Origin of the sequence: Thioalkalivibrio sp. AKL17, assembly GCF_000377885.1 — a bacterium.
Classification (GTDB): domain Bacteria; phylum Pseudomonadota; class Gammaproteobacteria; order Ectothiorhodospirales; family Ectothiorhodospiraceae; genus Thioalkalivibrio; species Thioalkalivibrio halophilus.
Genome location: NZ_KB898772.1, coordinates 1 through 56,336 on the forward strand (window position 1 = coordinate 1; position 56,336 = coordinate 56,336).

Annotated in this window: 54 protein-coding genes and 1 riboswitch; of the genes, 36 read left to right on the forward strand and 18 right to left on the reverse strand. The window is 65.4% G+C overall.

The window, feature by feature from the left end; translation table 11 throughout:
- Positions 1-198 precede the first annotated feature (198 nt).
- Positions 199-1,485 carry a GNAT family N-acetyltransferase gene (locus D577_RS0112660; protein WP_018947839.1) on the reverse strand — a complete coding sequence of 429 codons (1,287 nt, stop codon included), beginning with the start codon at positions 1,483-1,485 and terminating at the stop codon, positions 199-201.
- 13 nt (positions 1,486-1,498) lie between these two features.
- Positions 1,499-2,539 carry a thioredoxin-disulfide reductase gene (gene trxB, locus D577_RS0112665; RefSeq protein WP_018947840.1) on the reverse strand — a complete coding sequence of 347 codons (1,041 nt, stop codon included), beginning with the start codon at positions 2,537-2,539 and terminating at the stop codon, positions 1,499-1,501.
- A gap of 377 nt (positions 2,540-2,916) precedes the next feature.
- Between trxB and D577_RS0112670 the strand changes: the two genes are divergently transcribed.
- Positions 2,917-5,817 carry a ribonucleoside-diphosphate reductase subunit alpha gene (locus tag D577_RS0112670; RefSeq protein ID WP_018947841.1) on the forward strand — a complete coding sequence of 967 codons (2,901 nt, stop codon included), beginning with the start codon at positions 2,917-2,919 and terminating at the stop codon, positions 5,815-5,817.
- Between the two features lie 63 nt (positions 5,818-5,880).
- On the forward strand, positions 5,881-7,119 hold the full coding sequence (locus D577_RS0112675) for a ribonucleotide-diphosphate reductase subunit beta (protein WP_018947842.1): 1,239 nt from the start codon (positions 5,881-5,883) through the stop codon (positions 7,117-7,119).
- A 96-nt stretch (positions 7,120-7,215) separates the two neighbouring features.
- On the opposite strand, the gene D577_RS0112680 is transcribed toward D577_RS0112675, so the two are convergent.
- On the reverse strand, positions 7,216-8,502 hold the full coding sequence (locus tag D577_RS0112680) for an integron integrase (protein WP_018947843.1): 1,287 nt from the start codon (positions 8,500-8,502) through the stop codon (positions 7,216-7,218).
- A 262-nt stretch (positions 8,503-8,764) separates the two neighbouring features.
- Between D577_RS0112680 and D577_RS14135 the strand changes: the two genes are divergently transcribed.
- From D577_RS14135 to D577_RS0112720, 11 genes are all read left to right on the forward strand, one after another.
- Complete coding sequence (locus D577_RS14135) at positions 8,765-9,223, forward strand: hypothetical protein (protein ID WP_081618843.1); 459 nt, start codon at positions 8,765-8,767, stop codon at positions 9,221-9,223.
- A gap of 77 nt (positions 9,224-9,300) precedes the next feature.
- Positions 9,301-9,807, forward strand: a complete 507-nt coding sequence (locus tag D577_RS14140; RefSeq protein WP_081618844.1) for a DUF1643 domain-containing protein — start codon at positions 9,301-9,303, stop codon at positions 9,805-9,807.
- Between the two features lie 89 nt (positions 9,808-9,896).
- Positions 9,897-10,343 carry a PH domain-containing protein gene (locus tag D577_RS14145; protein WP_026289067.1) on the forward strand — a complete coding sequence of 149 codons (447 nt, stop codon included), beginning with the start codon at positions 9,897-9,899 and terminating at the stop codon, positions 10,341-10,343.
- 326 nt (positions 10,344-10,669) lie between these two features.
- Positions 10,670-11,062 carry a hypothetical protein gene (locus D577_RS14290; RefSeq protein WP_155985580.1) on the forward strand — a complete coding sequence of 131 codons (393 nt, stop codon included), beginning with the start codon at positions 10,670-10,672 and terminating at the stop codon, positions 11,060-11,062.
- A gap of 486 nt (positions 11,063-11,548) precedes the next feature.
- Positions 11,549-12,409, forward strand: a complete 861-nt coding sequence (locus tag D577_RS0112690; protein ID WP_018947845.1) for a hypothetical protein — start codon at positions 11,549-11,551, stop codon at positions 12,407-12,409.
- Positions 12,410-12,489: 80 nt separating this feature from the next.
- A complete protein-coding gene (locus tag D577_RS14295) occupies positions 12,490-12,975 on the forward strand; it encodes a hypothetical protein (protein WP_155985581.1) in 486 nt (161 codons plus the stop codon).
- Between the two features lie 121 nt (positions 12,976-13,096).
- A complete protein-coding gene (locus D577_RS0112695) occupies positions 13,097-14,170 on the forward strand; it encodes a lipase family protein (RefSeq protein ID WP_018947846.1) in 1,074 nt (357 codons plus the stop codon).
- A 110-nt stretch (positions 14,171-14,280) separates the two neighbouring features.
- On the forward strand, positions 14,281-14,562 hold the full coding sequence (locus tag D577_RS14540) for a type II toxin-antitoxin system Phd/YefM family antitoxin (protein WP_077244974.1): 282 nt from the start codon (positions 14,281-14,283) through the stop codon (positions 14,560-14,562).
- Positions 14,559-14,861 carry a type II toxin-antitoxin system RelE/ParE family toxin gene (locus D577_RS14155; RefSeq protein ID WP_081618845.1) on the forward strand — a complete coding sequence of 101 codons (303 nt, stop codon included), beginning with the start codon at positions 14,559-14,561 and terminating at the stop codon, positions 14,859-14,861. Before D577_RS14540 ends, D577_RS14155 begins: the two co-directional genes overlap by 4 nt.
- Positions 14,862-15,273: 412 nt before the next feature.
- Entirely contained in the window at positions 15,274-15,783 is a 510-nt protein-coding gene (locus D577_RS13720; RefSeq protein WP_018947850.1) for a virulence RhuM family protein, read from the forward strand.
- Complete coding sequence (locus D577_RS0112720; protein WP_018947851.1) at positions 15,776-16,492, forward strand: nuclease-related domain-containing protein; 717 nt, start codon at positions 15,776-15,778, stop codon at positions 16,490-16,492. The genes D577_RS13720 and D577_RS0112720 overlap by 8 nt, the downstream gene beginning before the upstream one ends.
- A 59-nt stretch (positions 16,493-16,551) precedes the next feature.
- Here the strand turns inward: D577_RS0112720 and D577_RS0112725 are convergent, their stop codons facing one another.
- Complete coding sequence (locus tag D577_RS0112725; RefSeq protein ID WP_018947852.1) at positions 16,552-16,989, reverse strand: Sbal_3080 family lipoprotein; 438 nt, start codon at positions 16,987-16,989, stop codon at positions 16,552-16,554.
- Positions 16,990-17,121: 132 nt separating this feature from the next.
- Here D577_RS0112725 and D577_RS0112730 point away from each other — a divergent pair, with 132 nt between their 5' ends.
- The 5 genes from D577_RS0112730 to D577_RS0112745 all read left to right on the forward strand — a co-directional run bounded on the left by D577_RS0112730 (position 17,122) and on the right by D577_RS0112745 (position 19,807).
- Positions 17,122-17,646 (forward strand): GbsR/MarR family transcriptional regulator, encoded by a 525-nt coding sequence (locus D577_RS0112730; protein WP_018947853.1) that lies wholly within the window; start codon positions 17,122-17,124, stop codon positions 17,644-17,646.
- A gap of 65 nt (positions 17,647-17,711) precedes the next feature.
- Complete coding sequence (locus D577_RS0112735; RefSeq protein ID WP_018947854.1) at positions 17,712-18,068, forward strand: hypothetical protein; 357 nt, start codon at positions 17,712-17,714, stop codon at positions 18,066-18,068.
- 19 nt (positions 18,069-18,087) lie between these two features.
- On the forward strand, positions 18,088-18,828 hold the full coding sequence (locus D577_RS14460; RefSeq protein WP_244263466.1) for an NAD-dependent epimerase/dehydratase family protein: 741 nt from the start codon (positions 18,088-18,090) through the stop codon (positions 18,826-18,828).
- Positions 18,825-19,361, forward strand: coding sequence for a DoxX-like family protein (locus D577_RS14465; protein ID WP_244263467.1), 537 nt, complete (start codon positions 18,825-18,827; stop codon positions 19,359-19,361). The genes D577_RS14460 and D577_RS14465 overlap by 4 nt, the downstream gene beginning before the upstream one ends.
- Positions 19,343-19,807, forward strand: coding sequence for a DUF2269 domain-containing protein (locus D577_RS0112745; RefSeq protein WP_018947855.1), 465 nt, complete (start codon positions 19,343-19,345; stop codon positions 19,805-19,807). Before D577_RS14465 ends, D577_RS0112745 begins: the two co-directional genes overlap by 19 nt.
- A 37-nt stretch (positions 19,808-19,844) precedes the next feature.
- Here D577_RS0112745 and D577_RS0112750 read toward each other — a convergent pair whose 3' ends face one another.
- The 3 genes from D577_RS0112750 to D577_RS0112760 form a co-directional block, all read right to left on the reverse strand.
- On the reverse strand, positions 19,845-21,350 hold the full coding sequence (locus D577_RS0112750) for a hypothetical protein (RefSeq protein WP_018947856.1): 1,506 nt from the start codon (positions 21,348-21,350) through the stop codon (positions 19,845-19,847).
- A gap of 115 nt (positions 21,351-21,465) precedes the next feature.
- On the reverse strand, positions 21,466-22,017 hold the full coding sequence (locus tag D577_RS0112755; RefSeq protein ID WP_018947857.1) for a hypothetical protein: 552 nt from the start codon (positions 22,015-22,017) through the stop codon (positions 21,466-21,468).
- Between the two features lie 14 nt (positions 22,018-22,031).
- Positions 22,032-23,183 carry a hypothetical protein gene (locus D577_RS0112760; protein ID WP_018947858.1) on the reverse strand — a complete coding sequence of 384 codons (1,152 nt, stop codon included), beginning with the start codon at positions 23,181-23,183 and terminating at the stop codon, positions 22,032-22,034.
- 400 nt (positions 23,184-23,583) lie between these two features.
- Between D577_RS0112760 and D577_RS0112765 the strand changes: the two genes are divergently transcribed.
- The 6 genes from D577_RS0112765 (at position 23,584) to D577_RS0112790 (ending at position 31,431) form a co-directional block, all read left to right on the forward strand.
- A complete protein-coding gene (locus D577_RS0112765; RefSeq protein ID WP_244263468.1) occupies positions 23,584-25,470 on the forward strand; it encodes a TonB-dependent siderophore receptor in 1,887 nt (628 codons plus the stop codon).
- A 2-nt stretch (positions 25,471-25,472) separates the two neighbouring features.
- Positions 25,473-29,444, forward strand: a complete 3,972-nt coding sequence (gene cobN / locus D577_RS0112770) for a cobaltochelatase subunit CobN (protein WP_244263469.1) — start codon at positions 25,473-25,475, stop codon at positions 29,442-29,444.
- Positions 29,441-29,920, forward strand: a complete 480-nt coding sequence (locus D577_RS0112775; RefSeq protein WP_018947861.1) for a MotA/TolQ/ExbB proton channel family protein — start codon at positions 29,441-29,443, stop codon at positions 29,918-29,920. The genes cobN and D577_RS0112775 overlap by 4 nt, the downstream gene beginning before the upstream one ends.
- Positions 29,917-30,213, forward strand: coding sequence for a DUF2149 domain-containing protein (locus D577_RS0112780; protein WP_018947862.1), 297 nt, complete (start codon positions 29,917-29,919; stop codon positions 30,211-30,213). The genes D577_RS0112775 and D577_RS0112780 overlap by 4 nt, the downstream gene beginning before the upstream one ends.
- 211 nt (positions 30,214-30,424) lie before the next feature.
- Positions 30,425-30,811, forward strand: coding sequence for a hypothetical protein (locus tag D577_RS0112785; RefSeq protein WP_018947863.1), 387 nt, complete (start codon positions 30,425-30,427; stop codon positions 30,809-30,811).
- Positions 30,812-30,960: 149 nt separating this feature from the next.
- A complete protein-coding gene (locus D577_RS0112790) occupies positions 30,961-31,431 on the forward strand; it encodes an aminoacyl-tRNA deacylase (protein WP_026289068.1) in 471 nt (156 codons plus the stop codon).
- Between the two features lie 27 nt (positions 31,432-31,458).
- Here D577_RS0112790 and D577_RS0112795 read toward each other — a convergent pair whose 3' ends face one another.
- From D577_RS0112795 to D577_RS13730, 3 genes are all read right to left on the reverse strand, one after another.
- Positions 31,459-32,388 carry a patatin-like phospholipase family protein gene (locus D577_RS0112795; protein ID WP_018947865.1) on the reverse strand — a complete coding sequence of 310 codons (930 nt, stop codon included), beginning with the start codon at positions 32,386-32,388 and terminating at the stop codon, positions 31,459-31,461.
- 30 nt (positions 32,389-32,418) lie between these two features.
- Positions 32,419-32,817, reverse strand: coding sequence for a globin (locus D577_RS0112800; RefSeq protein ID WP_026289069.1), 399 nt, complete (start codon positions 32,815-32,817; stop codon positions 32,419-32,421).
- Positions 32,818-32,957: 140 nt separating this feature from the next.
- Complete coding sequence (locus tag D577_RS13730) at positions 32,958-33,296, reverse strand: hypothetical protein (protein WP_018947867.1); 339 nt, start codon at positions 33,294-33,296, stop codon at positions 32,958-32,960.
- A 414-nt stretch (positions 33,297-33,710) separates the two neighbouring features.
- Here D577_RS13730 and D577_RS0112810 point away from each other — a divergent pair, with 414 nt between their 5' ends.
- The 5 genes from D577_RS0112810 to D577_RS0112830 all read left to right on the forward strand — a co-directional run bounded on the left by D577_RS0112810 (position 33,711) and on the right by D577_RS0112830 (position 39,871).
- Positions 33,711-34,664, forward strand: a complete 954-nt coding sequence (locus D577_RS0112810) for a DMT family transporter (RefSeq protein ID WP_018947868.1) — start codon at positions 33,711-33,713, stop codon at positions 34,662-34,664.
- A gap of 104 nt (positions 34,665-34,768) precedes the next feature.
- Complete coding sequence (locus tag D577_RS0112815; RefSeq protein WP_038036371.1) at positions 34,769-35,650, forward strand: alpha/beta hydrolase; 882 nt, start codon at positions 34,769-34,771, stop codon at positions 35,648-35,650.
- Positions 35,647-37,911, forward strand: coding sequence for a bifunctional diguanylate cyclase/phosphodiesterase (locus D577_RS0112820; protein WP_018947870.1), 2,265 nt, complete (start codon positions 35,647-35,649; stop codon positions 37,909-37,911). Before D577_RS0112815 ends, D577_RS0112820 begins: the two co-directional genes overlap by 4 nt.
- Positions 37,912-37,969: 58 nt before the next feature.
- Positions 37,970-39,169, forward strand: a complete 1,200-nt coding sequence (locus D577_RS0112825) for a methionine adenosyltransferase (RefSeq protein WP_018947871.1) — start codon at positions 37,970-37,972, stop codon at positions 39,167-39,169.
- A 147-nt stretch (positions 39,170-39,316) separates the two neighbouring features.
- Positions 39,317-39,871: an SPOR domain-containing protein gene (locus tag D577_RS0112830; RefSeq protein WP_026289070.1), complete on the forward strand. Its 555-nt coding sequence runs from the start codon at positions 39,317-39,319 to the stop codon at positions 39,869-39,871.
- Here D577_RS0112830 and D577_RS0112835 read toward each other — a convergent pair.
- The 3 genes from D577_RS0112835 to D577_RS0112845 form a co-directional block, all read right to left on the reverse strand.
- Positions 39,868-40,770, reverse strand: a complete 903-nt coding sequence (locus D577_RS0112835) for a complex I NDUFA9 subunit family protein (RefSeq protein WP_018947872.1) — start codon at positions 40,768-40,770, stop codon at positions 39,868-39,870. The genes D577_RS0112830 and D577_RS0112835 overlap by 4 nt on opposite strands.
- 55 nt (positions 40,771-40,825) lie before the next feature.
- Complete coding sequence (locus tag D577_RS0112840) at positions 40,826-41,059, reverse strand: hypothetical protein (RefSeq protein WP_018947873.1); 234 nt, start codon at positions 41,057-41,059, stop codon at positions 40,826-40,828.
- Between the two features lie 99 nt (positions 41,060-41,158).
- Positions 41,159-42,397 carry an MFS transporter gene (locus tag D577_RS0112845; protein WP_018947874.1) on the reverse strand — a complete coding sequence of 413 codons (1,239 nt, stop codon included), beginning with the start codon at positions 42,395-42,397 and terminating at the stop codon, positions 41,159-41,161.
- 104 nt (positions 42,398-42,501) lie between these two features.
- Between D577_RS0112845 and D577_RS0112850 the strand changes: the two genes are divergently transcribed.
- The gene (locus tag D577_RS0112850) at positions 42,502-42,873 is read left to right on the forward strand and encodes a rhodanese-like domain-containing protein (protein ID WP_018947875.1); all 372 of its coding nucleotides are present in this window, start codon (positions 42,502-42,504) and stop codon (positions 42,871-42,873) included.
- A gap of 95 nt (positions 42,874-42,968) precedes the next feature.
- Here D577_RS0112850 and D577_RS0112855 read toward each other — a convergent pair whose 3' ends face one another.
- Positions 42,969-45,107, reverse strand: coding sequence for a TonB-dependent siderophore receptor (locus D577_RS0112855; RefSeq protein ID WP_018947876.1), 2,139 nt, complete (start codon positions 45,105-45,107; stop codon positions 42,969-42,971).
- Between the two features lie 136 nt (positions 45,108-45,243).
- Positions 45,244-45,498: riboswitch (cobalamin riboswitch) on the reverse strand.
- 498 nt (positions 45,499-45,996) lie between these two features.
- On the opposite strand from D577_RS0112855, the gene D577_RS0112860 reads away from it, so the two are divergent.
- Together D577_RS0112860 and D577_RS0112865 are read left to right on the forward strand one after the other, a co-directional pair.
- Positions 45,997-46,485: a hypothetical protein gene (locus tag D577_RS0112860; protein ID WP_051073653.1), complete on the forward strand. Its 489-nt coding sequence runs from the start codon at positions 45,997-45,999 to the stop codon at positions 46,483-46,485.
- Positions 46,486-46,641: 156 nt separating this feature from the next.
- The gene (locus D577_RS0112865; protein ID WP_051073654.1) at positions 46,642-47,145 is read left to right on the forward strand and encodes a heme-binding protein; all 504 of its coding nucleotides are present in this window, start codon (positions 46,642-46,644) and stop codon (positions 47,143-47,145) included.
- Between the two features lie 42 nt (positions 47,146-47,187).
- On the opposite strand, the gene D577_RS0112870 is transcribed toward D577_RS0112865, so the two are convergent.
- Positions 47,188-47,526: a DUF3634 family protein gene (locus D577_RS0112870; RefSeq protein ID WP_018947879.1), complete on the reverse strand. Its 339-nt coding sequence runs from the start codon at positions 47,524-47,526 to the stop codon at positions 47,188-47,190.
- On the reverse strand, positions 47,526-47,945 hold the full coding sequence (locus D577_RS0112875) for a universal stress protein (protein ID WP_018871011.1): 420 nt from the start codon (positions 47,943-47,945) through the stop codon (positions 47,526-47,528). The genes D577_RS0112870 and D577_RS0112875 overlap by 1 nt, the downstream gene beginning before the upstream one ends.
- Positions 47,946-48,074: 129 nt before the next feature.
- Between D577_RS0112875 and D577_RS0112880 the strand changes: the two genes are divergently transcribed.
- Positions 48,075-50,240: a hypothetical protein gene (locus D577_RS0112880; protein ID WP_018947880.1), complete on the forward strand. Its 2,166-nt coding sequence runs from the start codon at positions 48,075-48,077 to the stop codon at positions 50,238-50,240.
- Positions 50,241-50,326: 86 nt separating this feature from the next.
- A complete protein-coding gene (locus D577_RS0112885) occupies positions 50,327-51,256 on the forward strand; it encodes a sulfurtransferase (RefSeq protein WP_018947881.1) in 930 nt (309 codons plus the stop codon).
- 29 nt (positions 51,257-51,285) lie between these two features.
- Here the strand turns inward: D577_RS0112885 and D577_RS0112890 are convergent, their stop codons facing one another.
- Complete coding sequence (locus tag D577_RS0112890) at positions 51,286-52,326, reverse strand: triacylglycerol lipase (RefSeq protein ID WP_018947882.1); 1,041 nt, start codon at positions 52,324-52,326, stop codon at positions 51,286-51,288.
- A 136-nt stretch (positions 52,327-52,462) separates the two neighbouring features.
- On the opposite strand from D577_RS0112890, the gene D577_RS0112895 reads away from it, so the two are divergent.
- Positions 52,463-53,929, forward strand: coding sequence for a diguanylate cyclase (locus tag D577_RS0112895; protein WP_244263470.1), 1,467 nt, complete (start codon positions 52,463-52,465; stop codon positions 53,927-53,929).
- A 367-nt stretch (positions 53,930-54,296) separates the two neighbouring features.
- Here the strand turns inward: D577_RS0112895 and D577_RS0112900 are convergent, their stop codons facing one another.
- Positions 54,297-54,950, reverse strand: a complete 654-nt coding sequence (locus D577_RS0112900; RefSeq protein WP_018947884.1) for a rhodanese-like domain-containing protein — start codon at positions 54,948-54,950, stop codon at positions 54,297-54,299.
- Positions 54,951-55,125: 175 nt separating this feature from the next.
- Here D577_RS0112900 and D577_RS0112905 point away from each other — a divergent pair.
- Positions 55,126-56,336: FimV/HubP family polar landmark protein (locus tag D577_RS0112905; RefSeq protein WP_026289073.1), on the forward strand; the 1,211-nt coding region annotated here is incomplete at its 3' end.

Genomic DNA, 56,336 nt, shown 5'->3' on the forward strand with positions numbered 1-56,336 from the left:
GCGCCGGATCGGCCAGAGGGCTGGCCTCCTACCGGGGTTGGTCGGGCGGTGCCGGACCGGGCAGCGCCGGATCGGCCAGAGGGCTGGCCTCCTACGACGGTGGGAGGCCGGCCCTCCGGCCGATTGTGCGTCGGGGTGGTCTCCTGCGCCGGATCGGCCAGGGGCTGGCCTCCTGCGGATACGGGATGGATCGTGGGGTTAATCGGGGGCATGGCCGGGTTCTCCCTGGCGATAGGGCGAATGCTCGTGCAGGCGCTCGCAGTGGCTGTGCATCATGTCCGCCTCACGTTCGCAGAAATCGCGCACCGGCCCGTCGAAGCCCGGGGTCAGGATCGCGTGGATCGACCAGGTGGGCGTGGGCAGGAAGCCGCGCGGGATCTTGTGCTCGCCCTGGGCGCCGGGCTCGAAGCGCGTGAGGCCCTCGCGGATGCAGAACTCGATGCCCTGGTAGTAGCAGGTCTCGAAGTGCAGGGCGTCCAGCTCCTCGGTGGCGCCCCAGAAGCGCCCGTACAGGGTGTCGTGGCTGCGGTAGCACAGCGCGGCGGCGATGGTCTCGCCGTCGCCATCCTCACCATCGCCATTCTCCGGGCGCCGCGCCTCGAACAGCACCACCTGATCGCCCAGCGCGGCGGCCGTCTCCACGAAGAACGCCTCGGTGAGGGTGGGGATGCCCATGTGCTTCTCGAAGGTGTCGACGTAGAAGCGATGGAAGCGCGCCCAGTCCTCCGGCGAGCCGGTGGCCCCGGTGACAGTACGGAAGGTGATGCCGGCTTCCGCCACGCGGCGGCGTTCGCGCTTGATGTTCTTGCGTTTTTTCGACGACAGCGCGGAGAGAAAGGCATCGAAATCCGCATAGCCCCCGTCCGCGGCGTTGGTCCAGTGGTACTGGCAGCCCATGCGCTCGGGCAGCCCCAGCGGGGCCAGCGCCTCGCGGTCGGCGGACTCGGGGAACAGCACGTGAACCCCGGAGGCCTCCAGTTCGCGCCCGCGGGTCACCAGCGCACGCAGCAGCTGGCGGCGCAGGCGGTCCGCGTCGGGGGCTTCGGGGTGCACCAGCAGACGGGGACCGGTGGCCGGGGTGTAGGGCACCGCGACCACCAGCTTGGGGTAATACTGCAGGCCCTGGCGCTGCCAGGCACCTTCCCAGGCGAAGTCGAAGACGAACTCGCCGTAGTTGTTGGTCTTGGCGTAGGCGGGGGCGGCGGCCACCAGCGCGTCGTCGTGGAAGATCAGCACGTGCTGGGGGAACCAGCCGAACTGACGCCCCAGACACTCGTGGCGCTCCAGCCCCTCCAGGAACGCATGGCGCAGAAACGGCTCGCGCCCGCCGGTGAGGGCATCCCACGCGGCGGGATCGAGTTCGCCCAGCCCGTCGCGCAGCTCGATGCGCTCGTCCACCCCGGCGGGCGGGGCGTCTTCATCGGTCGCCGCGCGGGCTTTCGCGCCCGGGGTCCCGGGATTGCCGGACGAGTGCTCCTCGCTCACCGCCGTGTCCGCGTCACAGCTGCTCGTCGAGGTATTTCTCGGCGTCCAGGGCGGCCATGCAGCCGGTGCCCGCGGAGGTCACCGCCTGGCGGTAGATGTGGTCCATCACGTCGCCCGCGGCAAACACGCCCGGCACGCTGGTGGCGGTGGCGCCGCCGTCCTGGCCGCCCTTCACCTTGATGTAGCCGTTCTCCATGTCCAGCTGGCCCTGGAAGATGTCGGTGTTGGGCTTGTGGCCGATGGCGATGAACACGCCCATCAGCTCGACGTCCTTCGTCTCGCCGGTCTGCGCATGCTTGATGCGCATGCCGGTCACGCCGGTCTCGTCGCCCAGGATCTCGTCGAGGTTGTGGTTCCACTCGATGTTCACGTTGCCGTTCTTTTCCTTCTCGAACAGCTTGTCCTGCAGGATCTTCTCCGCGCGCAGCGAATCGCGCCGGTGGACCAGGGTTACTTCGGAGGCGATGTTGGACAGGTACAGCGCCTCTTCCACGGCGGTGTTGCCGCCGCCGATCACCGCCACCTTCTGGTTGCGGTAGAAGAAGCCGTCGCAGGTCGCGCAGGCGGACACGCCCTTGCCGGCGAAGGTCGTCTCCGACTCCAGCCCCAGGTACTGCGCCGAGGCGCCGGTGGAGATGATCAGCGCATCCGCGGTGTAGGTCGCCTGGTCACCGGTCAGGCGGAACGGGCGCTGGTTCACGTCCACGGTATGGATGTGATCGTTGATCACCGTGGTGTCGAAACGCTCGGCGTGCTTCTTCATGCGCTCCATCAGCTCGGGGCCCTGCACGCCGTCGGGGTCGCCCGGCCAGTTGTCCACGTCGGTGGTGGTCATGAGCTGGCCGCCCTGTTCCAGCCCGGTCACCACGACCGGATTGAGGTTGGCGCGCGCGGCGTACACCGCGGCGGTCCAGCCGGCCGGGCCGGAGCCCAGGATCAGCAGCGGGCAATGGCGTTCGCCGCCATCGGACTTCTTCGAGTCATCGGTGCCGGTGGAAACCTGTACCGCACCGGTGGCGGCCGCGATGCCCGCGGGCTGCTTCTCGTCGCTCATGTACTCTCTCCTTGAAGTCGGGAAACGTTCGTATGGGCGGGATTATTGGGGCGCGGGGCGGGCTTGTCCAACATCCTCACCGCCGAAGTCGGGGCGGCCTCGCGATAAGCGAATTTCATGAACGCCTTCGCAACCCGAACCGGGGCCGGGGCATCACTACATGGAGCGGGCGGTGGACAACTCGGGGAGTGTCCACAGCCGCGACAGGACGCGAAATCCCCTGTCTTGTCCACAGGTTGTTCAGCCGTTGTTCCTGGATAGAGTACTATATGTTGTGGCTGGCAAGAGCCGCATCCCCGATCTATAGTATCCAGCGTCATCGCCACCGATGACACCCGAATTTCCCGGAACGACCGTAGAGCGCGAGGCCTGCCCCCATGTACAGCGACACCCAGACTGCCGAATCCGTACAGGACACCACCTATCCGCCGCAGTCCGAGCCCTCGGCGGAAATGATGGCCACCACCCCCGGTCAGCACCAGGTGATCCGCCGTAACGGCAAGGTCACCAGCTTCGACCCGGCCAAGATCGAGGTCGCCATCACCAAGGCCTTCCTCGCGGTGGAGGGCGGCAACGCCGCGGCCAGCCGGCGCATCCACGACATCGTCAAGGATCTCAGCGCCCAGGTCTGCGACAACCTGTTCCGCCGCGCCGGCACTCAGGGCACCACCGTCCACATCGAGGACATCCAGGACCAGGTGGAACTGGTGATGATGCGCGGCGGCCACCACAAGGTCGCGCGGGCCTACGTGCTGTATCGCGAACAGCAGGCGCAGAAGCGCGCCGCCGAGGCCGCCGAACACGGCCCCGCGGAAGCCGCCGAGGAGCCCACCCTGCACGTGACCCGTGCCGACGGCACTCGCGCGCCGCTGGACGAGGCGCGCCTGCAGGCCGTGGTCGCCGAGGCCTGCGAGGGCATCGAGCACGTGGAAGGCGAGCGCATCCTCAAGGAAGCGCGCCGCAACCTGTTCGACGGCGTGGCCGAGAAGGACGTGGGCACCGCGCTGGTGATGGCCGCGCGCGTGATGATCGAACAGGAGCCGAACTACTCCGAGGTCACCGCCCGGCTGCTGATGGACAACCTGCGGCGCGAGGCCCTGAGCTTCGTCTCCGGGCGCCGCGAGGAGGCTACCCACGCCGAACTCGCCCAGCGCTATCCGGAATACTTCGGCGCCTACATCCGCCGCGCCGCCGAGCTCGAGCTGGTGGACGACGAACTGACCCGCTACGACCTCGACAAGCTGGGCGCCGCGCTCAAGCCCGAGCGCGACCTGCAGTTCACCTATCTCGGCCTGCAGACCCTGTATGACCGCTACTTCATCCATAGCGACGGCACGCGCTTCGAACTGCCGCAGGCGTTCTTCATGCGCGTGGCCATGGGTCTGGCGATCAACGAGATCGACCGCGAGGCGCGCGCGATCGAGTTCTACAACCTGCTGAGCTCGTTCGACTTCATGAGCTCCACGCCGACCCTGTTCAACTCCGGCACCCTGCGTCCGCAGCTCTCCAGCTGCTATCTGACCAGCGTGCCGGACGACCTCGACGGCATCTACGGCGCGATCAAGGACAACGCCCTGCTGTCCAAGTTTGCCGGCGGGCTGGGCAACGACTGGACCCGCGTGCGCGGCATGGGCGCCCACATCAAGGGCACCAACGGCAAGTCGCAGGGCGTGGTCCCGTTCCTCAAGGTGGCCAACGACACCGCCGTTGCGGTGAACCAGGGCGGCAAGCGCAAGGGCGCGGTGTGCGCCTACCTCGAGACCTGGCACATGGATATCGAGGAGTTCATCGAGCTGCGCAAGAACACCGGCGACGACCGCCGCCGCACCCACGACATGAACAGCGCCAACTGGATCCCCGACCTGTTCATGAAGCGCGTGGCCGAGGACGGCCAGTGGACCCTGTTCTCGCCCAACGAGACCCCCGACCTGCATGATCTGGTCGGCGAGGAATTCGAGAAGCGCTACTGCGAGTACGAAGAGAAGGCCGCGCGCGGCGAGATCAAGGTGTACAAGACCCTCAACGCGGTCGACCTGTGGCGCAAGATGCTCGGCATGCTGTTCGAGACCGGCCATCCGTGGATGACCTTCAAGGACCCGTGCAACCTGCGCAGCCCGCAGCAGCACGCCGGCGTGGTCCACAGCTCCAACCTGTGCACCGAGATCACCCTGAACACCTCGGATGACGAGATCGCGGTGTGCAACCTGGGCTCGATCAACCTGGCCGCGCACGTGGACGAGAACGGCGAGTTCGATCACGCCAAGCTCGAGAAGACCGTGAACACGGCCATGCGCATGCTCGACAACGTGATCGACTACAACTACTACTCCGTGCCCCAGGCGCGGCGCGCCAACCTGCGCCATCGCCCGGTCGGGCTCGGGATCATGGGCTTCCAGGATGCCCTGTACAAGCTGCGCCTGCCGTACGCCTCCGAGGAGGCCGTGGAGTTCGCCGACGTGTCCATGGAGGCCATCTCCTGGCACGCCATCAAGGCCTCCACCGATCTGGCCGAAGAACGCGGCCGCTACGAGAGCTTCCCCGGCAGCCTGTGGAGTCAGGGCATCCTGCCGATCGACTCGATCGACAAGCTGGCCGAGTCGCGCGGTGACTACCTGCAGATGGACCGCACCCAGCGCATGGACTGGGACAGCCTGCGCGAGCGCGTGAAGACCACGGGCATGCGCAACTCCAACACCATGGCCATCGCGCCCACCGCGACCATCTCCAACATCTGCGGGGTCAGCCAGTCGATCGAGCCGACCTACCAGAACCTGTTCGTCAAATCGAACCTGTCGGGCGAGTTCACCGTCATCAACCCCTACCTGGTCCACGATCTGAAGGACCGCGGCCTGTGGGACGAGGTGATGGTCAACGACCTCAAGTACTACGACGGCTCGCTGCAGCCCCTGGACCGCGTGCCCGAGGACCTCAAGGCGCTGTACGCCACCGCCTTCGAGCTGGATACCCGCTGGCTGGTCGAGGCCGCCTCGCGCCGGCAGAAGTGGATCGACCAGGCGCAGAGCCTGAACCTGTACATGGCCGAGCCTTCCGGGCCCAAGCTGGATGCCCTGTACAAGCTGGCCTGGGTGCGCGGTCTCAAGACCACCTACTACCTGCGCTCCATGGGTGCGACCCACGTGGAAAAGAGCACCGTGGCCGACAGCAGCCGGGCCAACAAGCTCAACGCCGTGAGCGGCGGCCCCGGCGACAGCACCGCGGGCTCCGACTCCGCGGCCGCCTGCTCCGTACTCGACCCCGACTGCGAGGCCTGCCAGTAAGGCAGGCCCCCGACCTCAACCGAACACCGAACACGTAACACCGAATCGACAAGGAGAACGCACATGCTGTCCTGGGACGATCCGATCGCCGCGATCAAAGGCGAAAACCAGCAGGAACCCAAGGTCCGTCCGGGCATGGGCTTCCAGGAAAACGAAGACCTGATGACCACCGCCGGCGCCGCCCCCAGCGTCTCGCCCGAGCCCGAGAACGCCGGCGACCCCGCGCCCGATTACAACGAAGAAGCCCTGACCGGCACCGGCCTCGAGGACATCGAGCGCGGCGCCGAGCGCATCCGCGTGGACGACAAGAAGATCATCAACTGCAACGCCGACCTCAACCAGCTGGTGCCCTTCAAGTACCAGTGGGCGTGGCAGAAGTACCTGGACGGCTGCGCCAACCACTGGATGCCGCAGGAAGTCAACATGAATGCGGACATCGCCCTGTGGAAGGACCCGAATGGATTAACTGAGGACGAGCGCACCATCGTCAAGCGCAACCTCGGCTTCTTCTCCACCGCCGACTCGCTGGTGGCCAACAACCTCGTGCTGGCCGTGTACCGCCACATCACCAACCCCGAGTGCCGCCAGTACCTGCTGCGCCAGGCCTTCGAGGAGGCCCTGCACACCCACGCCTACCAGTACTGCGTGGAAAGCCTGGGCCTGGATGAAGGCGAGATCTTCAACATGTACCGCGAGGTCCCCTCGGTGGCCACCAAGGCGGAGTGGGCCCTGCCGTTCACCAAGCACCTGGCCGATCCGAACTTCCGCACCGGCACGCCCGACGCGGACCAGAAGCTGCTGCGCGAACTGATCGCCTTCTACGTGATCTTCGAGGGCATCTTCTTCTACGTGGGCTTCGTGCAGATCCTCTCCATGGGCCGGCGCAACAAGATGACCGGCGTCGCCGAGCAGTTCCAGTACATCCTGCGCGACGAATCCATGCACATGAACTTCGGCATCGACGTGATCAACCAGATCAAGGTCGAAAACCCGCACCTGTGGACCGAAGACTTCAAGAACGAGATGCGTGACATGATCGCCGAGGCGGTGGAACTGGAAGCCCAGTACGCCCGCGACACCATGCCCCGCGGCGTGCTCGGCATGAACGCCCCCATGTTCGAGGAATACCTGCACTTCATCGCCAACCGCCGCTGCGCCCAGATCGGCCTGGCCGAGCTGTACCCCGGCGCCGAAAACCCGTTCCCCTGGATGAGCGAAGTGCTCGACCTGAAGAAGGAGAAGAACTTCTTCGAGACCCGGGTAACGGAATACCAGACCGGGGGCGCGCTGAGCTGGGACTGACCCGGCGAGGCCGAGACCCAAAGACGCGGAGCCAGGGAAATGGCCATGCAGCAACAGAAGAGGGCGCCGCAAGTCGGCGCCCTTTTTTGTGGAGCTTTACGCCAGGTCCAGCGGGCTGCGTACCGCCAGTCCGCCCCGGTTCAGCACGTGCGTGTAAATCTGGGTCGTGGACACATCGCTGTGGCCCAGCAATTCCTGCACCGTGCGGATGTCGTAACCACCCTCAAGCAGATGTGTGGCAAAACTGTGGCGCAAGGTGTGGCAGCTCGCCTTCTTTGCGATACCCGCCCGTCGGGCCGCAGACGTCACCGCCTTTTGCACAGCCGTCTCGTGCAGGTGATGCCGACGCGTTGCACCGCTTCGCGGGTCCACGGAAAGCCGCACGCTCGGAAACACGAACTGCCAGCGCCACTCCCGCGCTGCCGCGGGGTACTTGCGGGCCAGGGCATCCGGAAGCAGGGCCTCCCCGAAACCGGCATCCAGGTCTCGTTGATGCAGTGCCCGGGCCTCCTCGAGATGCCTCGAAAGCGGATCGACCAGCGATTGCGGCAACGGGACGATACGATCCTTGTCGCCCTTGCCTCGCCGCACCACGATCAGCCCCTGATCGAACTCCACATCCTGGACGCGCAGACGAAGCGCCTCCATCAGCCGCATGCCCGAACCGTAGAGCAGGGAGGCGATGAGCCAGTGCATGCCGTCGAGTTCCGCCAGCAGACGCTTGACCTCGTCGCGCGAAAGAACCACCGGCAACCGTTTTGGCCGACGAGACCGCCTGAACGCTCCAAGATCGCCCAGGGGTTTCTCCAGCACCTTCTCGTAAAGGAACACCAGCGCATTGAGCGCCTGGTTCTGGGTGCTGGCCGCGACATTCCGTTCCACTACCAAATGTTCCAGAAACGCGGCCACTTCCGCACCGCCAAGCTCATCCGGGGACCGCTCCTCGAAATGCCAAAGAAAGCGACAGACCCAGCCGAGATAGGCCTTCTCCGTGCGGAACGCCATACCCCGTGTGCGAATGGCCGAGGCCAGCCGTGCAAAGAGATCAAGGTGCTTGCGGATGAGCGGAGTAAAGCGCGTCTCGCCAACCCGTTGTGCGTAATCTTCCGGCGAAACCGGCGCAAACTCCCGTGCCGTCGTGGCATGTTGCGCCTCCAGCGTGCGCGCCGAATCCCGCCAGAACTCCCAGTCCGGCGGTGCCGTCCATTCTGGCTTCACGATGCTATACAGAATCCGTATAGCATCGACGGTCTGCCGGAACTGCCAGTCCTGAATCGACGAGTTCTTCCCTTCGCTGGTCAGATACTGAGCGATGTCCTCCGCCCCGAGTTCCGCCAGGCGACGACCGGGATACGCCGCGATAAACCGTTCCGCCCGGACCACGTACCAGCGTACCGCCTTTGGCTTAACCCCTTGAAAAATCGCCACATTCCGGTATCGCTCCCAGAAACGGCGTTCCCTTTCGGCACGACTTCCTGTCGCCATCAGCCGACCTCCTTGTTTATCCACGATTCGGTCATGGGTATGCTGCAGGAACAGCGGCGGCCAGAGCAAGGGACGGCGCTGCGAGAATCAGGTGCTATACAGATTCTGCATATCACCAATATGACAGATTCTGTCTAATCTACTGTTAAATGGAGCTCCGATGATGGACCTTGAGGCGGAACTGCCACGGCTAATTCCGAAGGCGATCGAGTGGGCAGTCTCACAAGAGAGGCACGCCCTGGTGGCCGGACGTCCGCTTTCCGCTCAGATGATCGGAGTCGCCCGTCATGTGGGGGTGGCTTCTCCAGAAGCCGTCAGGATCGTGGAAATTGATAGATTGCCTCGGCCGAGCGATCCGGAGCTAAGTGCAGTGGTGGACGAAACCGGATTGCTTGGGCCTAGTATGGTCGGTTTAGCCCTTGGCTATGCAGTATTTATTGTTGCGGGGCATGGCACAGCACGGCTTATATCCCACGAATTCCGTCATGTACATCAATATGAGTCGAACAACGGCATCAGCGGTTTTCTGCCGATATACCTAGGCCAGATAGCTAGGTACGGGTACCGAGACGCTCCGATGGAGATAGATGCGAGAGAGCATGAGGTGCATTCCATCTAACACACTGCGAAAGCCAACGCTCGCAAGCTCACACGGCTTAGCTATGCGCGGAATGTCAGACAGAGACGAGGTTGGAAATGGTATTCAAGCATATCAACGGAGTTGTAGTCGAGGCTCAGTTCTCTCCATGTGGCCGGTACAGATATCGCTTGACGATTGATCGAGAGGATTCGACTGGGGACCACAGCAGCGTATCTGTCATTATGCAGAATCCGAGCGTCGCCAATTCTGAAGTTGCAGACAGGTCCGTCCAGTTTCTGGAAAATCTGATTTTCAACAAAGACTATGACGAGTTCAAAGGTGTGACGCGCATAATCGTCGTTAACCTGTTCGCTTTCATTCAAACGAATGATTTTGAAGGCGTTGACGATCACATTGGCACCGAAAATGACCGCCATATAGAAAATGCGCTCGATGAGGCTGATATTGTTCTGATTGCCTGGGGCGCCGGAAACCCTTATCTAGAACGGCAGCAAGCCATCACTTCGATGCTTGCACAACATCGCGGGAAGAAGATTCTGAAGACTAAAAAGCACCCGTCCCGTGGATCATATAAAGATTTCGTCGAGCCACTCAACATTTAACAATTCGCGTAAGGCGGACGTCCCTGACGGGCCGCCGCTTCGCTCCGCGTTAGGCTATACAATCGGTTCATCAACGAAGAGGAAGAAAAATGGGAAGTTATGTTCAAAGTGCATTGACTAACGGCGAGCAAATCGCGTACGAGGGGAAAGTAAGTCTTTGGTCCCTTGCGCCCCTGTTCATCATCGGTTTGTTGCTGCTGCCCTTCTGGGGCATCGGCCTTCTTTTTTGGATTTTAGCAGTCATTAAGTATTTCACTACAGAGCTGGCAATCACCAATAAACGTGTTATCGCCAAGTTTGGCCTTATTAGCCGAACAACCGTTGAGATCAATATACAGAAAATTGAAAGCATTCAAGTCAATCAAGGCATTCTTGGTAGAGTCTTCAACTTTGGCTCAATTGTGGTCGCAGGCGCGGGCAACCCTCAAGCACCTGTGCCAGGCATCTCCAACCCGCTGCAGTTCCGTCGGGAGTTCATAAAGACGCAAGAAAATATTGGTTCGGGCCAGCCTTCGGTCGGAGCCGCGCAAGCCTAACAATCGCGTAAACGCGGACTGCCCAAAACTGCGCCGCTTCGCTTTGCAGCTTTGGGCAGCCGGTTACGCGTAGCGTTATGCAGAAAGGGGATCGTATGTGGCATCACGTTAGGATTAAGCCGTGGGTAGGGGGGAAGTACCACTGTCCAGAGAACTTTCCATTCCGGACTTTGATCCTCGGGGAATCCAACTACACGACGCCGGACATATTCTCTTCCGATTTGGTGGTCAACTGCGTACGCACACACCTCGGGCAGAATGACGATCCAAACTTTTCCAGATTTGCAACAAAAATTCGGAGGCTTGCATGTCGCTCCAGAGAAAACTTGTCTCGTAAGGTGTTCTGGAGCGATGTCGCGTTCTATAACTTCATTCAAGTACTCGTAGGCCAAGCGGCACGGGATCGACCTACCGAGGATATGTGGCATGAGTCAGTGGCCGCGTTTGGTGAGGTCATGGAGGCGCTCCGGCCGGAGAGAATATGGGTGCTTGGCAAGGCCAACTGGCGCAATTTCGTTCGGCACGTCGAGCACAGTCGTATCGACCCCGACACGGTCGAGCTGCCTTTATCCGGAGAATCGGTGTTGGCGTCGTATACGAATCATCCATCAAGCGGAATTAGCTACGAAAAATGGGCGCCGGTAGTTGCGCGGATTCTATTCGACGAGCATAACAATGCGCTTCAGGCGACGCAGGGAAGCTGCGCGCCTGAGCGCTAGCGTTGGGTTTCCTGAGAGCTATGGATATAGAGAATCAAATACAAGAAATTCTAGATCGACACGACACGGATGAGGAGGTCATTGTGTCGAATGCATTTTCGGATGGCGGCGTAGATCCGCTCTTTCCTCGCTTGGCTCGTGCAGCTCTGAATCAGACGGACGAGGGTGGTGCCACTTTTAGCAGGTACGCTATTTGGGCCAATACGGTCAGGGACAATCTACGCGAAGCCTCCGAGAATGTAAGGGCACATAATTACGAAGAGGCTGAAAGATTCATTCGTCGCTCAATTAATGCATTGTCTGCCTTCTCCGAGATCCAGGCGCTCTTTGATGGAAGAGACAGCGGAAACCCAACAAGGGCGACGGAGTCCGACACTTGACCGCTCCCTCCCTTCGCTGCCGCTCCGGTCGGTCGCCGTCAAGCGCGGCTCATCGCTGACGTTCGCCTAGAATTGGACCGGATGAGAGCGACTGCTAGAGGTATACATGAGTGCACTTGATTGGCTCCCCGCTGTACTTACAACGTCGCTCCTCGCCCTGGCGCTTTGGCTATTCCGCTCGTTGATCTCCACGCGCCTGACAGCCAGCGTGAAGCACGAGTTCGACGAAACGATAGAGACACTCAAAACGGAACTCCGCAAGAGTGAGGAATCCTTCAAGGCGGACTTGCGTGCCAAAGAAACGGAGATCGAGGCCCTTCGTTCCGGAGCACTCTCGAGCTTGGCCTCAAGACAAGCTGCTCTCGACGCTCGGCGCATCCAAGCCGTTGATCAGCTATGGACTGCAGTGCAGGATCTGGGTCCTGCCAAGTCCGTATCGGCAAATGTCGCGATTCTGAAGTTCAAAGGCGCCGTCAAGGCATCAGCCGAGAATCCACAAGCGAGGGAGATGTTCGCCATGCTGGGTGGCCAAGTGGATCCTCAGAAGATTCATACGGGAGAAGCCGAGAAGGCGAGGCCGTACGTTTCCGAGATGGCATGGGCCGTCTTCTCTGCCTACCGATCCATTCTCTCGGTCGCTATGATCAAGATGCAACTTCTCAAGAGCGGTCTCGACTTGCCTGACGTTGTGGACGAGGAGCGAGTTCGACGCCTTGTCACCACTGTGCTTCCTCACCAAGCCGAATTCGTCAAGGAGCATGACACAGGAGCCTACCACTACTTGCTCGGCGAGCTGGAAACTCGCCTCCTACAAGAGTTGCGGCGCGTTTTGCAGGGCGCCGAGTCCGACAGGGAAGCAATCAAGCAGGCAGGAGAGATTCTGCGAGAGTCGGAGAACGTGATGGATTCACTTGCCGAATCTGTGGGTGCAGAATCAACTCAAGGAGAACGGCGAACAAGAACCTGAACGCGACAAGAGAAGGTCGCGCTTCGCTTGCCTTCCCTTGCGCGTTAGGAACGGCGTTGGGTTGCTCAAATGCGAGAGGTATGGGTTTGACGGATGATTTTGAAAAAGCAAAGTCCCGCCGTGATGAATATAGTGCGCGGTTCTGGGAGCAGAAGGGGAAATACACTTACTACACTGTTTCGTTGCCTTTCGCTCTTGCCGGGATTGCCGTTGCGTCATACCCCTATCCAGAGAGCCCGAATCTAGCATTGGTAGTAGCTGAGATCGGGGCATGGTTGTTCTTGCTGTCGGCAGGGGCTGCGGGCTTGCGAGCAAAGTGGGGCGAAATGGAGCAGTCTCGTAAGAGTTCGATTATTGCGTCAGGGAAAATGCAGCGATTTGAAGATGGAGATCCCCAGGATCCGGACTACGCGAGAGCTGTTGCGCAGGTGGCTCAATCTCAACAGGAGCAACTCCGTGACGCAGAGAATGCAGAAAGCTTTGGAAGCAAATGGCTGCCTCGTCTATTGTTTGTCGGAGTTTGTTTGTGGGTCGCTAGTCGGTCTTTAATGGTGCTGAGTGCTTAATTACATGAATGAACAACCCAACAAGGCCATTCAGCCGACGCTCGGACCTCGCGCGGCTGATGGCTGGCGTTATCTCGCATAGACCCTGCTGCCCGTCATATCCCGCGGATTTACAGGAGGTATGAACTACATGGACACCACCCGTCTGCCATTTCCCGAGGCCACCGATCACAGGCGGTACGACGCCGAGCTGGCCTCCTGCCTGGCCGACCACTCCACACTGGTCTACAAGGGCCACCGCGAGATCGCAACAACTCTCACCGCCGCCGGGTACGACCGGGTCGTCATCTTCCGCGACGGCGGCACCAACGCCTATCTGGCGCGCTTCGGTTCAACCCCGGAGGAGGGCGGCCGCCGCTGGGTGCTGGCGTGGCGGGGTACCGAGTTCGATTATCAGGACATCATCGCCGATGTCACCTTCTTCAAGCGCACCTCCGATTACCGCAACAAGTGGCGCGTTCACGGCGGCTTCCTCACCGCCATGCAGGCCGTCTGGGGCTCCTGGTGGGAGCCGGAGCTGCCGGACGAGGCGGAGGACGCCAGGGTGACGCGCGTCGGGTCGGAGGGGGTCACGGAGATCATCGCCCGCGAGATCGGCGAACAGGACCGACTCGTGGTTACCGGCCACAGCCTCGGCGGCGCACTGGCCCAGCTCGCTGCCTTCTACCTCCACCGCGACCTGTTCGGCGACAGCGGCCAAGTCGCGGCCGTCTACACCTTCGGCTCTCCCAGAGTGTTCGGCATCGAGCAGGCCAGGCACCTGGAGGGCGCGTCGCCTTATCCCCATTTCCGGGTGGTCAACGGCGCCGACCTGGTGCCCCGGGTGCCGCCGGTGGCGCTCGGGTTCCGACACACCGGCCGCAACGTCTACATCGAGCGCAACGGCGATGTCCGCAAGGATCCGTCCTGGTGGCGCGTCTTCAAGGATGTCGGCTGGCGCCAGGCCGTGCTGGTCGGCCTCACGCTGCTGCTGGTCTGGGGCGGCCTCACCGGACTGGAGTCGCTCGGCATGGTGACCCTGCCATGGTACGCGAAGGGCATCGTCATGGCCGTGCTCGCCATCGCCGCGGTGCAACTGCTGCCGAAGCTGCTGCGCCTGTTCCCCGGCAAGATCCGCGCCCGCTGGCGCCTTGTCAGCGACCATTTCATGGAGGCGTATGCGCGTGGGGTGCGGGAGGGGCGGGTGATTGGGTAGTTCTATTGCGGGGACTCTTGAGCCCGGCTGTTCCTTCCGTCGGATACCTTGTTTGCCTTCAGGCAAGGTTGTACTCTTAAACGTACGCCAAAATGTACCGGGTGGTTTCCATGTCAAGGGTTCGAGTAGATGAAGATATCCGTCCTCTGTCTGAATTTCGTGCAGGGGTAGCCACATTCGTAAAGCAGCTCCATGAAACGCGTCGTCCTATGGTGCTGACACAAAGAGGTCGGGGCGTTGCAGTACTGGTGGATGTTCACGAGTACGAGAAGATGCAAGAACGTCTGGAAATACTCGAAGAGGTGTACAAGGCGGAAGAACAAATAGCTTCCGGGGATGGTACAGGGCATGAAGATGCGAAGAGCCGGGTTTTGAGTGGGCTGACCCAATGAAGATTGTCTGGTCCCCGCTTGCGCTGGAGCGTGTCGAGGACATAGCGCGGTATATTTCAGAAGATAGTCCGGATGCTGCGGTACGGTGGGTTGATGATTTATTTACCGCAGTAGAGCGGTTAGCTGATTTTCCCAAAAGTGGACGCATGGTGCCCGAGGTGGGATCACCTCGCATAAGGGAGCTGATATTTGGAGCGTACCGGGTGATTTATAGCATCAAGGATCAGATTGATATTCTGACTGTGCGTCGCAGTAGTCAGCTATTGCGTATGTCCGGTCTTGATGATGACGAAACATAACCATCGGCTCCGGCTACCCAGCGACCGATTTTCCGCCGCTTCTTGGCTCCAAACCGGCGTGTGAGCCGGGCGCTGGCTACGGTGAAGAGGGTGTGGGTCCTGCCCTGCATCAGTCCGGCAAGGGAAGGTTCGCGCGTACCATGGGCATAGGTGTCAGGTAGGCCTCCAGCTGGTTGGCCAGCCAGGTCACCACGGGGCCGCCATGGGCCTGTTCGGATTCCAGCACGCAGAAGGTCTTCCACCAGTTGGCGTTCGGGTGCGGGATGGTGCGGAGCTGTTCCTGGCTCGGGGCGTGGCGGATGAGGGGAAAGGGCAGGTCGGCCCAGCTGGCGCTGCGCCGTCTGGATTGTGTGCTGGCGCGCACCAGGGAGCAGGTGCTGGAGGACTACGAGATGCTGAAGAAGGTGACCGCATGAGCGGGGGAGAGCTGATCCTCTACCGCAGCGAGGATGGGAAGGCGGAGATCCAGCTTCGCGTCGAGGGCGACACCGTGTGGCTGACCCAGGCGGAGATGGCGGAGCTGTTCCAGACCTCGGTGCCCAACATCAACACCCACGTCAGGAACATCCTGGAGAGCGGCGAGCTGTCCGCCGAGGCAACTATTAAGGAAAACTTAATAGTTCGTCAGGAAGGGACGCGCCAGGTGCGGCGCAAGGTGAGTGTCTACAGCCTGCCGATGATCCTGGCCGTCGGCTACCGGGTGCGTTCCCCCCGTGGCACCCAGTTCCGCCAGTGGGCCACTGCCCATCTGGAGGAGTACCTGGTCAAGGGCTTCGTCATGGACGACCAGCGCCTCAAGGATCCCGGCGGCGCGGATTACTTCGACGAGCTGCGTCCCGATGGCTGGCCCACTCCTTCCAGGTTCAGGCGTTGCAGTTGTTCTGTGAATTCAGGCTTGTATTCAATCCGTACCCATGGCTGATACCCGCTACATCACCGCAAACCGTCTGACCGAAGAGTCGCAGGCGATCCAGAGGCGCGGGCGCAACCTGGTGCTGCTCCTGGGGTTGCCGGTGGCGCTCGGGGCGTTCTTCGTGCATCCGCTGGCGGGGCTGGTGACGCTGGCGGGGGTGGTCGCGCTGGTGGGCCTGGTGGGCGGCAGCGCGGTGATCGAGGCGGGCGCGCGCGGCGAAGATGCGGCGCTGGAGTATCTGGCGGAGCTGCCCGACTCGTTCACGGTCTTCAACCAGGTGGATCTGCCGGATGAGCGTTCGCGCACGGGCGTGACCGAGGCGGATCTGGTGGTGGCGGGACCGGAGGCGCTGTTCGTGATCGAGGTGAAGCACAACAGCGGGGCTATCGACTGCGACGAGCAGGCCTCGCAGTGGACGGTGAGCAAGACCGGACGGCGCGGCAGCCGCTACACCAAGCAGATGCGCAACCCGGTGCGGCAGGTGAAGAAGCAGGTGTGGCTGCTGAGCGAGTACCTGAAGGGCCGCAAGGCCAAGCGCTGGATCCAGCCGATCGTGCTGTTCACGCACCCGGAGGTGTCGCTGGGGCGTTCGGACGACCTGTCGGTCCCGGTGCTGACGGGGCCGGAGCTGGTGGACTACATCCGCCGCTTCCGCCCGGAGCGCCCGCGCCCGGTGAAGGAGAACACGGTCCGGGCCATCGCGGCGCTGAAGGGCTGAAGGGCCGAAGCCGGGCGGGACCGGGGCCCGGGCAGGGCCGGCCGGTCCCGCGCGAGGGGTTACTCCTCGGCCGGCTCGCCGGTGATGAGCTCCTGGATCAGCGGGCGGATCTTCTCTTCGGTGGGGCCGAACTTGTCGGGGCGCCCGCCGCCGCGACGGGCATCGTATTCGGCGGTGCCGATCAGCTGCTCCTGCTCGTACAGCCGGGCGTCGAAGTAGGTGAGGTACATGGCCAGGTCCCAGGTCCAGTTGGCGGTGAACTCCAGGTGGTGTTCGGCGTCCGCCGGCCGCGTACCCCGGTACAGCTCGGACTCGATGCCCATGTCCTCGAACATGCCCACCAGCGAGTCGTTCAGCTCCTCCATATGCACGTCCGGGTTGTGCTCCACGTAGACCTTTTCGATGGCCTGACGCTCCGGCACGGGTTCGACTTCCTGCGAGATCGCGCAGCCGGAGGCGAACAGGACGGCGAGGACGGCGGCGGGCAGTCGGAGCATGGCGTGGTTTTCCCCTGTTGAAAAAGCGTGAAGGCTATCACGCTCGCGCGGGGCTGGAGGAAGTTCGGCTCGCTTGACGGTATTTGATGTGTTCGCTAATTTCAGTTTTAACAGAAATACGAGAACGGACCGATGCAGCTGAGCCCGACCATGGAAAAGTTCGTCCTGCACTGGGGCGAGATGGGATCGCGCTGGGGCGTGAACCGCACGGTGGCGCAGATCCATGCGCTGCTGTACCTGAGCGAGCACCCGCTGACCGCGGAGACCATCGCCGAGACCCTGGGCGTGGCCCGTTCCAACGTGAGCACCAGCCTGCGCGAGCTGCAGTCCTGGGGGCTGGTGAAGGTGGTGCACGAACTGGGTGACCGGCGCGATCACTTCGTGTCGCAGAAGGATGTCTGGGACATCTTCATGACCATCCTCGAAGGGCGCAAGGAACGCGAGCTGGACCCGACCCTTACGACCCTGCGCCAGTGCGTGCTGGACAGCGAATCCGATGCGCAAACCACCCCCGAGGCGAAGGCGCGCATGAACGATACCCTCGAGTTCCTCGAGCAGCTGCTTGGCTGGTACGAGCAGATGCGGGGACTGGACCGCGAGACCCTGGTGAAGCTGATGAAGATGGGGGCGCGGATCCAGAGCCTGCTGGGCAAGTAAAAAAATTTGCCCGGTAGTTTCTGTATAGACAGAAACAACCGAAACCAAGGAAAAGGAGTCATGCCATGGAAATCCAGCCGCTTGTCATTCTCGGGGTCCAGCTGGCCACTGCACTGGGCATCAGTCTGGTCGTCATTCATCTGATTCAGCCGGCCCTTGAGCCATTGCTCGGGGAGGTGTGCGGCAGCGAGGCCGCGGCGCGCTTCTGGGTCAACTTCACGCGGCTGATGGTGCTGATCGCACCGCTGCTGCAGGTGATCCTGCTGGCGGCCGAACATGGCGGCATGGGCTCCGTCGAGCTGATCCGCGGGACCCTGTTCCACGCCCTGGGAGGTGTGTTCCTGGCCCTGTCGGTGATCGGCCTGGTGATCTGGAAGGTCGCGCTGGTCGACCGCGCCCGCGGCGCGGCCGGCGGCGAATGAGCGCGCCGGGGGTAACGGGATGCGCATTCTGCTGACCGGAAGCACGGGTTTTGTGGGGCGCCATCTGGAGCGGGCGCTGCGCGAGCGCGGCCACGAGGTGGTCGGATGCGCGCGTGGCGCCGCACCGGTCCACTGCGATTTCACTCGGGATCATCGGCCGGAGGACTGGCTCGGACGTGTGACGGGCATGGATGTCGTGATCAATGCCGCCGGCATTGCCCGTGAGCAGGGTGCACAGTCGTTCGCGGCCTTGCATGAGCGCGCTCCGGCCGCCCTGTTCACGGCCTGCGAGCAGGCCGGGGTCGGCCGCGTGATCCAGATATCGGTACTGGGGGCGGACCCGGCCGCCGACGACCCCTGGCTGCGCAGCCGGGGGCGCTCGGATGCGGATCTGGCCGCCAGGCCGCTGGACTGGCTGATCCTGCGGCCGTCCATTGTGCATGGCGAAGGCGGGGCCAGTACCGGCTTTCTGCGGGCCCTGGCGGCTTTGCCGTGGGTGCCCCTGGTGGGCGACGGCGGGCAGATGCTTCAGCCCGTCCATGTCGATGACCTGGTGCGCGCGGTGGTGCAGGCGGTCGAGTGCGGCGAGCCGCGCTGCCAGGTGCTGGACTGTGTGGGGGCCGAGCCGGTGACGCTGGCGCGGGTGCTGGCCCGCTGGCGCGCCTGGCTGGGGGCGGGCGCTGGAGAGCCCTGCCGGTGGCGCCGCGGCTTGCGCGCGCGGGGGCGGCGCTGGCGGGCCGGCTGCACGTGGCTCCGGTGAACGGGTCGATGGTGGACCTGTTGCGGCGGGGCAGCACGGCCCCGGTGGAGCCATTCGAGCGCGGGTTCGGGTGGCGCCCGCGCGGTTTTGCCGGGGCGCTGGCGGCCCGGCCGTCCAGCGAGGCGGAGTTGTGGCATGCGCGGCTGTACGGTCTGCGCCCGCTGCTGCGCTTCGCGCTGGCCTTCGTCTGGATCTGGACCGGGCTGGTGTCGGCGTTGCTGCATCCGCCTCAGGCCAGTCTGGACTTGCTGGCGTCGGCCGGTCTGACGGCCGCCCCGGCCGTTACCGCTCTGTATGGTCTGGCGCTGGTGGACGTGCTGCTGGGCCTGGCACTGCTCGCGGGCTGGCGGGTGCGCGAGGTGGCGTGGATCCAGGTCGTAATGATGGCCGGTTACACCCTGGGCGCGGGGCTGCTGCTTCCGCAGCTGTGGATCGACCCGTTCGGGCCGCTCAGCAAGAACCTGCCCCTGATCGTGGCCACGCTGATGCTGATCGCAATGGAGGGGCCCCGGCGATGCTCTACCTCGGACTGAAGACGCTGCACGTGCTGGGGGCGATCCTGCTGTTCGGGACCGGTCTGGGCAGTGCGTTCTACAAGTACATGGTGTGGCGCAGTGGCAGCGCGGCGGCCATTGCGGTCACCGACCGTCTGGTGGTCCGTGCGGACTGGTGGTTCACCACCCCGGCGGTGATCCTGCAGCCGCTGACCGGGTTCGCGATGGTGTGGCTGGCCGGCTGGCCGCTCGACAGCGCATGGCTGTTGTGGACCGGTGCGCTGTACCTGCTGGCCGGGGCCTGCTGGCTGCCGGTGGTCTGGCTCCAGTTGCGGATGCGCGAGACCTCGGCCCGCGCGATCCGCGAGGGCGTCGATCTGCCACCCGCCTACGCCCGCCGCATGCGGCTGTGGTTCTGGCTGGGCGTCCCGGCCTTCTCGGCGATGCTCGTCGTGGTGGCCCTGATGGTGTTCCGCCCGGTGTGACGGCCCCGCACCGGGGCGGGGACGTCACGCACGCGAATCAGCGGGCGACGGGTACGCGGTCCCAGTACTGCATCGCCGAGAACTCGCCCTCGAGCCGGAACCCGTCGCTGGCACCCAGGTCGTCCAGCGGGGTGGCGATGCCTTCCACGTCCAGGTGGCCGTGGAACGTGTCGTCCGGTTCGGCGGTATCCAGCCGGACCTCTCCGCTCAGGCCCTGGCCGACGGTCAGGAAGGAGATGTCGCCGGGTTTGCTGACATCCCCCACCAGCAGGTGCGCGGCCAGCCGGCCTTCGGCCTCGGTGCTGCGCGGGTCGGCGATCTCGAGGGTACCGGTGTCATCGGGAACGCCCGCACCCACCCGGGTGAAGATCATGCAGGCGGTGGTTTCCAGCTCCGGCAGGAAGGCCTCCACGACCAGGGCGAAGCCGTCGCCCTGCTGCGGATCTTCCTGGCCGCCCCAGGCCGCCTGCCCGAGCAGTGCACCCGAGTGGGCCCCTTCCAGGGCCCCGTCGAAGGTCGCCTGCTCGTCCAGCATCGCCGCCAGCTCGTCGCGCGGCATGTCAGAGGGCAGGGGGAGGCAGACATCCAGCATGTCGGCCAGCACGGGCGGGGTGCGGAGGTATTCGAAGGCGGCCGCGCTGGCGCGCGGGTACTCCTGCAGGGCGGCGTAATCCGGTGCGTCGGCGTCGTCGCTGAATTCGGTCACCTCGATCCGGTAGGCGATGCCCGACGCCTGGCCGGGTGACTGGTCTTCTTCCAGTGCCCAGTCCCGGGCCTCCATGGTTTCCAGGGTGTCGGCGGAGGTGTGGAAGCCCTGAAGCTGCAGGCCGGCCGGCATGCCGAGCGGTTCCAGGGCCTCGCCGAGGGTGTGGAGGTAATGGGTCTCGAGGCCGTCCGGGACGTTGGGCCCGATGGCCATGCGGAACATGCCGGGGCTCAGCTGCAGCAGCGCCGACGAGAAGGGCACGTCCTCGTACACCCACACCGTTCCGTGGTTCACCGAGAACAGGGCCTCTTCATCGTCGCTGTCGAGGTTGGTCATCTCGGTGACCGCGGCCAGGCGGTAGCCCTGTGCCGTCTCCCCGGCGATCTCGCGCGTCTCGCCGGTTGCGGCCACGTGTACGCGATATTCTTCCACTCGCCGCTGGTTGTCGAACATGTCCTGGAACGTGTGCGGCGGCTCCACTTGTTCGCTCTGGAACACCGGCAGCAGTACCCCCAGCTCCTGTTCCTTGCGATACACCTCGCCATCCAGGGCCGGCCCGGTGAACAGGTCCTCCTGCCCGCCGAGGCCGGAACGGTAGTCCTCGTCGGGATGGATGCGGGTGATCTCCGGGCCCTGGGTCACCGTCCAGCGGATCTCGTCGCCCTGGATGTCGGTCAGCACGCCGTAGCGGTAGTGATCGCCCCCGCCATCGAGGGCGAGGGGTTCGAGCTGGATCGGCGACTCATCCGCCGAAGCGGTGAACGCGGTGATCGCCAGTGCGGGCAGGCCGAGGGCCAGCACCAGCGAACGGCTGCGGAAACGGGTCTTCGCGGGCATCGAACATCTCCTTGCTCGGGGCGGTCCTGTGGCATTCTCAACAGGCTCAATATGGCACCGTCCGCGGAGATGCACCCCCTCCAAACGAGGGGGATGCGGGTATCACTTGCCGTTATCAGTTGCTGAAGAGGGCCTCCAGCTCGTCCTCGCGGCTGCGCACCGCTTCCACATCCTGCTCGGGCACGTCGGGTGCGACGTTGTGCAGCATCTCGCGCTGCTGCTCCAGGGCGTCGCGCATGGTCGCCTTCTGTTCCGCCGGCATGTCCGGATCGTCCTCGATGCGCTGCAGGCTTTCGTCCAGCTCGCGCTCCATCTCCGGGAGCCGGCGCTCCATCTCCAGCGCATGCCGGGCGTTGAAAATCTGCGAGCCGATCTCGGTCAGTTCGTGGCTGCTGTCGAATCCGTGACGCGCGGCGATCTCCTCGACCTCTTCCTCCATGCGCGCGACCTCTTCGATGGCCTGACGGACCTCCGCCATCGAGGCCTCGTCATCCTGCGCGTCCATCTCCGGTTCCTGCACATCGGGCTGCTGCGCGCTCCACTCGTTGAGTTCCTCGGTCGCCGCCAGCCAGCGGTCGATCGTGTCGCCGTCCAGCGCGTGCGCGGGCACCGCCAGCAGCGGCAGGAACAGCGCGAGCATCAGCAACGGTTTCGTGAAGCCCTTCATGGCAACTCCTCGGTTCACGGGGTTCGGGGTTCAGAGTGTACGGCGCCATCGTCGCGCCATGCCAGCAGGTCCGTCATTGCGCGCAGGAGCTGCCACTGGCCCATGAGTCCGACGCCATGCGGGTCGATGTGGGAGAAGCCGTCGATCCGGTGCAGGTCGGTTTCGCCGATGGCTCGGGCCAGGCGCATGCTCTCGGTATGCGGGATCATCGTGTCGTCCCGGCCGTGGATGAGGAGGGCGCGGCCGGAAAGATGCGAGAGATCGTGCTCGGCGAGGGACCCGGCCTCGATGGCTTCCCGCGCGCTGGCCGGCAGGTCATCCAGCAGCTGCGGTACCCGCTCGCGGTCGTCGTTCAGGATCAGCGCCAGCAGGCTTCGGCCCTCCGCGCCGAGTGGGTCGCTCAGCTCGTCGATGCGCGCCTCGGGGTCGGCGGCGCGCCGGCGGGCGATTTCTTCGAGTAGCGCGCGGTCCGCGCGGTCATCGAGCACATGCAGGTTGCCCCACAGAAAGAGCCATTTTGCCAGCGGGTCGGGCGTGCGCGTCTGCCACCGGTTCGAGCCGGGTTCCCGGTAGGCCCCGGTGGTGGCGAAGGTGACGACGTTTTCGGTGTCGTAGTAGCCGCCGATCCCGACCAGGAAGTCGATGGCTTCCTGCCCCTCCGGCTTGAGTGTGGCCAGCACGGCCAGGCCCACGGCGTAGGAGATGGCGGCGACCCCCACGTCCTGTTCGTCGGGAGCGCGCTCCACCTCCAGGCGGGCGAGCAGGGCGGCGGCGTCACTGATGGCCGCGGCATCCTCGCGGCGCACGCTGAGCGCTCTCGAGCCCTGCAGGTCGGGCACCAGCACCAGAAAGCGCGCCCGCGCCAGCGTACGGGCGAGCTGTACCAGCCGCGGGTCGTCCTTGCCCTGCGGCGTGAAGCCCGGTACCAGGACGATGCGCGCGCCCACCTCCTGCCCGGGATGGTACAGGTCGGCGGCGATGTCACCTTCGTCCGTCGTGAACGTCAGTGTTTCGCGCGCGGGCTCGGGGGTGCGCTCCTTCAGCGCGCTCGGCCCCGCGCCGGCCTCGATGTCCTGGAGTACGCGCATGGCCTCCCAGCCCTGCGCGGCGATCCAGCCGGCGAAGACCCCAAGCCCCAGCAACAGCACAGCCGCGATGCGAAGCATGCCCTTCTCCCGTCAGTCCGGACTTGCTGCCTCGGGAGTATGGGGCAATCAACGCGTTGCCGCCCGGGGGGTGACGAGTCCGTAAACGTTCACGTCGCCGGCCGGATGCGTCCCTGGGCGTCCTTGCCGCCGTCAGTCCCGCTTGCGGAATCGGAATGTTATAAGATAACTTTTCGTTAATCGGGATGCGCGACCCCTGCAGCTCCCGCCTCTCGCGTGACGCACCACTCCCCGGCCTGGCGTGGGCCTCTATCTCCCTCGCATCGGTTTCCCTCGCCGGGTTCGAGCGTCGTCTGCGCCCCAAAAAAGAAACGATATAACGTTAAGTTTGTGCTCAGGTTCGAGGCCAACAATGAAAACATTCCACCCGATTTTCGCGCCGTTACTGACCGGCTCCTTCATGCTTGCTTTTCCGGCCATGGCGCAGACGGAAGATGATCACGAGACCGCATCGACGCCCTCCATTGAGCCGGTGGTGGTAACGGCAACCCGTTCCGCCATCCGCAAGGAAGAAGCTCCCTCGGGTTACACCGAGGTCACGCGTGACGATGTGGAACGCAAGCCGGCCACGTCCCTGGCGGATCTGCTGGGCGATCTGCCGGGCGTTGCCGTGGATAACGAGCGGGACGGGCGTAGTCAGATTCGGATCCGCGGGTTCGAACCATCGCAGACGCTGATGCTCGTCAATGGTCGCCGGATCAACAACACCGATGCGCTGGTGGGCCACAGTAATTTCCGCCTGACACAGCTCCCGACGGCAGCCATTGACCGCCTCGAGGTGGTGCGCGGGCCCCTGTCCTCTCTGTACGGGGCGGATGCCCTTGGTGGCGTGGTCAATGCGATCATTCGTCCGCCGGAGGATGAATGGACCGGGCGAGTCCGGACACGTGTCGGTGTCACGGATCCCCGCCCGGGCGGCGAAGAGCGCAATCTTTCGCTGTACACCGCCGGTCCGCTGGGAGAGCGCACGGGTGCATTGCTGAGCCTGGATTTCCTGGACAGGAACGCCTCTCTAAACCCCGATGAAGATGGGTTGGATGAGATCGAGGGTCGGGAGGCGATCACCGGCTACGGCAGTCTTTTCCACCGGCCGGCTGCGGGCCACGAGATCGAGGTGTTCTTCAACGTCGCTGATGACCAGCGTCGTGCGAATCTGGGCGAGGACGGCGAACGTCGGCTGGACCTCCTTCGCTACAGCGCCGGGATCCGTTACGACGTGGAAATCGGTCCATGGGATGCCCGCTTCGACGCATACCGCTCCCGAAGCGAGAGCGAGTCGCGGCATGTGGATCGGGAAGACGAGCACACCGACGATGTCATCGACGTGAGCGCCTCCCGTCACTGGGGGCAAGGACAGGAAGTCACGGCGGGCGCCGATTATCGGCGCGAGAGTTTCTGGCGCGAGCGCGGGGGTGAACGCGAATTCGGCGACACGGTAACCCACCGCGGTGCGTTTGTGCAGAACCGCAGCTACCTGCTGGAAGACCGGCTGATTGTCACGCTGGGTACGCGCTTCGACGACCACACCAATTACACCGGTGAGATCACCCCGAGTGCCGGCGTGGTCTACAACTTCACCGACACTACGCGGGTAAAGGCGGATTACGGCCGCGGCTTCAGTGCGCCGGACCTGCGTCGCTCGACGGATACCTTTGAGGGTGGCCCCCCTATCCCGACCCTCGTAATCATCGGCAATGAGGACCTGGAGCCCGAACGCAGTGACAGTTACAGCCTGGGTTTCGAGCACGATGACGGCCAGCGCGAGTTCGGCGTGACCCTGTTTCGTAACGAGATCGAGGACCTCATCAATACCCGCTGCATCGAAAACTGCGACTTCCGGACCCCGGCTAATCCCGAGGTTCGACAGTATCAGAACGTCGACAGCGCATTGACTCAGGGCGTGGAGCTTGAGGTCGGGTACCGGTTCGGCGAGTCCGGCATCGTCCGCGCCAACTACACGTATCTGGACACCGAGGACCGGGACACGGGCAAGACCCTGGAAAACCGGCCACGGCAGCGTTTCAACCTCCTCACCGAGGCGGCTGTCTGGCCCGGGGCCACTGCAAACCTGCGCGCTGAATACATCGGTTCCCAGCGGCGGGGGAGTGAGCGCACGCGCGACTACACGCTGTTCCACCTGGGCATGAGTCAGGAACTGGCTGACGGGTTTTCGGTGCAGGCGGGTATCGAGAACGTCACCGATCAGCGGCTGGGGGATATCGACGATGCCTTCAGCCGTGAGATCCGCGGTCGCTTCTACTACGTCTCTGCCAGTTGGGAGTTTTGACCATGAGGATCCTGCGAGGAGACCTGGCCCGATGGTCGCGCTCTCTTGCGTTCCTCATCCTGACGGGTGTCGCGTCGGCGGCAGCCGCAGATACACCCCGCATGCTGCTCCTTGGCAATGAAACCGTGCGCCCCGGGGTGCTTCAGGAGTTCGAACATATCGGCGAGGAGCAGGGCATCCATGTGGATACGGGTCGGGTTGAGGACCTGGAGGCCGAGCCGGATCCCGATCGGGTGCATGACCGGGATTTGGCGATCGTCTTTGCCCCGAGCCACGCGATCGCCAACCCGGACCATGTCGCCGCGTTGCGGGAGGCTCTCGCGGACGCCGGTACGCCAGTGGTTGTCGTCCATCGCGGTCAGGCGGATGCCGACGGTCTTGATGACGATACAGCCAGACGCATCGCTGCGTACCTGACCGAGGGCGGTGCGCGCAACTTCGAACACGCCTTTGCCTACCTGGACGCGGCGGTATTCGGTCGCCACGCCGAAGCCGTGCCCGATCCCGTGCGATACCCGGACCGGGGGATTTACCACCCGGACTACGAGGGTCTGGTGTTCGAGGATCTGGACGAGTACGAGGCTTGGCGCGGGGATTTTGGCGAGCGGCCCGTGATTGGTATCGCGATCCACGACAGCCACGTGCGCCATACCCTCACGGACTGGATCGACACCACCGTCGAGCTGATCGAAGCCGAAGGAGGCGTGGCCCTGCCGTTTTTCAGTCCGGTGAATGACGCCGAGGGCATGCAGCCGTTGGTGGCTCGGGACGGCGAACCGGCCATCGACGCGTTGCTGTTCTACCGGGTCATGCTCAACCCGGAGGACCGCCGCGAGGACTTTGCTTCCCTGGGCGTGCCAGTACTGCAGGGCCTGATTTACCGGGATGGCTCCGAGGCCGACTGGCGGGGCGATGACGTGGGCTTTCCCCGCGGCAGCACGCCGTTCTACTTTTCCATGGCGGAGATGGCAGGGGCCACCGATCCAACCGTGGTCGCCGCGGAACGCTCCGGCGACCAGCAGGTGGTGGCGGTCCGCCCGGAGCTGGATGCACTTGTGCAGCGGGCCTTCAACGCGGTGGATCTGCAGCGCAAGCCCAACGCCGACAAGCGTCCGGGTGTGTACATCTACAACTATCCGACTGGCGAGACCAATTTCTCCGCCTCCAACATGAACGTCCCGGAGAGTCTGGCAGCCACTCTCGCGGACCTGGCCGATGCCGGTTACACCGTGGATGCCGTCGACGCTGACCAAATCAGTGAGGCCGGGAAACGCCTGGTGGGGGCCTACTATCGGGATGCGGATCTGCAAGCGCTGGTCGACGATGACCTGGCCGAGTTGTACCCGGTGAGTGCCTACCGCGAATGGCTGGCGACGCGAGGCGAGGCGTTGCGTGCGCGGGTGAAGGAGGAGTGGGGCGAGCCGGAAGCTGCGCCCACCGTCGTCGAGCACGAAGGTGAGCCACACTTTGTCGTCCCGCGGCTGGAGATAGGCCGCATGGCGGTGCTGCCGCAGCCGCCCCGGGCCATGCCGGGTGACCCGGAACGAGAAGGGAAGTACCACGATACCGACCTTCCCTTCAGCCACGATTACCTGGCCAGCTACGCCTGGCTGCAGCAGGGTCATGAGGCCGATGCCCTGGTGCACTTCGGCACGCATGGCTCGGCGGAGTACGGGGTGGGCAAGAGCCGCGGTCTGGCCCTGGAGGACGATCCTCACGCGGTGGTCGGTGAACTCCCTCATGTCTACCCCTACATCGTCGACAACCTGGCCGAGGCCACGATCGCCAAACGGCGGACGCGGGCGACCATGGTGTCGCATCAGACACCGCCCTTCGCCCCGGCGGCGCTGTATCACGAGCTGGTCGACCTCCATGATCTGATCCACGACTGGGAGGAACTGGACGACGGGCGCACCCGCGAGCGGGTGGAAGAGCAGATCGTCGAGGCCAGTCGCGAGCTGGACATGCACAAGGATCTCGGCTTTGGTGACGAAGAGCTGGCCAGCCGTTTCCACGATTACGTGCACGCCGCTCACGATTACATCCACGACCTGGCGCAACAGAGCGAGCCCATTGGCCTGCACACCTTCGGGCGTCCCGCGGACGATGAGCATCTGCTGTCGACCGTCATGCAGATGCTGGGGGAGGACTACCACAAGGCCACGACGGTGGATCCCGAGGAGCTTTTCGCGGGGGATTTCGAGACCGCGGTGGTGGAGTCCGAGCCGTATCGTCTGCTGAAGAAGCATCTGCTGGACGGGGGCCCGCTCGAAGATGCGGACTCCGATGTGACGCAATATCTGGAGCAGGGGCGAACCTATCTCGATGCCCTGCGCCGGGCTGGCGGCGAGACGGAGGGGCTGATTCACGCCCTGGACGGTGGTTTCATCGAGCCGTCGGTGGGCGGGGATCCCATGCGGAACCCCGATTCGCTGCCCACCGGGCGCAATCTCTACGGTTTCGATCCGTCGCGGGTGCCGACCCGTGCAGCGTACGAGACCGGCGCCGAGCTCATGGAGGGGCTGATCCGTGACCACAAGGAGGAGCACGGGGAACCGCCGGAACGTCTGGCGTTTACGCTCTGGTCGATGGAGGTGATGCGCCACCACGGTGTGGTCGAGGGTCAGGTGATGAAAGCGCTGGGCGTCGAGCCGGTCTGGAACGACCGTGGTCGCCTGGAGGGCTACGAGGTCATTCCCCGGGATGAACTCGATCGTCCTCGGGTCGACGTGGTCCTGCAGGCCAGCGGGCTCTACCGCGATGCCTTCGCCGGTACCCTCGAGCTGCTGTCCCGTGCCGCCGCCGAGGTGGCCGGACGTGAAGAACCGGATAACCCCGTCCACGCGATGACCCGTACGCTTGCGGAGCTACTGGAAGGCACCGATCTGGACGCCGACGCGGTACAACGCCTGAGCCGTACCCGTGCCTTCTCTGCGGACATCGGTCAGTACGGTACCGGTCTGGACGGCGCCGTGGCCGATGTGGACGCCTGGTCCGAGGGCGAGACCCTGGATGAGGATTACATGGGCCGGGTTTTCCTGGACCGTCTGGAACACGCGTACGGACCGGACCCCGACCACTGGGGCGAGACCGTACCGGGGATCAACCTGTTCGAGCGACAGCTCGGGAGCGTGGATGCAGCGGTCTTCGCCCGCAGTTCCAACGTCTTCGGGCTACTCTCGTCCGACGACCCGTTCCAGTATCTGGGCGGACTTTCCCTGGGGGTGCAGACGGCCGGTGGCGAGCGGCCGGAACTCTATATCAGCAATCTGCGCGACCCGGTGGACGCCAGGATGGAGCGGGCGGATCAGTTCCTCTCGCGGGAGATCCGCACGCGCTATCACCACCCGCGCTGGTTGCAGAGCATGGTGGACGAAGGCTACTCCGGCACGACCACGCTCCAGGACACGGTGGAGAACCTGTGGGGCTGGCAGGCGACCGCGCCGGAGATGGTGCGTGACGACCAGTGGGATCGTTTTTTCGACATCTACGTAAATGACGCCTACGAACTGGGGCTCGAGGAGTGGTTCGAACAGCACAATCCGGAGGCGCTGACCCGTATCACCGAACGCATGCTGGACGCGGCGCGGACCGGCCACTGGACGCCGGACGAGGCCGTACTGGAAACCCTGGTGGAGCAGCATCAGGAGTGGACTGGCGAGCATGGAGAAACGGGGGGCAGCGAGGATCGCGACGCCTATGTGGCCGAAACGGCGGCCGGCTTTGGCATGAATACCGTGGCGGTTCCGGATGCCGATGCCAGCGGAGCGAGCGACCCCGTAACCGTCAGCGGGAGTGTCATGGAGCCGGTGGCGGAACCGGAGCCGGAAGCAGAGTCCGGCGCACCTCCGTGGCAGGTCCTCGTGTACATCGCAATGCTCGTCTTGCTCTTCCTTGCGGGTGTGGTCCACCAGGCTCTGCGCGGGCGCCGATCATCCACCGGATCCCAACATCTAACGGGAGCTGAATCATGACTGCACTGGAAATGGCCATGTACGAGCTGGGACGACTCTTTCTCGTCCCCGTGTTGCTCATCATCATGGTGCTGTTCGCTTATGCCTTTTACGCACTGGGTGCCTTCGCGTTCGAAGCCTGGCAGCGGAGCAGGAATGCCGCGCCGTGTCCCCTGCAGGATTACCGCGCCCGGTTCGGGAGTGCCGACAGCGAGGAGCTGGAGCTGGTGATCCTGCGTCAGCTCGAGCCCTTGCGGGTGGTTTCGCGGACGGCACCCATGCTCGGGCTGGTGGCCACCATGATCCCGCTCGGGCCCGCACTGCTGGCCCTCGGTGACGGCGATCTGGCCACCGTGGGTGAACAGCTCGTGGTGGCCTTCGCGGCCGTGATTCTTGCGCTGATCACCGCCTCGATCACCTTCTGGGTGCTTACGGTCCGGCGCCGCTGGCTGCTTAGCGCTCTTAAACAGGCCGAACGGCAGGAGACGGCCAAATGAGTCGATTCCTGGATTCCGAGGAAGAGGCCGACCCCATCCTCTCCGTCGTCAATATCGTCGACGTGTTCCTGGTGATCATCGTGGTGTTGCTGATCATGGTCGCCCAGAGCACCGCCAGTGAATTTCAGGACGTGGATACGGCGGAGCAGGGCGAGGTGGTCCCGGAAACCATGGAGACGCTGGAGCGCTACGAGACCAGCGGCGAGATCGGCGAAGGACAGGGTGTGCGTGCCGGCACAACCTACCAATTGGAGGATGGCACCATGGTGTTCGTGCCCGACGATAACGAATGACATGCGGGCCCGATCAGTGACCTCCGCCACACCGGCGGACTCCCGACCCCCGGGGGCAGGGTCCTGCAACTCCCCGCTGCGATGTGAAGCATGCCCTGTTCCCGTCACTCCGGGGGCAGCCCCGCGTGGACAGGGCCGCGGACCCTTCTAGACTCCATGCAAGGCCTTGTGGTCTGGAAGCAAGCCCCGCGGGAGGGGAAGGAGGCAGGTCATGCGCATCGCGAAGTCCGACGTGCCCGAGGTGTTCAGTGCCCCGGGGGCCGTCGCGCGTCAGGCCCTGGAGTTCGGCGACGCGTCCGGTTACACGCAGATGACGGGGGAGTATTTCTCGCTGGATGCGGGCACCGACATCACCCCGCTGCTCCACGGTTTGAAGGAGGATCTCTGCCAGTCACCCCACTGGGGTTACATGATTCAGGGCCGCCTGATCATGACCTACCGGGATGGTAGCGAGGAGGCTACCGCCGCCGGGGATCTCTTCTACTGGCCTCCCGGGCACACCCTCCGGGTGGAGGAGGATGCCGAGATCATCCTCTTCAGCCCGCAGCACGAGCACTGCGAGACCCTGAATCACCTGAAGCAGCAGCTGGAAAACTGACCTCCCTTCACCGGGGCAGCCCGTTGAAGGACCCGGGCGAGCCCCGGTGGTGGAAAGTGGCGAGCTCGTGGCCTTCTGCCTGTCTATCCTCGGGTTGAAGGCATGGATCCGCGTTTGCGTGACCCGGCCGCGGCGAGAGGGGCAGAACGATGACGATCAGCACTACATTGCAGGAATTTCTCGACGAGCGGGACGTGAATTATGACGTTGTGGGCCATCCGCGTGCGGTTTCCGCCAGCCGGACGGCCGAAGCTGCCCACGTACCCGGCGATGAACTGACCAAGGGTGTGCTGGTGGAGGATGCCGGCCATTACATGCTGGCGGTCCTGCCGGCCACGCGGCGGCTGCAGTTCGGCAAGCTGCACTACATGCTCGGGGAGCATGTGGGGCTGGCGACCGAAGAGGAGGTCCGGTCGGTGTTCCCGGACTGCGAACACGGGGCAGTCCCGGCGCTGGGTAGCGCATGGGGTCTGGAGGTCCTTCTGGATGAATCGCTCGCGGCGCAGGACAGGGTCTATGTGGAGGGGGGCGACCACGTCTCGCTGATTCGGCTGGACGGCCCGGCGTTTCGCAACCTGCTCGGTCATTGCCGCTACGGGGATTTCTCACGGCATATCTGAGCCCGGCGGCGCTGCAGTCGGGCAGGCCTACGGGTCGGTCTGCGCGGGTGGATCGAGCCGGGTCTCGAGTGCCTCGCGCAGCTTTTCGGCACTGGGCTGCGCCTTTTCCACGATCTCCTCGACCCGGTTGAAGTCGAGCAGGCGGATGCCCGCGCTGCCGGCCTCGAGGAAGAGATCGGGCGGGTCGTGTTCGCGCATGTGGCGGATCTGCGAGCTCTGCATGATGCTGAAGGTGGTGAACAGCAGATCGGTCAGGCCCGGTGGATCGTTGGGGGCCTGTTTGCGGCTGGCGGAGACGTCGACGGCGATCACGAAGTCGTGATCTTCCTGCAGCAGGTTCCAGGGCAGCGGGTTGGACGTGCCGCCGTCGATCAGCAGCCGGTCGTCGCCCTGCGGAACCGGCTCGAACAGGCCGGGGACGGCCATGCTGGCCTCGATCGCGTGGAACAGTTCGCCCTCGGCAAGCACTAACGTGTCTCCGCTCCAGTAGTCGGTGGCCACCACCGACAGGGGGATGCGCAGATCGTCGAACGTCTCGGCATCGGTGTGTTTGGCGAGGAATTCGAGGAATTCGGTCGAGTCGAGCACGGCGTTGCGCCCGAGGCGCAGCGGGATCAGCTCGGTGAGTTGCACATCGGCCTCGACCAGCCCGGAAAGGGCATCGATGCGCGAGCCACCGAAGTCGTCGAAGACGTCCAGGATCTCCTCGGCGCTGAGGCCGGCCGCATACAGCCCGCCAATCACCGCCCCGATGCTGGTACCGCTGATGTGGTCGGGTACGATCCCGAGGTCGTCGAAGACCTGCAGGATGGCGATGTGGGCCAGCCCCCCGGCGCCACCGGAGCCGAGTGCGAGACCGATGCTCGGCCGCTCGGGCTGTTTCTCCGCGCCCTGCAGGGCCGGTGCGGCGAGCAGCGTGGCAATCGTCAGGGCGGCGATAATCAGGCGGCTCGTCATGGGCGGCTCCGGTGGTTCGGGCAGCTCCGCTCAGTAGTGCTCGATGAACAGATCGATGGCGGGGCTCAGCGCCCCGTGCCAGCGCGAGGCGAGTTCATCCGTCCATTTGGGATCGGTCTCGCTGGCGGTCCGGACCATGCAGTTCAGCCACAGACCGTACAGCGCCGGCTCGATCGGGACGGACCCGCGGCGACTGTGCACCTGGGCCATGCGCTCGAGGGTCGAGCGCATGAAGGTCTCCCCCTCAGCATAACTCAGAGCAGCGGAGATGGCTTGCCCCAGCGCCCGCTTCTGCCGGGTCCAGTCCGTGTTGGCAAAGACTTCGGCCACTCGGGGGTCGGCCTGAAGGAACCGTTCGTAGAAACGCTCGGCGAAATCCCCTTCGCGGCGACAACGCCCGTAACTCTGTTGAACGTCCGAATAGCTCACCGTGTTCACTGCCTCCGTGTTGGAAAAAGCGCAGTAACCTACGGCAAGGCGCGTCTTCGAAAAACCGCCTGCGGAAGAAAATTTGACGCGATTCGCATTGCTTCATGTTCAAGGTTGCGCTCACGCCGTTGCGTCGCCGCTCAGAAGCGGGTGGGTGCGGTGCCCGGGGCGGCGGTCTTCGGCGTGTCCCGGCGGGCCAGGCGGCGAAAATGCGGCACGTTGCTTTGCAGCGCTGCGAGACCATCCCTCGTGAGGCAATAGCCCTCCGGGGTCACCCGAATCCAGCCGCGTCCGACCGCCCCCGCCAGGGCTTCGTGCTGGCTCCCTGGCTCGCCGCGTTTGGCCCAGGCATGGACCACGGGCGCCGGCAGGATATGCTCGGGTGCATCGGCGGGGTCGCCCAGCCAGTGGTGCAGGGTGGTAAGCCGGGCCACCGCCGAGGTTGCGGCGATGATCTTGTGTTCGGTGGTGGTGTTCATGGCGAACCTCCCGAATATCATGCGTGTACTTCAGAAGATAGCGGAGCGGCGAGACCTTTCCATCAGCCGAATGTCCGAGTTCGCCATGTGCGGCCCGGAATTGCGGCCTTTTTACGGTCCGGACGCTCGAAACCAAAAACGCCCCGACCTCCGGGGGAGGACGGGGCGCCGAGCACACAGGGGGATGGGTGCTCACCTGTGACGGTAGACCCTCCCCCCGGGTACGGCAATCGACGCAGGTCACACACCCGTGCGCACCGCGCGGGCGGCGCCAGGGAATGTGAGGGGAGCAAGGGTAGAGGCAGCTCCCGGGTATTCTCCCAAACCGAATGGATGTGCCGGGGCAGTTTGCGAGGGGCTGGTATACTTTCGTCCCTTGTTTTCCCGCATCCTCGATCGATGAAAGGACAGTGAATGCCCCATGCCTCACCGAACCCCCTGAAATCCCTTACCAACGAAAAACTGGCCGGGCTGAGTACCCTGCTCGTCGTGCTGGCGGCGTTTTCATGGGGGCTATCCGGCGGAATCGGCGGCATTCTGACGGGGCAGGGCTGGGATCCCGTGGTGGTGTCGTTTTATCGCGGTGCGATCGGGCTACTGTTCGTGCTCGCCTGGCTGGCATTGCGTCCGCAGGGCAGCGGACTGGGCAGCGGTCGCATGTGGCTCTGGTCGGCGGTGGCCGGCCTGGGCGTGGCCGGCAACTTCACGTTCTATTTCCTGAGTATCGCGGAAGGCAGCGTGGCCGTGGCCGCGACGCTGATGTACTGCGCGCCGGTGTTCGTGTACCTGGTTTCGTTTGCGCTGGGGCTGGAGCGGCCCACGCTGTTCAAGTGGGTGGCGATCGTCATGGTCCTGCTGGGCGTGGTGCTGCTGACCGGGATCTACGACATCGGCGCCGGGGACGTGACCCTGATCGCCGCGGGTGCCGGTCTGGCCTCCGGCCTGTCCTACGCGGTGTTCATCTTCGGTTTCAAGTTTGCCGCGCCCCATGGCAGCCCGCAGGCGATCCTGGTGATCGCGTTCGCGGTCCTGGTCCTCATCCTTTTCTCGCTGGGTGATCCGGGGCAGATGGTGGACGTGCTGAGCACCTCGAGCTGGCCCCTGTTCGTGATCCTCGGCGTGCTGGGCGCCGGTCTGTCGTTCATCTTCTACATCGTCGGTCTGAACTACACGGCGCCGGCGGTGGCCTCCATCGTGGCCATGGTCGAGCCGGTGACCGCGTCGCTGTTCGGTGTGGTGTTCCTGGATGAATCCCTGGCGGCGGTCCAGATCTTCGGGATGGCGCTGATCCTGCTGACCGTGACGGGGCTGAGCCTCCATTCGAGTCTGCAGGCGAAAGCCGTTCCGCCACAGCCGCGTTCCGACTAGCTTCGTCCATTGACGGACCGGCGTGCATGCCATCGCGCCGCGAGACTGTTACATTAAAACTGGGGGTTTTCCCCGGGGGGTCTTTGGCCAGGAGGGTTACGACTATGCCCGCAAGGTTCTTGCGCAGCACGGCGGCGGTCGTTTCCACCGTGATCCTGCTGAGTCTGAGTGCCGTGGCAACCGGCGGGGAAACCCCGGTGGTCCTGGAAATGCCCTCCGGTGATGCGGCCGAGGCCGCATACTGGGCCGGCGAACCGGACAAGCCCGCCGTGCTGATCCAGCACGGCTTCCTGCAGACCCATCACTTCCCCACCGTGCGCCGGCTCGCGGTGGCACTCGCGGACGCGGGGTTCCACGTGCTGACCCCCACGCTGACCCTGGGGATCGACCGGCGCACCGCGAGCCTGCCGTGCGAGGCGGTGCATACCCACGGCATGGAGCAGACGCGGAACGAAGTCGCTGTCTGGGTGGACTGGCTGCGGGAAAAGACCGATCAGGAACCCGTCGTGATCGGTCACAGTGCCGGCAGCGTCAACCTGCTGGCTTACCTGGCGGATTCCGCGAACACTCCGGTGGCCCACGCCATCTTCATCAGCGTGACCTATTTCGGCCATGGCGAGGCCGCATTCGAATCGGCCGAAGATGCCGCCCGCGCCCGGGCGTCGCTCGAACGCGGTGATGCCGGACTGGAGGAGTATTCCCTGGGGTTCTGTCGTCAGTACGTCACGACGCCCGAGGCGTACCTGTCCTACTACGACTGGGACCGGCAGCGGACGGAGCGGGCCCTCGAGCTGAATACCGTGCCTTCCACCCTGATCGCGGGCAGTATCGATGACCGGATCGATCTGGACTGGATAGAGACCCTGCGGCGCCATGGAGTGGAGGTCCGTATCGTGGAAGGTGCCAACCACTTCTTCGACCGGATGCACGAATTCGACCTGCTGGAGGAGGTCGAGCAAGTGCTCCGGGAGCGTCACTCGCAATGATCCCCGGCCGTACGCTTTCGATCACGCATTACGCCCTGCTGCTGGCGGCGGTGTCCTTGCTGATCGTGGCCGGTTTTGGTTTCTACACCTGGCACAAGGTCGACCAGCTGCGCGGCGAAATTCAGGAAAGTGGCCGCGAGGCCGCGCGCCAGGAGCTTGCCGAGGCTCTGGATCACGTCCGCGAGCAGGCAGACCGTCAGGCTTCCCGGTTCGCGCGCTGGGAGGAAGTGCGCCAGCAACTGGGCACCCCGCACTACTATGCCTACTGGAAGAGCCACCGCATGCACCAGGCCGGGGTCCTGGCGGACAGCGTCGTGGACGCGCGGATTTATGATCGAGATGGAGCGCCGCTGCCCGGGCCGGATTCCGAAGGCTTGCCCGCGGAGCTCGAGTTGCCGCCTCCGGCGCCACGCGCGATGCCGGGCGATGAGGAACCGTTCCTGGTGACGTTCGAACCGGTTCCCGTGCCCGACGGGGCCGAGCCATCGGGATTCGTCGGTCTGCAGACCCGGTTTCTCGACGCGCTCCGCGAGGGCCACGCGTACCGCTATGTCGATCCCGAATCGATCCATTTCGATCTCGGCGAGCAGGATGCGGTCCCCGCAGGGGATCTCCTCGGGCAGGCGCGCTTCGAGCTGCGCTCGAACCCGATGGCCGATCAGCTGGACTCGCTTCTGCTCGACGCGTTGATCAATTTCGCGGGCATCCTTCTGCTCCTCACCGGGGCCCTGTTCTCTTCACTGGTCTACGTGATCGTACGCCCCCTGCGAACCATTGCCGGACATATCGACCGGCTGCGCGAAAGCGCCGGAAGCCTTGTGCTGAAACGAGTCAACGGCTGGCTGCCCATCGCGGAAACGGAAAAGATCCGGGAATCCCTGAACTCCTACCAGGCCCGGCTCCACGATGTTCATTCCAGCCTGGAGAGGAACAATCGCGAACTCTCGCGCATGGCGTACCACGATGCCCTCACCGGAGTGCGTAACCGGCGGGCATTCGAGGAATACTGGGAAACCGTGCCAGGGATGGTGACCCGCCATGGTGATCCGGTGTGCTTCGTCCTGTTCGACATCACTCACTTCAAGGCGATCAACGACAGTTACGGCCACGAGTTGGGAGACGCCGTCCTGAAGGCGGTCGCGCAAAGCATTGGCGAGGTCCTGCGGGAAGGGGAGCCGCTGTTCCGGATCGGTGGCGACGAATTCGCGGCGATTTTCCTGGACTGCGACGAATCCGGTGCCCGAAACATGGGAGAGCAGGTCCAGGAACGCATCCGGGCCACCGATTTCGCCGCGTTCGGGGTGCGGGAGCCGATCAAGATCAGTATTGGCATGGCCGTCGCGCCCGGCAATGACGAACAGGCCCTGAGAGCCCTGCCGTGGCAGGCCGACGTAGCCATGTACAAGGCCAAGCGCCCCGCGTCTTCGCATGTGGTGCTGTTTACGCCGGAACTGGCGGACGACACGCGGGGCATCTATTCGAACTGGGTCAACAACGCGGTGTACGAGGCCGTGACCCGGGGAACCGGGATTCGTATGGCCTACCAGCCGGTTGTGGCTCTGACCGAGTGCCACCCCTCGTATTTCGAGGCCCTGGTGCGCATCGAACACGAGGGCGAGATGATCGGCCCCGCGGATATCTTTCCCGTGGTCGAGGCGCGCCGGCTGGAGGTCGAGCTCGACCGGGCGGTATTGAGCCGCATTCTCCACGATCTGCAGGCCGCCCGGATTCCGCCCGGTCTCGGTGTCTCGATCAATCTGTCGGGCCCCACCATCGTGAACGCCGGGGTCGTCGAGTGGATGGAAGACTTCGTGCCCTTCCTGCAGGAACGGACCATCGTTCTCGAGGTGACGGAGACCGCCCTGATCACCGAGATCGGAACGGCAACCGAGATCCTCCAGCAACTGCGCCGGCTGGGCTTTCTTGTCGCGCTGGACGATTTCGGCAGTGGGTATTCCTCGATCCGCTATCTCGCCTCCATGCCCGTGGACAAGGTCAAGTTCGACATCAGCCTGATACGCAGCCTGGATGACCCGGAGCAGCACCACATTGTCGAGGGCCTGCTCCAGATGATCAGCGACGCGGGCTACGCCACCGTGGCCGAAGGCATCGAGACCGCGGAACAGCTCGACCGGGTGCGCGACCTGCGGTTCGACTTCGCCCAGGGCTACTATCTCGGTTATCCCTCTTCTCCCTCGCAAGGCCTGCCGACCGCTCTCCCGGTGCCGGCGGGCGCTGACCTGAAATGGGGACAGACCTGATTCCCCGGGCCGGTCGATCGGCCGGAACGTGGCAACGGACGCAATATGCAGAGGCAATATGAACCTGATCGTCAGTGAACTCGAGGGCAGGCCCGTCGCCCGGCAGCCTGTCGAGGTAGTGGAGCGCAAGGGGCTGGGGCATCCGGACACGCTGTGCGATGCGCTGGCGGAGGAGGTGAGCCTGGCGCTGTCGCGGGAGTACCGCGAGCGCTTCGGCTTCGTGCTGCACCACAACGTGGACAAGGTGCTGCTGCGCGGCGGCGCCGCCCGCCCGGCCTTCGGCGGAGGCGAGGTGGACGAGCCGATCGAGCTGTACATCGCCGGGCGGGCCACGCGCGAGTATCGCGGCGCGACCGTGGCGGTGGACGAGCTGGCGGTGGAGGCCTGCCGTGCATGGCTGGCCACGCACATGCCCGCGCTGGATGTCGAGCGCCACGTGCGGGTGCACTCGCTCATCCGTCCCGGCTCGCAGGACCTGGTGGAACTGTTCGAGCGTCAGCGGCGGGATGGCGTGCCGCAGCTGGCGAACGACACCTCGCTGGGAGTGGGCTACGCGCCCCTGAGCCCGCTGGAGCGAGCAGTGTTCGCGGCCGACATGAGCCTGTGGTCGGAGGTGCCGCCGGCGCGTGGACAGGACGTCAAGGTGATGGGGGTGCGCAGCGGCGAGGACGTGTCCCTGACGGTGGCCTGCGCCTTCATCGGGGCGCACCTGGCGGACCGGGACGCCTATCTGGCCGCGCGTTCGGATGCGACCCGGCAGGTGCGGCGCGTGGCCACCGAGGCCCTGGGCCGAGAGCCGGACGTGGCGGTGAATACCGCCGACGATCCCGACGCGGACAGCCTGTACCTGACCGTGACCGGCACCTCGGCCGAGGCCGGTGACGACGGGCAGACCGGTCGCGGCAATCGGGCGAACGGCCTGATTACCCCGTCGCGCCCGATGACCATCGAGTCCTTCGCCGGCAAGAATCCGGTCACCCATGTCGGCAAGCTGTACAACGTGACGGCCACCCATATCGCCGAGGCGATCGTGGCGGAGATCGACGAAGTATCGGATGCGCAGGTGGTGCTGGTCAGCCAGATCGGCATGCCGGTGGACCAGCCGCAGATCGCCGATATCCGCCTGCGCGCCGAATCCGCGGAACAGGCCGCGGCCCTGGCGCCCCGCGCCGAGGCGATCGCGCGCCATCATCTCGCCCGGGTCGGTTCCCTGTGGGAAGGCCTGCTTTCGCAGAACCTCGCCACCCAAAGCCTGTAACCCTCGAATCGATCGCTCAACAGCCTGGCATTGTCCTTGCGTGATCCAGGCTGAGGGGAGCGGACGCGTCGAATTTTTGTCGTTCGCGCATGCCGGACCCCGCGATCACAAAATGGCGGTCCTGACGCCATGGAGGAGGGTAACGAGATGATCAACCTGCTAATCACCCGTCGGCAACTGTTCCTGGCGGTCTTCGGGGCGCCGATTGCAACGGTGCTGCTGTTCGTCCTCGGCGTTTATTCGGGCGCCGCGATCGGTGCGCCGAACCACACCGGTGTCGAGGATCCGACGCCATCGGTGGCGGCTGACGCCAGGGACGAGGCCGATGTTCGCGCGTTCTCGCCCGCCGCTCTGGCCGCGCGCCTGGAACATGATGCCGGGCCCGCCGAGCCGGTAACCCCGATGAACGTCGAGAAATCGGCGGAGGCGCATGATGAAGCCGATGCCAGCGAGCGATACTCGATCCAGGCGGGCGTGTTCTCCGAACGGGCGAATGCAAGGCAGCTGAGCAGGGAACTGGGGACGCGCGGCTATGACAGCCAGCTGGAGGTCGTGGACGTACCGGAACACGACAGCGAGCACTTCCGGGTCCGGATCGGCTCCTTCGACAGCCGCGCAGCCGCGGAGGAAGCCATGGAGGCCTACCGGGACGACCAACAGGCGGATGCCTTCCTCGTGTCCCGGGCGCCGGACCGCTCCTAATTCGTCGGCAGGCACTCGGGCAGGGAGGCCTCCAGCGAGCGCGGCGTGATGCCGAGGTCGGCGAAGGTCGCGCAGGTGCCGCTGGTGATCGTGTCCTGCTGCATGAGGTAGACCTGGTCCCGGGTCAGGGGCGCGCGGGGCAGCCACGAGGTCAGCCCGGCGGCGAGGTGCCAGAGGAAAAACGGCACCGGCACGAGCACCCGGGGCTGCCCCAGGTGCTCCAGTACCCGGTTCACGATCTGGCGGTACTCCAGGATGTCCGGGCCGCCGAGCTCGAACACCCGGTGTCCGGCCGGCGGCTCGTTGAACAGGGTGGCCACGGCCTGCGCGACATCGGCCACGTGCACCGGTTGCAGGCGGGTGTCGCCGCGGCCGAACAGCGGCACCATCGGCAGCCGCGCGAGGGCTGCGAGGTTGCGCAGGAACGCATCGCCCGGGCCGAACAGCACGCTGGGCCGGACCATCAGGGCGTCGCGGAATTCGGTGGTCACCGCGGCCTCGCCTTCGCCCCGCGCACGGATGTAGGCGGAACGCGAACCAGCGTCGGCGCCGATGCCGGAGATGTGCACCAGGTGCTCCACACCGGCCTCGCTCGCCACCCGGGCGAGCCGGGCGGCGCCCTCCACGTGGATGGTGGTGAAGCGCAGGTCGCGCTGCTCCACGTACAGGCTGACGGCGTTCACTACACCTTTCGAACCCGCCACGGCCCTGGCCACGTCGTCATCGTTGCGGATGTCGGCGCTGCAGTGTTCCACCCGCTCGTGCCGTTGCAGGTCGGCCGGTAGCGCCGGGCGGCGAGACGCGATGCGCACGGCGTGTCCGGCATCGAGCAGCTGGTACACGATCGTGCGGCCGAGAAAGCCGGTGCCGCCGAATACCGTGACCTGAACCTCGTCCACGGGGAGTCTCCTTCACCGTCCGTGAGCCTCGTGAGCCTGAAAGGCTCGCCGCCGGCTACAGGCCGATCAGCTGGGCGTGCACGCCGCTGGCGGTGACCGTGTCGAGCAGGCGATGGCTGTTGATCCGCTCCGGGTCGTATTCGACCACGACGAGGTGTGGCTTCTCCTCGTGGCTGGATGCCGCCATCACGCCGCTCATCTCGCGCAGCTCGTCCTGGATACGTTCGCGGGCCTCGGCGTTGATGGTCTCGTCGATGTGAATGGTTACATCGACCATGTTGTTGCTCATGATGGCCTCCCGGGTTCAACCCTGCGCATCTCTTTCCCTGAAGGATAGACGTTCGCCCCGGATGCTGTGGTCCGGCCTCGCGGCCGTGGGCTTCGGGGGTCAGGCATCCGCCTCCGCGCGGTGGCGGCGGTACAGGCGCAGGGCCGTCAGGCCGACCAGTGCCGAGGCCAGCCCGCCGATCACGAACACATGCGCGGGGGTGGCGCCGGCCGGGCCGGTGAGCACCCAGAACAATACCGGCGCGACCAGCATGGCGGAGAATGACAGGAAATTGCTGGCGGCGATGAAACGTCCGCGCCGCTCCGCCGGGCTGTGGCCCTGCAGGTAGGCGGTGATCGGCACGATGAAGAACCCGGAGGCAACGCCGAGCAGGGCCATCAGCACCAGGGTGGCCGGGTAACTGTCGGTCGTGAAATACAGCAACGCGCTGATCAGGGCGGCCGCGATCATGCCGGCCGGGGCATGGTGCATGGCGATGCCGCCGCGCGACAGATAGCCCGCGAGGATGCTGCCGGTGCCGATGCCCAGGGCCAGGGTCGTCAGGATGATCCCGGTGGCCAGCTCGCCCAGGCCCAGGTGCAGCTCGGCGAACAGCGGGACGTTGAGCTGGTACAGCGTGCCCAGGGCCCAGAACCACGCGATGCCGAGGACCACCAGGAACAGCACCCGCTGCGGCCGGATCTCGGCGATCGACTGCACGACGGTGGCGAACGGGTTCAGCCGGAACGGTGCCGGGTTTTTGAGCGCACGGGTGGGGGTGACGAAGAAGCTGGTGACCAGGCCCGTGAGTGACAGCGCCACGATCACGACCGCCGGGATCCACAGCGCCTCGCCGGCGAACTCCATCACGAAGCCGGCCAGCGCGGTACCGAGGATGATCGCCAGGAAGGTCCACAGCTGGATGTGCCCGTTCGCGCGCGACAGCTGCGCGTAGCGCACGATCTCCGGGAGGATGCCGAACTTCACCGGGCTGAAGAAGGTGCTCTGCAGGCCCATCAGGAACACCGTCACCAGCAGTCCGGGGAAGTAGTCGATGATCAGCATGAGCGCGGCGGTCAGCAGCACCACGGCCTCGGCCGAGCGGGTGGCGACGATCACCGCCTTCTTGCTGTAGCGGTCGGCGATGTAGCCGGCCCATGGCGAGAACAGCACGAACGGCAGCAGGAACACGAACCCGACCAGGCTGTAGTAGAACGTGCCTTCGCCCTCGGCGACGAACTCGCGCAGGGCGATGAAGATGACGACCAGGCGGAAGAAGTTGTCGTTGAGGGCATTGATGAAGACCGTCGCCATGTGGGCGACGAAGCCCGGCCTGCGGACGTCGGAGGTGTCGGCCATGGGTGCATCCCGGAGGTATCGCGCACGAGTACCGGTCAGGTTGCGGTCTCCGGCGGCCTGCCGGCAAGCTCGAATTACCTCTCCATCATACCCGAGGAATCGTCATGAGCCGTTTCGAAGAACGCATCACCCTTCTGGAACAGACCCTGCCGCACGTGGAGCCGGCGGAGCTGGCGCGCTGGCGGGAGGCCGGCGAACCGCTGCTGCTGGTGGACGTGCGCCAGCCGGAAGAGGCGCAGGGAGCGTCCATTGAGGGGGCCGTGAACATCCCCCGGCCCAAGCTGGAGGCCAGCATCGAGTCCCATCTGGAGGATCCGGCGCAGCCCGTGGTGGTGTTCTGTGGCGGGCGCGGGCGCTCTCATCTGGTAGCCGAGAGCCTGCGCGCGATGGACATCGACGCCCGCGTGCTGCGCGGCGGATCGGCAGCCTGGCAGGAATATTGCGGCGGGTCGGGTTCCAATCCGAACCCGGGGTAGTCCTCCGTATGAGCAATGTGGTGACAGAAACGACATGAAAACCGGGGCGAGGACTGCCCATAAAGGCAGCCCTCCCGGTCCCCGGACCGGACGTCCTAGAAGTCGTACCGGACCCCGGCGTGGAGGAAGCGGCCGGGATCCGCTGCCAGCGAACTTTCATTGTCGGCATCGAACAGGTTGTCGATCCCGCCGCGCAGGGTCACGTCTTCCCAGGCCGCCGGCGCGTACTCCACGTTCAGACTGGTCAGGGTGAACGAGCGATCCCATTCGTCCCCGGCCACGCGTACCTCATCCACGTAGCGGCTGCGCAGCTGCAGGCGCAGTTCTTTCCTGGGCGTCCACAGCGCGCTCGCCACCATGGTGAGTTCCGGCGTGTCGGTCAGGGTCTCGCCGCTGTCCCGATCGATCGCATCCATCCAGGTGCCCCCCAGGCGCAGCTCCACCTGCGAGTTGAAGTCCGCGCCCAGGCGGGTCTCCACGCCGCGGGCGCGGGCGTTGCTCACGTTGCGGAACGTGCGGTAGTCGCCATCGCCCTGAGTCTGCGCGATCCGGTCATCGAACTCGGTATAGAACAGGCCCACGTCGTAATGCCCCGTGGTGGTGTCGCTCAGGCGCAGGTCGCCGGCGATGCCGAGCTCGGCATTGCGGCTGGTCTCGGGGTCGAGTTCATGGCGCGTCTTGCCGACAGCCGGATCGACGACATGGGCGCCCAGCACCCGCTGTCCGCGCGGGTTCAGGGTGTCCACGTGGAACGAACGCAGTTCCGGCAGCTTGAACCCCTCGGCATACTGCACGCGCAGCCGGGCCTCGGGGGCCAGGCGATAGACCGCACCGGCCTGCAGCGAGGTGTTGTCGACCTCGGTGGAGGTCTCGTCGTGGCGGGCACCGTAGACCAGATCCAGGCGGTCGCTGATCGCCCATTCGTGCTGCAGGAACACCCCGCCGACCCACTGGTCGTCTTCCGGCTGGTGCGCCGGTTCGCGGTCGCGGTAGGTCTGATGCTTGTGTTCGAAGCCGGTCAGTACCGTGTGGCGGGCGTCGGGCCGCCAGGTGGCGGCGAAGTCGTGGACGCGGTCGGTGAAGGTGACCTCGCGCGGACCGAATTCGCTGTCCCCGGTGGCATCAAAGCCGAAGTCCGCGGCCTCGAGGAAGGTGTTGGAGCGGTCCATCTCGAACTTGCTTTCGTAGACCTGGTAATTCAGCTCCAGGGTGTCGGTCACGAACCATTCGGCGGCCACGGCCAGATCGCGCCGGTCGCTGTCCTCGCTGCGCTGTGCCGGGAACTGCAGGGCGCGCACCGGATCGCCATTGTTGTTCGTGTAGCCGGTGGCCACCGGCGGGCGCTCGTGCAGGAAGCGCCGCTCGCGCTCTTCGCGCAGCAGGCCGGCCTCCAGCTCCACGTTGAAGTCGTCGGTGAACCAGTGGCTGACGCCGGCGCGCAGGTTGTAGACCCGCGCGCTCTCGCGGCGGTCCTCGTCGAAGGCATAGCGGTCCTGGATCGCGTGGTCATCCTCCAGCGCGCCGGACTCCGACGGCCGCACCCGGTCGCCCTGCTCGGGGATGCGCACGTCGGCCGTGGCGTCTTCGGAATAGGCCTCGCGGTCCAGCACATCCGCCAGCAGCCGGAACCGGGTGTCGCGGGTGCCGCCGCCCAGAAACAGCGAACCGTTGATGCGCTCCCCGCCATCGGCGCTGGCGGGCATGCCGCTCTGCAGCTCCACGCTGCCTTCGAAGCCCGCATCCGGCTGGCGGGTGATCACGTTGATCACGCCGGCCACCGCATCCGAGCCGTACACCACGCTGCCGGGGCCCTTCACGATCTCGATGCGCTCCACGTGGCTGACCGGGATGCGGTTGAGCTCGAACCCCCGGCCGGACGTGCCGCTGACCCGACGGCCATCCAGCATGTAGATGATGTCCGCGCGGCCGCCGCCGCGGATCGAGAAGCGGTTGCCGTCGGCACCGGTAAACAGGCTGGATCCGGCCTGCAGGGCCTCGTCCAGCATGGTCGCCCCGCTGCGACGGATGTCCTTGCCGGTGATCACTTCGGTGGAGGCGGGCGTGTTCTCCACCAGACGCTCGGTGCGGGTGGCCGCCGTTACGGTGACCTGTGGCAGTACCCGTGCGGAATCGTCGGGGTCTTCTTCGCCGGTTGCCGGCGGTGCCGCCAGCAACAAGGGCACGGCCGCGGCACCGCCCAGCAGGGCCGCGGGAAATCTCTTCTTCGGGAACATTGCGAACTCTCTTTGCGCACCGCCCGTGCGCCGTGGTCGTGGGTGTCGACCGCGGGGGGCGGGCGTGCGCCATCGTCGGCGCGTCGTGAACCGATGCGCAGCGATGCCGATCCGCCCGGTGATACCGCTCCCCGCGGTTCTCCGTTGTCCTCCGGGCCGGTCTCCGGGCTCGCGGGCTGGAGCCGTTGGCTCCGGGGCAGACCACCTTCCCGCGAAGCACGCCCTGAACGGACGCGTTCTTCGCAGTGGTTCGCATGGGTCTGCCGTGACCCGCCTACCGTTGCGGGGGCAGCGCCGGACTTGTGCGCAGGTCGAGGCCGGGCACGCACCGGACTTCCCGTTTCACTCGTCGTCGGGATGGCGACGAAGCACCCGGGGGAGGCGAAATATTAGTGAGAACTAATGTGTTGTGTCAAACCAACAGTGTCCGGGTGACCCACGGTCGCGGCCGCGGCCAGTGCCTGGCATGTGGTTTGCATTGGGATCCGTTCGGATGGATTAAAAAAGGGCCGCCGGGTCGGTGCGGGGGGCACCGAGAGCCGACGGCAAAATCCAGAAGAGATGGAGGAGAGAAGGGGCCAGGGGGCCCCTGCATGGCGAACCGACGCTGAGCTGCCGTCGACTCGACAATGGGAATTATACACGGCCGCAAATTGGAATCAATCCATATTCGAAAATTTTTGGAGATGGTTTTTCCCTTCTGACAGTGACTTGCGAGCGTTCGGGTGTCACGGGTGGCATTTTCGGGTATTAGCAGCTGCCAATATTCGCAGTTCAGAGCGTTACCGGATCGGCGGCATCGGCATGTGGCCGCGTCATGGTGGGAAATACGAGTTGGCAGGGAGATTGCTTCTTCCGGGCAGGATCATCAGCAAGAGGCCGACAGACCATGACGATGCACCCGAGAATGATCGATTGCGGCGGTCACCTGGACGCCGAAGCCCGCAAGCAGCACGAGCGTGAGCAGGTGGTCTTTCAGCGCCTGCTGGAGTCCCACGACGCAATCCGGAGGGAGCTGGAGTTCATCGAGGGGGGTACCCGGACGGTGACGACGGCAACGGACCCTGAACTGGCCGCGTTACTGCGCGTTCACGTCCCGGAGCTGCATCGGCGGCTGCGCGAGAGCGCCCACCTGCGCGATCGTGATCCGCTGTATCGCACCCTTTTTGCACAGCGCGGCCGCATCGAAGTGCACGTGGAGGAGCGGCCGGATGGCGTGGTCGTGGACGAAGTCAGCGAAGATCCGGATCTGGAGCAAAAGCTGCGGCAGCACGCCACGCTTGTGAACACCTTTCTGCTGGCGGCCCGGGAGGTGGCCAGCCAGTATCCGCCGATGGCGGATGAACCGGTTTCCGAACGGATCGGTCAGGTGGCCTGAACGGAGACGGAATCGCGGGGCCATCGCCCGGGCAGGGTGGTGTCCCGCCGCAGTTGAGCCTCTCGGGTTGCCCTTGTCCTTCGGTTTCTTCGTTTGCGAAAAGCCCGAAAACCATCTACATCGACAGGTGAACTACACCAACCCCGGAGGTTGAAGATGACCCGTTCAATTGGAGCTGCACTTGCAACGGGGGCCCTGATGGCGCTGGCCGCCGCACCCCTTCACGCCGATTCGGCCACGTTCAACACACCCAGCCTGACACCCGAAATCGCGACCAAGGCCGTCGAGGCCGCGGTGGATGCCTGTCGTGATCGCAACGCACAGGTGACCGCGGCGGTGGTCGACCGCTTCGGGACGACCCAGGCTCTCAAGCGGGATCGGTTCGCCGGTCCGCACACCGTTGGCACTGCACAGAGCAAGGCCTGGACGGCGGTCAGCTTCCGTACCGATACGCTGGGGCTGCGCGATGATGCCTTCCCGGGCGAGGTCAGCTACGGCATCCAGCACCTGCCCAACGTCACCATCCTCGGCGGCGGCGCTCAGGTCACCTCCGACGGGCGCATCGTCGCGGGCATCGGGGTGTCGGGCAGTCCCAGCGGCGAGGTCGACCACCAGTGCGCCATGGATGCGATCGACGCCATCCAGGACGATCTGCTCTGACGGTGCATCACCCGGCCCTGCCCGTACCGGGGAGGGCCGGCTTCAGCGGCGCTTCTTGCGCCCGCGCCGGCGGCGGCCGACCTTGACCCGCTCCGCCGCCGCCTGCAGATGCGCACGGGCCTCTTCCGGCACCCGGCGCGAACAGCGCACGCGAACGCCGTCGCGGCCACGCACCGCGGTGATCCTGCCGCCCTGCAGCCCGTGGCGGCTGACCACCTCGCGCACCGCGTGCAGGAAATTGCGCGGCGGATCCCCGCGGGTGGTGTGTACGCTGCCGTCTTCTCCGATCACCACGCTGAACAGGATGCTCACCTGCCATACCAGCAGAACGGCGGCGATGATCAGAAAGCCGATCATCAGCAGAAAGGCGATGAACATCATCAGCGCAGCACGAAGACCGAAACCGGGAGGCGCCGGGCGAGCTCACCCGCATTCGAACTGATCAGATGCAACCGGTCGGCCACGCCCGGGATGTGCGAGGCCATCACCACCAGATTGGCATCCAGTTCCTTCTGCGCCTGAGCCAGCTTGTCGTCCAGCTCCACCGCCACGTCGTTGCTGTGCATCAGCTTCGAATCGGTGCGAATGCCGTATTTCTCGCCCTGTTCGCGGGCGAAGTCCGCCAGATGCCTTTCCATTTCCTCCGGGGTCCGGGCGGCTCGGTTGGCCAGGCTCCCCGAAACCGTCACGTAGTACACCGTGGCGTCGTACTCCCGTGCCATTCTGGCCGCGATTTCGAGGCTGTTCTGCAGCTTGTCGGTGTGTTCGAGATCCACCGGGATCATGATTCGTTCAAACATGGTTGTTTCCTTAACGGTTCGGTCGGCCCGCCCGACCTTCCAGCCGTATAGCAGATTCCGGCGGGGCGGGGCAGTCGGCTGACGGCCACGGTGATATGGTTTCACAGTTTTCGTCCCGGAGGATATGCGTTGGCAGCGGAAACAGGGGGTGGGGAAGACCCGTACAAGGTCCGGCTGACCCCGGCGTTCTCCGTGCTGGTGGGAGGGCACCGCGGGCGGCGCCTGGAGCGCAACTGGCTGTCGCACGGAGATGCCGAAGCCCGGCGGGCCAGTCTGCAGGCCACCCTGGAGCGGGTGCTGCGGCGGCTGTACGGCGCGGCCGCGGAACGTTTCGCCAGTACCGATGCGGTGTATGCGGACGTGTCGCCGGTGATGCGGCTGATCACCGGGCGTGCCACCGGAACCAACGAGCTGGCGCGATCCGCGGCCGCGCGCCTGGACGTGGACCTGCATTTGATGTCCACCAGCCCCGAGACGGCCGGCGAGCCGGGAGCGCATGCCCGCCGTGGCGTGGTGCTGGGGGCCGAGCCCGTTCATGGTGCGGAGGGCCCGCCCGAGTCGGTGCACCGCCTGCGGGATGATCTGGCGCTGACGTTTTCGGACATGCTGGTGGCCGTGTGGGACGGGCAGGAACCCCACGAGGTCACCAGCGGCGCGGGGCAGATGATCCGCGACGCGGTGATGCGCCGACAGGGGGTCCTGCTGCTGTATCTGGACCCGGAGCAGGACACGCCACAGCTGATGATGCTGACGGCGGCCCGGGTGACCGACGCGGCGCTGACCCGCCTGGACGTGATGGAAGTGACCCCGGCGGCGCTGCTGTCGCTGTTCGACCCGGTGGAACTCGACTCCCGCCGGATCGACGAGTGGCTGGAACGCATCCTGTGTCCGTTCGCCCCGGCCCTCGACGAGAACACCACCGAGAACCGCCTGATCCGGCGGATCGATGACCAGGTGGGGGTGGGGCACTACGTCGTCTGGTGGGGGCTGTGGCTGCTGGGTCTGGCGGGCGTGACCCGACGTCGCCGGCGCCCGCCCGGGTTATGGAACTGGGTGACCGGCAGCTGGATGTGGCTGCACGCGATGCTGGAGCCCCCGGCGCGCAGCCAGCCCTCGCGCGTGGTGGAACTGCTGCAGACCGATGCCCGCGACGAAGTGCGGCGCCACTGGCTGGTGAACCGTCTGCATGCGGCATCCTCCGCGCTGGCCATGCTCGACCTCCCCGGGGCACTGCGGGCCCTGCGCCCGCGGCCGTCCCGGGGCAATCGCTACAACGCCGTGCGTCCGAGCCCCGAGCGCGAGGCCGAGCACCCCATCCGCGAACCGGCGTTCGAACACTTCTTCAATTGGTCCGACGAGCAGGCGAGCATTTTTGCCACGCGCCACCAGGACGACACCTGGATGATCTACTACGCGGCGGCGATGGCGGTGTTCGCCGCGGTGGCCGGGGCCCTGCAGGTGTGGCCGGCGGCGCCCGGCGAGGTGCCTTATTTCTGGATCGCGGTGGAGTTCGTGCTGCTGCATTTCATCGTGCGGCGCGTGCTGAAGGCCCGTTACCGCGATCATCACGGACACTGGATCCGCTTTCGCTTCCTCGCCGAGCAGCTGCGTTATCTGCGTCTGGGGTATCCGTTACTGGTGCTCCCGAAGACGTTTTCCGCACCGTACTGGCGGCCGGAGAACCGCCGTCCCGAGGGCCGCCCCCTGGAACTGCATTCGGAGCTGGAGAGCGCCGAACTGTGGGTGCTGCAGCGCCTGCTGGTGGCCGAGGGCATGCCGCAGGACCGCCGTGGCCGCGTGCCCTACCGGATGAGCGAGCACAACGAGGCGGCGCTGGATTACATCCACGACGTGCTGGACGAGCACCGCGAGTATTACCGCCGCTCGGCCCACAACCTGGAGATAAACCACAAGTACCTGCACCGGCTTGCGTTCACGCTGTTCTTCGCGACCTTCCTGGTGGTCACGCTGCACTTCTTTTTCCACTTTCCGTGGAGTCTGTTCTTTACCGCGTTCTTCCCCGCCTGGGGCGCGGCCATCCACGGCATCCTCGCGCAGAACGAGGTCGTGCGCATGTCGGCGATGTCCGGCCAGGTGTGGCGCCAGCTTCGTACCCTCGAGGAGGCCTTCGCCCTGCACAAGCAGGTGCAGGAGGACTACGCCGTGGAGCAGACCCGCTGGATGCGCACCGAGGAACTGCGCGAGCTGGTGGGCGCGGCGACGCACATCCTGTCCGACGCCAACCGCTACTGGCGTTCCCTGCTGCGCCACAACCAGGCCGACCTGCCGGGCTGAATGCATGCCGGGCGCAGGGGAATAAGCCGGCCGGCGCGGGCGTCAATCATCCCGATATCAGTTCTTTGCAGCGCAAAAGGTAAACCATGCGATCACTCTTCCGGACCCTGACCCTCACTCTCCTGCTGGCCCTGGCGGCCGGTCCCGCAATGGCCGAGAAGGCCGACTTCCTGGTCAATGCCGACTGGCTGGAACAGCACATCGACGACCCGGACCTGGTGATCCTCGAAGTACGCTATCACCCGCATCGCTACTACACCGTGGGGCATATCCCCGGGGCGGTTCAGGTACAGCGGTTCAAGGATCTCGGCGACAACAGCCGCAATCCCATCATGCATTTCCCTTCGCGCGAGCAGTTCCAGGAAAGCCTGCGCAGCTGGGGCGTCAATGACGACTCCACCATCGTGCTGTACGACGATTCGGTGACCGCGCTCGCAACCCGTGTGTACTTCCTGCTGGACCTCTACGGTTACGATATGGACCGGGTGAAACTGCTGGACGGCGGTACCAACGAATGGACCGCGTTCAACACGCTCTCTACCGATGCGCCCGAGGTCGAGCCCGGCAACGTGACCCTGGAAGAAGCCAGGGACGACCTGGTGGTCGAGTGGACCGACATCTACGATGACGTGGTCGCGCGTCGCGACGATGACGTGGTGCTGCTGGACTCCCGTCCGAATTCCCACTACACCGGCGAGACCGTGGTGGGCGCGCCGCGTGGCGGGCACATCCCGGGTGCGATCAACATCGTCTCCCTGGATGGCGCCAACGGCCAGACGCACCTGTGGGACACCATGGACGAGCTGGAGGAGCTGTACGCCGATCTGCCGCGCGACAAGACGGTCTACGCGTACTGCCACGACGGTTTCCGCCAGACCATGGCCTACATGCAGCTCAAGGCCCTGGGGTTCGAGGACGTGCGCCTGTATGACGGTGGCTGGGCCCACTGGGGACGTGCCAAGTCCCTGCCCGTGGTCGAAGGCGACAAGCCGCTCGGCGGCGACTTCAGCCTCTGAGGCCTCCGCTTCGGGGGCAGCAGGTGGCGTCAAGGACGGTGTAGCCCCCGGCGCCACTGCTCCAGGATCTCCAGCACGGGCTCGATCGCCGGCGGGGTGTCCGTCAGTGGTGTGGGTACAAGCAGGCCGCGGTGCGAGCCTTCCACGACCAGTGGTTCCGGGTGCCCCTCCAGGGCCAGGGAGTCGACCGGGACCACGCCGTCGCCCAGGCCTTCGCCGGTCTGGTCCAGCCAGTCGGCGATGCGGCGGGGCAGCTCGGGGGCGTCCAGCTGTTCCCCCATCTGCTGCAGGCTGCGTTCCATTTCGGGCGTGGGTTCGGCCAGCACACCGCCGATGATGCGTACCGGAATGTCGTCGGGCCACGGGCGGGCGTTGAGCTCGGCCAGGAACCGGCTGTCCGGTCGCAGGTCGATCTTGGCCGCGCCGGTTCCGTCGCGCAGTCCGGCGAACAGCGAGAACCGCTCCTCGCGGATATCGGCGAACCATTCGCGCAGCTCCAGCCACATGCGCAGCCGGGCCCATTCCGAGCCGTGGTTGGGCGTGGCGATCAGGATCACGCCGTCCACCGGCGGCCCCTCGATGCGCGGCTCGCCGTCGGCCGGGTGCCGCCAGCGGGTGATGAAATCGCGGATCACCAGTCCACCCATGGAATGGCCGATCAGGATGACCGGATGATCGGCGTCCAGGTCTTCCCAGTGCTCCGCCAGCAGGTCGGTGCTGCGGTCAATGGCCTGGTCGTTGGGGTAACGGAATTCGACGGGATTGAAGCCGGCGGTGTCCATGGCGGTGGCCAGCTCGTCCCAGATGTTGCCGGGCTCGTCCAGTCCGTGCAGCAGGATGGCATCCGGAGCCGCGGAGTCCGGATAGCGCTGCGAGCGCGGGATGAAGCCGAGCAGTTCGTCGGGCAGTTCCATGGCCTCGGGGAACCACTGCTCCAGGCGGTCGTGGACCTCCACGCGCAGTTCCCGCTCCTGCTCGGGCTGAAATTCGCCCCAGAGCGCCCAGACCCCCAGAGCGAACAGGGGCAGGGCGATGAGGATCAGCAGGGTCAGCCGCAGACGACGCTTCATGGATGTCTCCTGCAAACCGGGGGCCCGGTTCTTTTCATGGTAGTGGTCACCTCATAACGTGCGGGCGTTTTCCGTGTCTATACTGGGATCCGCGTGCCGCCATGCCACGCCGAACGCCAGCCGGGGGTCGAATGCCGTGAACGATACAGAACGACAGCCCGTACTCCCCGCGACCTTCGCCGGGTCCTCGTCCGTGCCGGTGGGCGAGATCGCACAGCGCGATCTGGTGCGCTGTGCCCCGGATGAGAGTGTCGCGGAGGCGGCGCGGCGCATGCATCGGGCCCGCTGCAGCTCGGTCGTGGTCGTGGGCGAGGACGACCGCCCGCAGGGCATCTGGACCGAGCGCGACGCCCTGCGCCTGGCGCGGCGTCAGGAACGCCGGTTCGAGGAGGTGCGCAAGCGCGCGCCGGTGGGGCTTCTGATCCTCGACTCGGCGGGCATCATTCAGGATGCCAACCCCATGGTCGGCCGCCTGCTGGGACGCGATCCGCTGACTCTGATCGGCTGCCCGCTGGCCGATCATCTGCCGGAGCAGCCGGCGCTGTACCGCGCGCTGGACGAACTGCAGGCCGGCAACGACGAGGAGCTGCGCCTGGAGCTGCGGCTGGAACATCCGACGCGGAAAGATCGCGAACAATGGGTGGAGGTCGCGGCCTCGGTCTTCCGCGAGGCGGGGGATACGCCGCACATGGTCAGCATGGTCCTGGCCGACATCAGCGACCGCGCCGAGCGCCGCGCGCTGGAGGCCGAGCAGCGGCTGCTGGCCACCGCCTTCCACACCACCCATGCGCTGCTGATCTGCGACCCGGACCGGCGTATCGAGCGGGTCAACCCGGCCTTCACCGAGACCACCGGTTATGCCCCGGAGGAGGTCATCGGGGCGACTCCGGCGATCCTCTCGTCCGGGCGGCACGACGCGGAGTTCTACCGCGAGATGTGGACCCGCCTGCAGGCAGAGGGCCGCTGGCAGGGCGAGGTATGGCACCGGCGGCGCAACGGCGAGGTGTATCCGCAGTGGGAGTCCATCACCGCGGTGTACAACGACGCGGGCGAGCTGGAGCACTACGTGGCGGTGTTCCATGAGATCACCGAACAGAAACGCCTGGAGGCGGAGCTGGAGCGCTTCGCCACCCACGATCGCCTGACCGAGATCTACAATCGGGCCAAGCTGCACGCGCTGCTGGAGCAGGCTCATGCCGAGCGGGAGCGCTACGAAACGGCGTTCTCCCTGATCATGTTCGACGTCGACCATTTCAAATCGGTCAACGACACCTGGGGGCATCTGGCCGGGGACAGCGTGCTGCGCGAGCTGGCCGACCGGGTGCGCACGGTACTGCGTTCCACCGATCACTTCGCGCGCTGGGGCGGGGAAGAGTTCCTGGTGCTGGCGACGCATACCGACGCCGAGGGTGCCTGGACCCTGGCCGAACGCATCCGTCGGGTGGTCGAGGACAAGCCGTTCGAAACCGTGGGCGGGGTAACGGTCAGTCTCGGGGTGGCTGGTGCGGAGCGGGGAGAGAGCCTGCGGCGGCTCGAGGAGCGCGCCGATCAGGCGCTTTATCGCGCCAAGCGTGGCGGGCGCAATCGGGGGTGTACGGCCTGAGGGCCGGCCTCCTACCGTTCCCCCGCCCCGTAGGAGGCCAGCCCCCTGGCCGATCGGGGCCGACGACCCACCGGGGCAAATCGGCCGGAGGGCCGGCCTCCTACCGTTCCCCCGCCCCGTAGGAGGCCAGCCCCCTGGCCGATCGGGGCCGACGACCCACCGGGGCAAATCGGCCGGAGGGCCGGCCTCCTACCGTTCCCCCGCCCCGTAGGAGGCAAGCCCCCTGGCCGATCGGGGCCGACGACCCACCGGGGCAAATCGGCCGGAGGGCCGGCCTCCTACCGTTCCCCCGCCCCGTAGGAGGCCAGCCCCCTGGCCGATCGGGGCCGACGACCCACCGGGGCAAATCGGCCGGAGGGCCGGCCTCCTACCGGCCTTCGACGGTAGTCAGGCCGAGGGTGTTCCACATCTGCATGCCGCCGCGGTACCACTTGATCTTGTGGCCCGGGTACCCGAGGTTGGTCAGCGTGCGGATGTTGGTGGGCGACTGGCCGCACCACGGGCCGTTGCAGAACAGCACCAGAGTCTTGGCGTTGGAGAAGTCCAGCAGGTCCCAGTGATCCATCACGCTGAACTTGTCGAGCATGATGTCGCGTACGTCCGCGGGCTCGGCGTCGCCGTCGATGTCCAGTTTCTGCCAGGGGATGTTGATGGCCCCGGGGATGGTGCCGGCGGCGTAGTCGTCGGGACCGCGCGAATCGATGATCAGCAGGTCGTCGCGCTCGCCGAGCTGGCCGACATACTCGAGGAACTCCGCCTCGCCGAGGGTTTCCACGCCGCGGCCCAGATCCATGGGCTGGACGCAGAACGGCGGGCAGGGGCGTGAGGTCTTCGCGAACTCGTTGTCCAGCCGGTTCTCGGTGTCCTGGATGCGCTGGATGGTGACGGTCTCGTCACCGTGCGGGACCTCCAGCGATTGCAGGTCCGGGGTGATGCCGACTTCCAGCGCCGAAGCGGGCCCGGCGAGGCCCAGGGTGAACAGGCCGGCCAGGGCCAGTCCGGGGGCAAAACGTTTCTTCATCTTCTCCTCCACTGTGGTTGTGTTGGCAAGCCGGGATTGTGAGTCAAACGGTGCCGGCTTGCACCCTGTCGGTGGGGGGTTCCCTTCAGCACGGCTTGCACGGGCCGTTACCCTCCTCGAGGCCACGCTTCGTGGTCAGTGGATTTGGACAGAGGGTTCAGGTTTGGATCGACGGGTGGAACACAGCCGCAATGGCTCCGGACTGGCGGGCACCGCGCTCGGCCTGACCCTGGCGCTCGGCCTGGCCGCCGCAGGCGTGACGCCAGTGCTGGCCGAATCGCCCGACCGACCGACGCACGAGGTGCAGCGCGGCGACACCCTGTACAGCATCGTGCAGACCTTTGATCTGCCCCCCGGCGTGTCGGTTAACGAAGCCATGCTCGCCTTCCTCGAGGCCAACCCCGAGGCCTTCGCCGAACAGAACGTGAATACGCTGCGGGCCGGCACGGTACTGGAGCGGCCGCCGGAATCGGTGTTCGCCCGGCGTGACCGGGACAGTGCCCGCGCCGAGGTCCTGCGTCACATCGAGAACTGGGACCCCGGCGCCGTGCGTGTGGAGGACCGGTTCGAAGCGGTGGACGAGGGCGGCGAGGGCATGTCGCGTGCCGCGATCGAAGAACGTCTGGCCTCGCGCGATGCCGAGATCGATGAACTGCGCGAGGCGGTGGAGGAGCTGCGGTTCCTGCTGGAGTCGGAGCGTCTGGATGCGGGGACCGACGCCGCGGCCGAAGAGTTGCGCGAGCAGATGGAACAGGACCTGGACACCCTGCGCACCGAGCGCGATCAGCTGCGCGACCGCCTGGTCGAAGTCGAGGAACGGCTGGTCGAGGTGGAAAGCCGCCCGGGCCCGGACGAGGTGCCGTTGACCGAACAGCTGACCCGTCCGCCGGTGCTGGTGGCGCTGGGGTCCATGGCGCTGGGCCTGGGCCTGTTCCTGGTGGCCGGCATCATGCTGGGGCGCCGTCAGACCGGGGGCGGGGGCAAGCCCGCCTCCGCAGGCAAAAAGGGAAGCGCGCAGGCGAAGTCGGGCAAGGGCCGGTCGCCCCGCGGGGACGAAGCCGAACCGCAAATTCCGGCTGAAGAAGGCTCCGGCGCCGCGGCCGCCGGAGCCGCCACCGGCGCCGCGGCCGCCGGAGCCGCCACCGGCGCCGCCGCAGCTGCAGCGGGTGTGGCTGCGGGCGCCGAGCCCGAACCCGAACCCGAACCCGAACCCGAACCCGAACCCGAACCCGAACCCGAACCCGAACCTGAACCCGAACCCGAACCCGAACCCGAACCCGAACCCGAACCCGAACCTGAACCCGAACCCGAACCCGAACCCGAACCCGAACCCGAGCCCGAACCCGAACCCGAACCCGAACCCGAACCCGAACCCGAACCGGAGCC

Excerpts from the sequence above, each read along its gene's own strand:
- D577_RS13730 (WP_018947867.1), bottom strand. The coding sequence starts at position 33,296 with ATGAACACCACCACCGAACACAAGATCATCGCCGCAACCTCGGCGGTG.
- D577_RS0112675 (WP_018947842.1), top strand. The coding sequence starts at position 5,881 with ATGCTGTCCTGGGACGATCCGATCGCCGCGATCAAAGGCGAAAACCAG.
- D577_RS0112755 (WP_018947857.1), bottom strand. The coding sequence starts at position 22,017 with ATGAAGGGCTTCACGAAACCGTTGCTGATGCTCGCGCTGTTCCTGCCG.
- D577_RS0112670 (WP_018947841.1), top strand. The coding sequence starts at position 2,917 with ATGTACAGCGACACCCAGACTGCCGAATCCGTACAGGACACCACCTAT.
- D577_RS0112815 (WP_038036371.1), top strand. The coding sequence starts at position 34,769 with ATGCCCGCAAGGTTCTTGCGCAGCACGGCGGCGGTCGTTTCCACCGTG.
- D577_RS0112725 (WP_018947852.1), bottom strand. The coding sequence starts at position 16,989 with ATGCTCCGACTGCCCGCCGCCGTCCTCGCCGTCCTGTTCGCCTCCGGC.
- D577_RS14155 (WP_081618845.1), top strand. The coding sequence starts at position 14,559 with ATGAAGATTGTCTGGTCCCCGCTTGCGCTGGAGCGTGTCGAGGACATA.
- D577_RS0112900 (WP_018947884.1), bottom strand. The coding sequence starts at position 54,950 with ATGAAGAAACGTTTTGCCCCCGGACTGGCCCTGGCCGGCCTGTTCACC.
- D577_RS14295 (WP_155985581.1), top strand. The coding sequence starts at position 12,490 with ATGGGTTTGACGGATGATTTTGAAAAAGCAAAGTCCCGCCGTGATGAA.
- D577_RS0112750 (WP_018947856.1), bottom strand. The coding sequence starts at position 21,350 with ATGCCCGCGAAGACCCGTTTCCGCAGCCGTTCGCTGGTGCTGGCCCTC.
- D577_RS0112790 (WP_026289068.1), top strand. The coding sequence starts at position 30,961 with ATGACGATCAGCACTACATTGCAGGAATTTCTCGACGAGCGGGACGTG.
- D577_RS0112760 (WP_018947858.1), bottom strand. The coding sequence starts at position 23,183 with ATGCTTCGCATCGCGGCTGTGCTGTTGCTGGGGCTTGGGGTCTTCGCC.
- D577_RS0112850 (WP_018947875.1), top strand. The coding sequence starts at position 42,502 with ATGAGCCGTTTCGAAGAACGCATCACCCTTCTGGAACAGACCCTGCCG.
- D577_RS0112730 (WP_018947853.1), top strand. The coding sequence starts at position 17,122 with ATGCAGCTGAGCCCGACCATGGAAAAGTTCGTCCTGCACTGGGGCGAG.
- D577_RS0112780 (WP_018947862.1), top strand. The coding sequence starts at position 29,917 with ATGAGTCGATTCCTGGATTCCGAGGAAGAGGCCGACCCCATCCTCTCC.
- D577_RS0112830 (WP_026289070.1), top strand. The coding sequence starts at position 39,317 with ATGATCAACCTGCTAATCACCCGTCGGCAACTGTTCCTGGCGGTCTTC.
- D577_RS0112795 (WP_018947865.1), bottom strand. The coding sequence starts at position 32,388 with ATGACGAGCCGCCTGATTATCGCCGCCCTGACGATTGCCACGCTGCTC.
- D577_RS0112840 (WP_018947873.1), bottom strand. The coding sequence starts at position 41,059 with ATGAGCAACAACATGGTCGATGTAACCATTCACATCGACGAGACCATC.
- D577_RS0112810 (WP_018947868.1), top strand. The coding sequence starts at position 33,711 with ATGCCCCATGCCTCACCGAACCCCCTGAAATCCCTTACCAACGAAAAA.
- D577_RS14140 (WP_081618844.1), top strand. The coding sequence starts at position 9,301 with ATGGTATTCAAGCATATCAACGGAGTTGTAGTCGAGGCTCAGTTCTCT.
- D577_RS0112890 (WP_018947882.1), bottom strand. The coding sequence starts at position 52,326 with ATGAAGCGTCGTCTGCGGCTGACCCTGCTGATCCTCATCGCCCTGCCC.
- D577_RS0112885 (WP_018947881.1), top strand. The coding sequence starts at position 50,327 with ATGCGATCACTCTTCCGGACCCTGACCCTCACTCTCCTGCTGGCCCTG.
- D577_RS0112695 (WP_018947846.1), top strand. The coding sequence starts at position 13,097 with ATGAACTACATGGACACCACCCGTCTGCCATTTCCCGAGGCCACCGAT.
- D577_RS0112865 (WP_051073654.1), top strand. The coding sequence starts at position 46,642 with ATGACCCGTTCAATTGGAGCTGCACTTGCAACGGGGGCCCTGATGGCG.
- D577_RS13720 (WP_018947850.1), top strand. The coding sequence starts at position 15,274 with ATGAGCGGGGGAGAGCTGATCCTCTACCGCAGCGAGGATGGGAAGGCG.
- D577_RS0112765 (WP_244263468.1), top strand. The coding sequence starts at position 23,584 with ATGCTTGCTTTTCCGGCCATGGCGCAGACGGAAGATGATCACGAGACC.
- D577_RS0112825 (WP_018947871.1), top strand. The coding sequence starts at position 37,970 with ATGAACCTGATCGTCAGTGAACTCGAGGGCAGGCCCGTCGCCCGGCAG.
- trxB (WP_018947840.1), bottom strand. The coding sequence starts at position 2,539 with ATGAGCGACGAGAAGCAGCCCGCGGGCATCGCGGCCGCCACCGGTGCG.
- D577_RS0112875 (WP_018871011.1), bottom strand. The coding sequence starts at position 47,945 with ATGTTTGAACGAATCATGATCCCGGTGGATCTCGAACACACCGACAAG.
- D577_RS0112735 (WP_018947854.1), top strand. The coding sequence starts at position 17,712 with ATGGAAATCCAGCCGCTTGTCATTCTCGGGGTCCAGCTGGCCACTGCA.
- D577_RS0112745 (WP_018947855.1), top strand. The coding sequence starts at position 19,343 with ATGCTCTACCTCGGACTGAAGACGCTGCACGTGCTGGGGGCGATCCTG.
- D577_RS14540 (WP_077244974.1), top strand. The coding sequence starts at position 14,281 with ATGTCAAGGGTTCGAGTAGATGAAGATATCCGTCCTCTGTCTGAATTT.
- D577_RS14135 (WP_081618843.1), top strand. The coding sequence starts at position 8,765 with ATGATGGACCTTGAGGCGGAACTGCCACGGCTAATTCCGAAGGCGATC.
- D577_RS0112820 (WP_018947870.1), top strand. The coding sequence starts at position 35,647 with ATGATCCCCGGCCGTACGCTTTCGATCACGCATTACGCCCTGCTGCTG.
- D577_RS14145 (WP_026289067.1), top strand. The coding sequence starts at position 9,897 with ATGGGAAGTTATGTTCAAAGTGCATTGACTAACGGCGAGCAAATCGCG.
- D577_RS0112775 (WP_018947861.1), top strand. The coding sequence starts at position 29,441 with ATGACTGCACTGGAAATGGCCATGTACGAGCTGGGACGACTCTTTCTC.
- D577_RS0112720 (WP_018947851.1), top strand. The coding sequence starts at position 15,776 with ATGGCTGATACCCGCTACATCACCGCAAACCGTCTGACCGAAGAGTCG.
- D577_RS0112845 (WP_018947874.1), bottom strand. The coding sequence starts at position 42,397 with ATGGCCGACACCTCCGACGTCCGCAGGCCGGGCTTCGTCGCCCACATG.
- D577_RS0112860 (WP_051073653.1), top strand. The coding sequence starts at position 45,997 with ATGACGATGCACCCGAGAATGATCGATTGCGGCGGTCACCTGGACGCC.
- D577_RS0112785 (WP_018947863.1), top strand. The coding sequence starts at position 30,425 with ATGCGCATCGCGAAGTCCGACGTGCCCGAGGTGTTCAGTGCCCCGGGG.
- D577_RS14460 (WP_244263466.1), top strand. The coding sequence starts at position 18,088 with ATGCGCATTCTGCTGACCGGAAGCACGGGTTTTGTGGGGCGCCATCTG.
- D577_RS0112855 (WP_018947876.1), bottom strand. The coding sequence starts at position 45,107 with ATGTTCCCGAAGAAGAGATTTCCCGCGGCCCTGCTGGGCGGTGCCGCG.
- D577_RS0112690 (WP_018947845.1), top strand. The coding sequence starts at position 11,549 with ATGAGTGCACTTGATTGGCTCCCCGCTGTACTTACAACGTCGCTCCTC.
- D577_RS0112870 (WP_018947879.1), bottom strand. The coding sequence starts at position 47,526 with ATGATGTTCATCGCCTTTCTGCTGATGATCGGCTTTCTGATCATCGCC.
- cobN (WP_244263469.1), top strand. The coding sequence starts at position 25,473 with ATGAGGATCCTGCGAGGAGACCTGGCCCGATGGTCGCGCTCTCTTGCG.